Origin of the sequence: Corallincola spongiicola (genome assembly GCF_004284785.1) — a bacterium.
Lineage (GTDB): Bacteria > Pseudomonadota > Gammaproteobacteria > Enterobacterales > Neiellaceae > Corallincola > Corallincola holothuriorum.
In genome coordinates this window covers 980,413-1,038,083 of sequence record NZ_SHLY01000002.1, presented here as the reverse complement: position 1 = coordinate 1,038,083, position 57,671 = coordinate 980,413, and the positions used below count along the sequence as shown (strand labels likewise).

Below are 57,671 nucleotides of genomic sequence, written 5' to 3'. Positions count from 1 at the left end.
CCCCTCCAAATTCATCAGAAAAATCTGAAGGACTAAAAAGGGATATATCTTTCTTCTTAAAATTTATTGAGTTACAACAAAGGAACAGACAAAGCCTTGCTGGACACCTCGCCTGTCTAAATCAATAATGAATGTTCAATATGTAAAAGAGATGACAAGATGAAACAACTGGTAATCACCCTGCTCGGCGTCGACCGTCCTGGAATTGTGGATAAAGTGTCAGACTTGGTTTTGCACCACGGTGGCAACTGGCAAGCCAGTAGTATGCGGCACTTGGCAGGTTTGTTTGCTGGGATCCTCGAAGTCACTATCGCCGATGACCAGGTCGATGCGCTGAAAAGCGAATTATCTAAACTGACGTCATTGCAAGTACAGGTCGCAGATGGCATCACCACAGAGAAACAAGAAAAGCGCATTCAGGTGATGGTGACCGCCAACGATCGCCCAGGCATCGTGCAGGATATCTCTAAAACCGTCAGCGGCTTGGGAGCCAACGTCTTAGTCTTAGAAACACGTTACGAGAGCGCGCCAAACTGGGGGCAACCACTGTTTAAGGCTGACACATTAGTCAGTTTGCCAGCAGGACTTGATGAAGAACAACTTACTGATGCATTAGAGGCGATCGCCGATGATCTGATGGTTGATATAGAAAGCTCTTAAGCAAACAGGATCTATATTTAGAGTAACTGGGTGGCTGTCATAAATATGTCATAGCTCTCAAAGATCATGGCGCGGTAGCAACAGTATCCGTACGGAAATAACTAGGAGTAACAATGAGCATCGATCATTTGTACGTCGAGAAAGAACTTAGCTGGTTAAGCTTCAACGAGCGGGTTCTGCAGGAAGCGGCGGATAAGTCGGTGCCGATTGTCGAGAGAGTGCGCTTTCTCGGCATTTTTTCCAATAATCTGGATGAATTTTTCCGCGTCAGGGTGGCCGATGTAAAACGCCGCCTGCTGATCAGTAAAGTCAGTAAAGGCGACGCCAACCCAACCCAACACCTGCTCACCAAGATCCAAACCAAAGTGCTCAAATTGCAGGAGGATTTTGATCTCATCTATACCGATGTGATTAAAGGGCTGGCGCGACATAATATTTTTCTGATCAATGAAGACCAACTGAGTGAACAACAGGGTCTTTGGCTGAAACAGTACTTTCGCGACAAGTTACTCCGTTATATCGCCCCTATTATTGTTGACCGTCGTACTGACTTGGCAAAAATCCTGAAAGATGATTTGACCTATCTGATCGCCGAGATGCGTAGCCCCGAGCAAGTAAAATACGCTGTGATCGAAATCCCTACGGATGACGCCCCACGGTTTGTGCAGATGCCACGAGAAAAAGGCAAAAAGCGCAAAAACGTCATTTTGTTAGATAACATCATCCGCTATTGCCTAGACCAGATATTTGCACCGTTTTTCCAGTACGAAACCTGCCACGCCTACTCGATGAAGATGACCCGAGATGCCGAGTATGGTCTGTCAGATGATATCGACCAATCTTTAATGGAGCAGATGTCTGAAGGCTTAAAGCAGCGTCTTACCGCTGAGCCAGTGCGCTTTGTCCATGACCGAGAGATGCCGGAATCGATGGTTGAACTCATTAAGTTTAAGCTCGGTATCTCCAACTTTGACTCAGTAATCCCCGGAGGTCGCTACCACAACTTCCGCGACTTCATTGGCTTTCCAAACATTGGCCGTAGTTATCTGGAACACCAGAAACTCCCGGCCGTTAACAGCCATGACTTTGACAGCCACATCACCGCTTTTGACGCCATCAAAGCAAAGGATATCCTACTCTATTATCCATACCACAAGTTCCGTTATGTCACCGAATTTCTGCGCCAGGCAGCAATCGACCCTGCGGTACGAGACATCAAGCTAAGTGTCTATCGTTTAGCCAAGCGCAGCCGTATCGTTAAGTCACTGATCGATGCAGCTGAAAATGGCAAAAAGGTCACGGTGATAGTTGAGCTCAAAGCGCGATTTGATGAAGAAGCCAATATTGAATGGGCCAAGGCGCTAACCGAGGCAGGGGTTAAAGTGGACTTTGGTGTGCCATCACTGAAATGTCACTCCAAACTATGTTTGGTGACGCGCAAAGAGGGTGATGAACTTGTGCGTTATGCCCATATTGGCACCGGCAACTTCCATGAAAAAACCGCAAAAATTTATACTGATTTCAGTCTATTTACTCGCAACAGAGAGATCACCGAAGAAGTAAAGAACGTCTTCGAATTTATCATTCATAGCTATAAGAGATTTAATTTCAAACACTTGGTGGTTTCCCCAACGGACAGCCGGAGCCGTATCTATCGCGCAATAGACCGCGAAATATCCTCGGCATCCAGAGGCTTAAAAGCGAGCATCTTCCTGAAAATTAACAATGTTGATGATAAAGGGATCATTGACCGCCTGTATAAAGCCAGTAGCGCAGGTGTCAAAGTCAGAATGATTGTGCGTGGCATGTGTGCGCTAATCCCAGGGATCCCTAACCTGAGCGAAAATATCGAGATTATCTCAATAGTCGATCGCTTTTTGGAACATCCTCGGGTGGCCGTATTTGAAAATGAAGGCGAACCGGCCGTTTGGATCTCTTCTGCTGACTGGATGACACGAAATATTGATCGCCGAGTAGAAGTGGGATGTCCAATTTATGACCCAGCATTGAAGCAACAGATCATCGATATTTTAAATATCCAATGGTCAGATACCACCAAAGCCAGGATCATTGATAAAGAGCAATCGAACCAATACAAGCCGCGGGGTAACCGCCGCAAGATCCGTTCACAAATAGCCACCTACGAATATTTGAAGGCGGTCGAACAAAATAAAGCAAGTGCTTAAATAAACTTGCCTTATGGCCGGGGGTAGATAATGCTAGCAAGAACAGGCTAGCCCGAGACAGCTAACGGTACGCGGTATGAAATATACAAAGCAGCCCAAAGATTCTCGCTCCCCCCTGGTTGATGCTCAGTTCGGCGTCGTACCTTTCGTTTTCGATCGTAATGAGTTGAAAGTTGTGCTCATTACCAGCCGCAGTAATAAAAAAAAATGGCTCTTTCCCAAAGGCCATGACGAACCCCACCTGAGTCATAAAGAGGTTGCCCGTACCGAAGCCTATGAAGAGGCCGGCCTACTTGGCATCGTCGGGGCTAAACGTCATGCAAAAAGCTTTTCACGGCTCACGGGTGGCAGGCAAAGACAGTTACAGTTCTATCCCATGGAAGTGACCATGTTACTGCGCAGCTGGCCCGAACAAGCGCAACGCCAGCGTTGCATTGTCTCTATTCCAAAAGCATTGCAACTTGTGCAGTGTCGCCACCTGAAACAAATATTGCTGCGGATGGTCAACCAACTCCACACACAGGAGCAAGCCAGTTAGTTATCAATGAACCAATATGATGGTTGCCAAGCCTAGGAAGGTAAAAAATCCACCCACGTCGGTCAACGTGGTCACTAAAACTCCACCAGCCAACGCTGGATCAATTTTGAAGCGCTGCAACAGCATCGGCGTAAGCACCCCAGCTACTGCGGCAATAAACAGGTTCACCACCAACGCCATCGCGATCACCCAGCTCAGCGCGGCATGTTCAAACCAGAACCAGGCAATGACTCCGACCAAGACAGAGAACAGTACGCCATTCAGCAGCCCCGCCCTCACCTCGCGGGAAAACAGCCAGCCGATATTACCGCGATTGATCTGCCCCAGTACTTGGGCGCGGATCATTATGGCCAATGACTGATTACCTGCTATCCCTCCCATGCTGGCAACAATGGGTTGCAGTACCGCTAGGGCGACAAACTGTTCTATCGTCGCTTCAAATAGACCGATCACCGCCGCTGCCATAAATGCCGCCACCAGATTGATCGACAGCCAAACGGCTCGCCGGCGCTGAGTCTTCATCACTGGCGCAAAGGTATCCTGCTCCGCGTCCATGCCAGCGCGTTCCATAATATGGTTCTCTGCCTCGTCACGATACAGATCAACAATATCATCAACCGTGATCCGACCAAGCAAGCAGCCGTCACCATCCACCACGGGAGCAGATACAAGATCCCGCTTTTCGAACAGTAATGCCACTTTCATGCTTGCCATGTCGACATTAATAGAGACCGGCTCCTCATCCATTAGAGCTTTTATTTCGGTACTGGGATCTGCGGTTAATAGGGAGTTTACGGAGACGCTGCCAAGCAGCCTATCATCTGTATTAACCACCAGCAGACTATCGAATATCTGTGGTAGAGCTGGCAGCTGGCGGAAGTAACGCAATGCGGTTTTTACCGTGACATGGGGGCGAACTGACACGGTATCCGTGTTCATTAAACCACCCGCCACATCATCACTGTATCCAAGGACTCGCTCAACGCGTTGGCGATCCTGCGCGCGCATCGAGTGCAACACCTGAGCCGTTAATGTAGCGGGCAGCTGTTGCAAGATATCAGCGATATCGTCGGTATCGAGATCTGCGGTTACTTCTGCCAACTCCTTCGGCGCCATGTTTTCCAAAAAGTCGCCGGCAACATCTTCAGCCAGCTCAGACAACACTTCACCACGATGCTTTTCTTTAAGCAGCTTCCAGATCACCTGGCGCTCTTGCGGTGTGCTGGCTTCGATCAGATCCGCAATATCTGCAGGGGGTAGGCTAAAATTGAGCAGGTAGCGCACGTTACTCAGTGAACCGCTATCAAGCCCCGCCTCGACAATACCCACGTCACGGGCGATTTGGGCTTCTCTGGTCACCTTGTCGCTCATAATACTCCTCCCCTTACCGCGCTAACTAGTCGACTCGCACCCAATGGATAAACACACTGGCCACAACTCAGTTAATAGAAGACCACTATTCGCAGCGGAGGTTGCATTAACCGCAGCAAAATATCTCAGGCACTGTTACCTGCGCTTTAACAATAAGATACAGCCACGCTAACCGTGAAATTAATGACCAACTTGTGACGCTGGTAGGGCAAATAAAAAACCCCGGCCGAAGCCAGGGTTTGTTTGCAAAGCAGTGGTAAGCGATTACAGATCGATGCCCAGTGCTTTCAGGTCGGCCATCACAACCTTGTTAGGCAGTGGGATATAACCATCTTTCTCTACGATTTCCTGACCCGTCTGTGACAGAACCATCTTCAAGAACTCACGCTCCATTGGAGGCAAAGGCTGATTCGGGTGCTTGTTCACGTACACATAAAGGTAGCGAGACAGTGGGTACTTACCATTCGCTGCATTAGCGATGTCGGCAGGAATGAAGTTAACACCATCCTTTGACAGTGGCACTGCACGTACACCAGAAGTCATGTAACCGATACCTGAGTAACCAACCGCGTTCAATGAAGCAGAAATAGACTGAACAACAGACGCTGAACCAGGCTGCTCATTCACAGAGTTACGGAAGTCACCTTTACACAGGGCTTTTTTCTTGAAGTAACCGTATGTACCAGACACTGAGTTACGACCATATAACTGAACATCTTTCTTGCTCCAGTCACCAGTCAGTCCCAAGTCGCCCCAAGAGTTAACGTCAGTGACTTCACCACACTTACGCGTGCTAGAGAAGATGGCATCAACCTGTTGGATAGTCAGCCCTTTGATAGGGTTGTCTTTGTGTACGAAAACAGCCAAAGCATCGATAGCAACACGAACAGCCGTTGGCTTGTAGCCATGACGTTTTTCAAATGCCGCGATCTCTTTGTCTTTCATCTTACGGCTCATTGGGCCGAAGCTTGAAGTGCCTTCAGTCAGTGCCGGTGGCGCAGTAGAAGAACCCGCCGCCTGGATCTGAATGTTTACGTTTGGATAATCGCGCTTAAACTCTTCAGCCCAAAAGGTCATCATATTGGCCAGCGTATCTGAGCCGACTGTTGACAAGTTGCCAGAGATACCAGAAGTCTTCTGATACTTAGGCAGTTCGGCGTCTAGTGCAGCCACGTTTGCAGAAAATGCGGTTGCTACCGTCAAACCGATAGCGCCAACCAGATGTTTCAGTTTCATTGTGTACTCCGTTTATGGGTCGTCCCAAGCTCTAATCGCGCTCAAGTATCTGGCGCTCTGATGACAACTCTATGACTGCAAGGTTACGCTTTTATGACAGGCACTAACTTTCGTTAGCTTGTTCGGAAATACGTCGGCTATCGAGCAGGTGAGAAGGGATCTCAAAGCTAAAACAGCTGCCTTTACCCACGGTTGAACGGATTTTCAATTCGCTTTGATGGTTACCAAGTGCATGTTTAACAATGGAAAGTCCTAAGCCTGAGCCACCAGTATCGCGCGATCTGGCTTTATCGACACGGTAAAAACGCTCAGTGAGTCGCAATAAATGCTCAGGTTCGATGCCATCGCCATCGTCTTTAACTGAAAACAGTGCGCCGGCTGCCACCTTTTTCCATACCACCTCTATATGCCTACCAGCCGGGGTATATTTAACGGCATTGAAGATCAAGTTGGAAAAGGCACTGCGCATCTGCCTCGGCTCACCAAACATATCAATGCCCGGCGTTACATCAAAAGTCACCTGCAACTGTTTGTCGCGATATACAGCGTCGACCTCCTGCTCAACAATAGCGAGCAATTGGCTAACGTCGATACGCTGACTGCCCTTTGACTGCCGAGCAGACTCTAAACTTGAAAGCTCTGTTAATTGTGACACCAAACTGTCCATCCGGTCTGTTTGAGAGACCAACATACGATGCACCTGCTGCCACATCGCAGGATCCATCTGCGATGGGTCTGACAACATCTCCAAATAACCTTTAACCACGGTCAGCGGTGTGCGCAGTTCGTGGGAAACATTAGCCACAAAATCCCGCCGCATATTTTCCAAGCGCACCAACAAAGTAATATCGCGGATCACTAACAGCCGTTGATGATCACCGTAGGGCATCAAGCGCATCTCTAATTGACGCTGGGTATCAATGGGGGATGTGAGAATAAGCGGTTCTTTGTCATTTCTTGCCCGAATAAAATGACCAAACTCTGGTGACCGTACCAGGTTATCGATCCGCTGCCCGCGATCTTCCGGCCAACGCAAGCCAAGTAGCTCATGGGCCTGAGTATTAGACCAAAGGATCACATGATGTTGGCCAATCAGCATAACCGCATCAGGCAACGCCTCGGCACCTTCACGAAAGCGGCGAACTAACTCGCCCAATTGGCTGCGGCGCTGTTGATTGCGCATCTGCAGTTTATAGATACCATCAAACACTGGACGCCAACTACCAGAGCCTTCGGGAGGGGCAAAACGACGGCTTTGCCAGAGGTAATGGCGTAAACGATTAAGATTAAGGTAGTGCCAAACAAGTAGCGCAATAGAAGCAACGAGCAACAGCTCGATAAGTAGGCCGGTAAGCAAGCCCAGTAAAATAACCCCAGCGTAAAAAAGTGACAGCGTGCTTATCAGGCGTGCTGCTTTATAGCGATTATCCATTCAGCCATTACAACTAAATACGGGTGGAGAAACGGTAGCCAGCTCCACGAACAGTTTGGATAAGCTTATCATGTCCGGACAACTCGATCGCTTTTCGTAAACGCCTAATATGAACATCAACGGTGCGGTCTTCAACATAAATATTCGTTCCCCAGACATTATCTAATAGCTGCTCCCGGCTATAGACTCGCTCTGGATGGGTCATAAAGAAGTGCAACAGCTTAAATTCTGTCGGTCCCATATCCAAGCTATCATCATCAACCGTGACACGATGACTGACCGGATCCAAACGCAATCCATGTACTTCAATCACATCATCTAAGCTGGTGGGGTTAACGCGGCGAATAACCGCCTTGATGCGCGCCATTAACTCTTTCGGCGAAAAGGGCTTAGTGACAAAATCATCGGCCCCCACTTCTAAGCCGCGCACTTTATCTTCCTCTTCACCACGAGCGGTAAGCATGATGATCGGGATCTGGCGGGTAATATCGTCACGTTTAAGCTGCTTGGCAAGCTGAATGCCACTGCCACCAGGCAACATCCAGTCAAGGAGGATGAGATCAGGATAGGGTTCGGTTAAACGTGAAAGTGCAGAGTCGAAATCTTCTGCTTCCACCACCTGGTAGCCATGCTGATCCAATACGAAAGACAACATCTCACGAATAGGTGCTTCATCTTCTACCACCAGAATGCGCCTTGCCATTAACCTTCCTCTCTTGTCCACTGAGCGTTTCAAGTTCATCCCTGCACGCCAGCTATTTCATTAACACCCTACGCAAAACGCAGAGGTGTCGCTCTAATGAAAGATTATCAGGCTAATAGATTTCACTTTTATGACAAATGTTAATAAGTCACAAAACTAACGGTGACGCAGTAGATAAATTGCTGTTAGCTACCTAATTCGGCAATCAAAGCTGCCAGCGCGGCAGTAATAAGTCCTGCCGCCGCGCCTGCCGATAAGCTACTCCCCGTTTTTTTGCGGGGAGTTTGATCGCTCTTTTTCGCCACCAAATCAAGATCTGCACCGGATTGCCCAGTAGACGATACCGTTGGCCAACGCACCAGATGAGACTTTACCAACTCATCGAGAATGCCGTGGTGGGCAACAGCCATGGGTTAAAATTTATGGATCATTCCCAAAGCAAGGTAGCTGGCATCGTCATTGTGCACGGCCGTGTCACGGTAGCTGCTCTCTGGTTTTTCATTAATGGTGTACCAAAGATACGCTGACGTTGTCTTATTGAAACTATAGTCAACGCCTATACTACTACCGCTTTGGAAGCCTAGTTTATTACCGTCTTCATCTTTTCGCTTGGTGTAGCCAATTTTATAAAGATCGGAGGCCATATACTGAGCCTTAAACGTCCAAGCTTCCATCAAATAAGCAACATTGACCATATAACCTGATTCATCATCATTGCTCTCACTGTCTTCGGTGTTTTGCCACATTGCACCAAATTGCCAATCACCCAGTGCAGCGCGCCCTACCAGCACAGTATTGCTATAACCGGCAACCCCATCCTCATAGGCAACAGCCCCCCACAGCGGCTGCTTTTTAAGCGATTTATCGCCATAGAACAGCGCGAGGTTATAACCTTCATCACCGTCCTCTTTGTCTTTCTGCTTGCTGTTGTCGCCCATAATAACGGTGGCACCCAGCTGCAGCTGATTCCAAATCGGAGATTTCCAGGTGATGTTGTCACCTAACCGGTTATCACCGGCAAACAGGTACTTGATATCACCTTCAACATCGCCGAACTGATCGGCACCGTTGTTGGCTTCTTTGAAAATGGTGTTGCGACGCCCAATCATCACGTCACCCGCCGGCGTCGACAAGCCGACGTACTGATCCCGTGAATCCAACGCGTCACCCTCGTCATCATCAATATTGACCTGGAATTCAAGCTTATAGAAAACACCCCAGCCATCAGCCAGTTCACTGTCGCCCTTAAGGCCAAAACGAGAAGCATAACTGGCGACTTCAGAGTAACTACCACGGGCGGTGGTGCCATCATCGCTCTGTTGCACCGCTAAATTTAACTTACCGTAAAGCGTTGGTGCCGCTTGGCTGATTGGTGTCGCAGCCAAAAGTAGCAGCGCAGGTAACAGGCGTATGGCCATGGGAACTCCCTCATCAAATCAAATAACAATATTTCGAGGGATAGTAACAAAAACGTCACATAGCCAATTGACCTGTAACAGTTTCCAGAGGGAGTCAGCTTTTGGAATGCAAAAACGGGAGCCAATGGCTCCCGTTTCTTTCTTTAAATCCGTCTAAAGCAGGATTTAGAATTTGTGCTCAAGGCCGATGCCGAAGTAAGACTCGTCATCTTCCATATCGCCGCCAGCATTTTCATACTCGGCGTCATCCCAATCACGCATCGTGTAGTAAGCGTATACTTTGGTTGGTTTGCCCAGCTTATAGTCAGCGCCGACACTGATAGCAGAAGCGTCGTTGCCTTCTGAGTATTTACCCGCGCCGTCAGCATCTTCCATCGTCTGGTATTGCGCTTTCAGTGTCCAAGCATCGATGGTGTAAGCAGCGCTCAGCATGAAGCCGGTCTGGTCTTCGCCGTTGCCACCCCAATCTTTATCTTGCTCTTGGTTTTGCACAATAAAGCCTAACTTCAAGTCTTCCCACTTGTAGCCAACGGTTGCACGGATGATGTCCCAGCCGCCATCGACTTGAGAGTCCATCGCCAAACCAGCATACAGGTCAGACTTTTTCAGCTTCTTATCGCCATACGTGATAGCAGAAGAGAAACCAAAGTTAGTGTCGCCGTTATCATCTTCCTGAGCACTGTTGTCTTCAGAAACAACGGTGAAACCTAACTGGAAATCATTAAACTTAGGTGTCTTATAGGAGATTGTGTCGCCTTCACGGTTTTCACCTTGGAACAAGGTTTTAATATCACCTTCAAGGTCACCGAAAACATCCACTTTGCCCTGCGACTGCTTGAGCATGGTATCGTTACGGCCAATCACAGCTTCACCGAAGAAACCTTTCAAGCCAACGTACTGGTTACGTGACTTAAGGTTGTCATCACTACTATTACCTGCGTTGTCGTCTGTCAGGTTAATCTGGAATTCGTACTTATAGATGGCCTGCAGGTCATCCATCAACTCAACGCCGCCCTTGATACCGAAACGTGATGCGTTGCTCTTAACTTCCATTTCAGAACCGTCAGTGCCTTTATCGTCTGCAGCTTGAATGGAAACGTTAGCTTTACCATAAACGGTGACCGGAGCAACCGCGAATGCCGGAGCGGCAAACGCCATGGTCAAAGAAGCGGCAACAACAGTTTTCGCGAAGTGCTTCATCGTAACTATCCCTTATAAAAAATTTGTTGGTTTCTCAAATTCCGAAAGCTCTTATCAAAGCCTTGGCTTCGGATGCGACAGAGTTTGTCAGGCAATTGTGACAGTTTGATGTCAGTCGTCACCATTTTGTTAAAACTAGTCAAGACAAATTAACGCGGTATAAATAAATTCATTTTTATGACTAATATCAAAACATTACTTTTATTGAATGCTGAATTGGGCAGGATAATTCTGTCGCCATCGGAGCAATAAATGACGGCTTGTTGCAAATTGAGAATAGTCACGCGAACAATAGCGCTGATAGGGGGAACCGTTAGGCTGTATTGTCCTCGTTCGGGATAAAAGGCTGCAAGGGTTTGATCAACTAGCTGTTTTTAACATTCTTCCCTTGGCGAAACAGAGAATATTATCCACAATTGATTAAATAAGATACGAGGACTCGTTTTCATTACTTTGGGCGATGGATGTAGCCATGCAGATCAACAGTCTTTCCCGAAAACTTCTGCACCAAGTGCTTTCGATCTACTTCGTGTTAACTTTCTTGGTGACCTGCGGCCAGGTCGCCGTTGAATACTTCAATACCAAATCCTATATCACGGGCGAGCTGGAAACGATCCAAAAAACCTTTAGCGCCAGTTTGACCCGGGCGATCTGGGAACTGAACGTACAGCAAGCTCGCACTATCGCAGAGGGCCTTGTCGCTATGCCAATGATCGAAGGCGTCGTGATAAGAGACGAAAGCGGAAAAGCGATGATTGAGATCGGCAGGCAACTAACAGCAAACGCGTTACCGCTCGCCGAACAACTGACTGCACCACAATTACAACAAGACAGCCATGGGCTATTTGGCTTTACTTTCCCCCTTGTTTTTGAATTTTCAGGCCGTGCCACCCTGCTCGGAGATGTCACCATATACTCCAGCCGAGATGTGGTGATAGATCGAATTAAGGTCAGCCTTATCTTTCTGGTCGGCAACGCCCTGATAAAAACCCTTTTCTTAATATTCCTTGTCATGATGGTGTTTAATCGTCTTTTGACTCAACCTCTCTCCGAGCTGACTCAACAGATCAGCGATTTAGACTTAGAAGATATTGGTGCCGCTAAAGTAAAACTCAGTGGTGATGAAAAAAATGAACTGACCCTGTTAGAGGGCAGTTTCAATCAGATGATTGACCAACTTGCGGAATACAAAGAAGGGCTGGATTCGACACAGAAAGAGCTGATCGACGCCAACCGGCAATTAGATGAACAAAATCTAAGGTTGGAACAAGATGTTGCCAAAAAAACCTCCACACTAAGCCGCACTTTAGTTGAAGTTGACCGGCAAAAAAGTGAATTGGAACAGCATCAAGCTGCGCTGAAACTGCAACAAGAGGAGCTGGCAGTTTCATTACAAGAGCTAAAAGCAACCCAGGCCCAGCTGGTTGAATCAGAAAAAATGGCATCATTGGGTGGGTTAGTGGCAGGAGTCGCACACGAAATTAACACCCCTATTGGGGTGGGAGTTACCGCAGCATCCTACCTAGACGACAGAGTTAAAGAGCTACAACAGCGTTTTAGCGACAAAACCTTAACACAAAGCAATCTAGCCGAGTTTTTGACCGACGCTCAGCAAAGCACGCAGCTGCTCTCAACCAACCTCAACCGCGCAGCAGAACTGATCGCCAGCTTTAAACAGGTGGCTGTCGACCAAACCAGCGAGCTGATCCGGGATCTCAATCTAAAAAGCTATATCAACGAGGTCATAAAGTCACTGCAGCCCAAACTGAAACGGCAAGCGCCCCGTTTTCATATCAATTGTCCAGAAACCCTTGTACTTCATTGCCGCGCGGGTGCGCTGTCACAGGTATTTACCAACCTCATCATGAATACTCTGATCCATGGATTCAATGACACTGGCAGCGGTGATATTTTTATCGATATCGCCATGGTCAATGGGCAGGTACAAATTATCTATCGTGATTCAGGTACTGGCGTAGATCAGGAAAGCCTTCGCAAGCTATTCGATCCCTTCTTTACTACGCGCCGAGGACACGGCGGCAGTGGTTTGGGCACCCATATCCTCTATAACCTTATTACGCAATCGCTAAAAGGAAGCGTTCAGGCCACCAGCCCTCAGGGTGAGGGGCTAAGCTATACCATCACCCTCCCCATCAGCAGTGAATAGCACGCCTTTTTGATAATCAGCGAGCTACCCGCTGTGGTGAACGATTTTTGATAGGTATACGGGAAAGGAGGCTCGATTGCATTATGCGTCATAGAAGTAGATCTGCTAGCTATATCCAGCGACATCACAATTCAATGAGGTATGCCGATACGCACGCGGAATAAACAAGTGGGCTAACAAACAGCTATTTTTGCCCCACCCCTCAAACTGAGTCGTTTCACCTTGATGTAACGAACGAACAGTTTGAACACCACTTTAATACATGACGAGTTCCAACTGGCGCGGCAGACAGTTCAAGCAACCGAAATGATGTAGGTAAAGACACTGTTCAATTAGCAAAATAGACAACTAATGTAACAGTTTGTAGCTAGCACAGAGGCTTGCAATCGGTCACACTAGATTTAGATAGATTTATTCAGGAGAACGCTGATGCGTAAAATTCTCATTGTTGGTATGGCCACCTTGGTCACTTTCTTAGCGGGGTGTGCACCAAGCTCACAAACCGGTACCAGTTACAACCGAGAAGAAGCACGAAAAGTGCAACAGGTTCGCGTTGGTCAAGTCCTCGATGTTCAGGTAGTGAATATTGAAGGTACTAAATCAGGTGCAGGTGGCTTAGCCGGTGCTGCCGTAGGTGGTATCGCAGGTTCATCTGTTGGCGGTGGCAAAGGCAGTGATATCGCGGCTGTCGTCGGGGCAGTCGTTGGCGCAACCGTTGGCGCAATGGCGGAGGAATCATTAACCGCCAAGCAGGGGCATGAATACACCATACGTTTAGAGAGTGGCGATATTATCTCTGTAGTACAGGCATTTGACCCTGAAAAACCTGACGCAGTGGCATCCGGCGACTGGGTAAAAATATTGCAACAAGGCAGCTCTACCCGCGTCAATAAACTCGAGAACTACAGCAACTTCAAAGCCGACGGTTCGGGTGGCGGAGGCACCGCAGGCGGTTCAACCGGCGGAGGCACACCAACAACAGGTGACGATGCTGGGGGTGGCGATATCGGCGGCTCAAATCAAGATGCTAATAGCAGCACCACAGAGAAAGCATCAAACAACGGTTAAGCAAATTTGTTATCATGCGGCAGCATTGACTGCCGCATGAGAAACCAATAATGGCTCTAAAATACAAAACCATTCCTGTCACCCAATTTGCCCAAAACTGCACGCTACTCTGGTGCACCGATACCATGCAAGCAGCCCTCATTGACCCCGGTGGCGATGTACATCGTCTGTTAGAAGCAGTTAAAAACGAACATCTGACACTAAGCAAGGTATTGCTGACGCATGCCCATATCGATCATATTGGTGGCACTGCAACATTGACTCAAACCAGCGGTCTTCCCATTGAAGGCCCCCACCTGGATGACAAATTCTGGATCGATTCACTACCGCAACAAAGTCAGATGTTTGGCTTTGCCAAGGTTGATACATTCGAGCCCAATAGATGGTTGGACGATGGTGACACCGTCACCGTCGGCAATGAAACCTTAAAAGTCCTGCATTGCCCAGGGCATACACCGGGACATATCGTTTTTTACCATGAGCCTAGCGCCACCGCTTGGGTCGGTGATGTGTTATTTCGTGGCAGCATTGGCAGAACTGATTTTCCGAAAGGGGATCTTCAGACCCTCCTCGCCTCAATTAAGCAAAAGCTGTTGCCCTTGGGTGATGATATCCGTTTTGTTCCCGGTCATGGGCCTGAATCAACCTTTGGCGAAGAACGCCGGACAAATCAATTTGTGCGAGGCTGAGCCTTGCTGAACTGGCATTGCTGTGGCTCAATAAGCCCCGTTTTTTAATACAAGCCTTTCTGAATTGGAATAACTATGTGGTTTAAAAACCTGCGTATATATCGATTCAGCCGCCCTTGCGAGCTGAATGAAGAATCACTGGAAACAGCCCTGGCCGAATTTGCCTTCACTCCATGTGGCAGCCAGGACCGGCAACAGTTAGGCTGGGTTGCGCCTTTAGGCCGTCACGGTCACACCCTACTGCACGCTGCCAGCGGTAACCTGTTGCTATGTATGCGCCGGGAAGAACGCGTACTGCCGTCTGCGGTCGTCAAAGAAGCACTGGATAGCAAAGTCGCCGAAATAGAGGAAGCACAAGGACGCCCAGTCCCACGCAAAGAGCAGCAGACACTCAAAGAAGAGATTGAGATGCAACTGCTGCCCCGCGCCTTTACTCGGAGTCAAAAGACGTTTGCCTATGTCTCACCGCAAGAGAATCTACTGATTGTCGACGCCTCCAGTGCCGGTAAAGCTGATGAACTGGTATCGCTTCTGCGTAAGACGGTCGGCTCATTGCCCGTCGTCCCTCTCGCCAGCAACACCAATCCCGCCGCCTGCATGACAGATTGGGTGAAAAATGGCCCGATGCCAACAGGCTTTAGCCTGCTTGAAGAAGCAGAGCTAAGAGATACCCAGGAAGATGGCGGGGTTATCCGCTGTAAGCAACAAGATCTAACCAGCGACGAGATATTCGCTCATCTCGAAGCGGGCAAGATAGTCACTAAGTTAGCTGTCGATTGGCGCGAACGCCTGACTTGCCTGCTAGAGCAAGAGTTAGTGATAAAACGACTCAAGTTCAATGACCTATTGCGAGAAGAGAGCGGCAACAGCGACGATGTAGATGCTGCAGCTAAATTTGATGCCGACTTCTTATTAATGTGTGGGGAACTGGCGAACTTTATTCCTGAGTTACTGGAAGCACTGGGTGGCGAACAAAGCGACGACACCGAATAGTCATAACGCCCAGCGTTAGACAATAAAAAACGCGCTGAACAGCGCGTTTTTTATTTTCACCAAGAACAGGAGTTAAGCGCTGAACGCTTCCTGTGTTTCAGCAAAACGCTCTTTAAACTCGTCAGTATCAAATAGTTCTAGCGATTCGATCACCCCTTTTTCCAAATAGGGCTGTAACAAATCGGCCTGCGCTTTCCCCTGCCCTAACAAGCCAGCATAAACTGCGCCTATACGGATAAAATCTATATAATCAACGCTCTTCGGCTCATAATCATCCGCATTCCATTTGGCAATAGCGATGGCGAATGACTTATCAAAGTCCCACTTCTTAATGATGGCGACACCGATGTGCTTAGTTAACTTACGGATCGCCTGATCGAGAAAACCACGGTTCGCTAAATCGGAAGCGTTTTTCTCCGCTTCCGCCAAGATAGGCAAAATACCAATATTGTGGACAAGCCCCATCAGACAGAGAGTATCGCTCTCCAATGCCGTGCCTGGGTGCTTGAGCTTATAAGCGGCAAAGATAGCACCGGCGGCACTGGCGACATCAACCGAGTCACACCAAGCGCGATCAAAGTAATCAAACACCACGTCGTTCTGACAAATAAACATCTGCTTCATCGCCATCGATGTTGCAGTATTCTTCACCTGCTCCAAACCAATGCGATTCACCGCAGCATTTAGATTCGTTACTTTCACCGCTCGTGCATAAAACGCACTGTTAGCAATACGGATCATGCTCGCAGTTAACGCAGGATCTTTAGCGATCTCATCTGTAATGCTGTGTAAGCTCGCTTCAGGGTTATCAACCGCATCACGCACGCGCAACGCGATCTCTGGTAGCGTCGGTAGCACCAGTGCGTCAGTTTTAATCTGATCAAGCAGGTTGTCTAACAAAGTATTTTCGGACGACATATATAGTTCTCGAAATTCAGAAACTTAGCTAAGGAATGAAGATATACCTTAGTACTATTCAAAAGCTGTTTTTATTTCACGGAAACGGGTCATGAACATCTCATGTTCAAACGGCGACTCACCCTCTTGGAAAATTCCTTTTTCAGCCGTCAGTTGCAGAATATTCTCCACTAACTTCTCATCCTTCGAAACCTTGGCATAGATTGCACCAACCCGCACGAAATCCAAATAGGAAATAGCGGTTGGCTGAACAGACATATCACGCCAATCACGTACTAACTGAGCAAACTCTTCACCAAAGCCCCATTTTTTCATGATAGCGCCACCAATTCTGGCACCGAATCGAGCAATAGCACGATCTAAGAAGGTAGGATTAGCAAAAACGTCATCATGACGCTGCGCTTCAGCTAAGATCGGCAACACCCCGATATTATGAATGAGCCCCATCAGCGTCAGAGTATCAGCCGACACAGTGCTACTACGATGCTCTTCACGATAGTTCGCAAACACCGCCGTTGAAGCCGCAGCGACATCGACAGCTTGATGCCACGCCCGCTCAATATAAATACGAACAATGTCATTTTTGCAGACAAACAACTGTTCCAGCGCCATGGCAATGGCAATGTTCTTAATCGCCCGCATGCCTATGCGATGCAGAGCCGCATTCAACGTCGACACATTAGCCGCTCGCGCATAATGTGCGGTGTTAGCAATACGGATAAGGCGTAAACTTAGCGCAGGATCTTTACTCACCACATCGACTATCTGAGCCAATGTACTGTCAGGGTCATCAACAGCATCACGCACCTGAATAGCCACTTCAGGCAATGAAGGTAACACCAATTCGTCATTTTCCAGCTGGGCTTCCAATATGTGAAACAGGGCTTCTTCTGCGGACATTCAAAGGTTCTCTATTCTTATCGAAACTGTTAGCCAAAGCTGATTTTGGCGCATGTTAACACAGCGATGACATCTGGGTTCGGGAGCTAATTCACAGGATATGAAGGTGGTGATTATTTAATCAGCCGAGTTGCTGAAAATGCGCCTTAGGTGTAGAATTCGCCGCCCTAAACCGGTCATCACACGAGTTATTGCGCCCATGTTCGTTCCAGAATTACTCTCCCCCGCAGGCAGCCTTAAAAACATGCGCTACGCCTTCGCCTATGGTGCAGATGCGGTTTATGCAGGGCAACCCAGATATAGCTTGCGAGTTCGCAACAACGAGTTCGATCTTCCAACTCTGAAGCAAGGGATCGATGAAGCGCACGCGCTTGGCAAGAAGCTCTATGTTGTGTGCAACATCTCTCCCCATAACAGTAAGCTGAAGACCTTCATTAAAGATGTCGGCGAAGTCGTCGCACTAAAGCCTGATGCACTGATTATGTCAGATCCAGGCTTGATCATGATGGTGCGGGAGAACTTTCCCGACATGCCAATCCACTTATCGGTGCAAGCCAATGCGGTGAACTATGCCACCGTTAAATTCTGGCAAAGCCAAGGGATTGAGCGCGTCATTCTGTCCCGTGAACTGTCCCTCGATGAGATCGAAGAGATCCGCCAGCATGTGCCAGAGATGGAGTTAGAAGTCTTTGTTCATGGCGCACTATGTATGGCTTATTCTGGCCGCTGTCTGTTGTCTGGTTACATCAACAAACGGGATCCCAATCAAGGTACCTGTACCAACGCCTGTCGTTGGAAATACGATGCCCACGAAGCGAAGGAAACAGAAACCGGTGATGTTGTCGCCGTAGATCCAAAAGAAGCACAACGTCAGCAAGAGGCTATTGCAGTGCAGGAAATCACCGCACAGCAAGCTGACGCAACATTAGGTGAAGGCCCAGCCAGCAGCGAAATATTCCTGCTTCAAGAAGAGATGCGTCCAGGCGAATATATGCCAGCGTTTGAAGATGAGCATGGCACCTACATCATGAACTCGAAAGATCTTCGTGCCATTGAGCATGTCGAACGACTAACCAAGATGGGTGTACATTCGCTAAAAATCGAAGGGCGTACCAAAAGCTTCTATTATGTTGCCCGTACTGCTCAGCTCTATCGTAAGGCAATCGACGACGCTGTTGCTGGCAAGCCGTTCGATCCTAATCTGATGACGAGTCTGGAACATCTGGCTCACCGCGGCTATACACCAGGCTTTCTTCAACGTCATCGCCACGGTGCAACGCAGAACTACGAGTACGGTCATTCAGTCAGTACAACTCAACAGTTTGTTGGTGAGATAACCGGCCGCGACGCAGAAACAGGCTTAGTCGAAGTCGAAGTCAAAAATAAGTTTGAGATCGGCCATAGCATAGAGCTGATGACGCCTGAGGGTAACCTGACCTTCACATTGGAAGATATGCAAAATGCGAAAGGTGAGGCGATGAACGTTGCACCTGGCTCAGGGTATACCATCTACCTGCCGATCCCCGAAGAGATAGATGTTAGCTTCGGGATCCTGATGCGCAACTTACAAGAGAGCGAAAACACCCGCCAACCTTTCGCTCAGGCAACATAATACGGCAACAAGAACACTTGCATCACTTAATTCAGTAAGCGCGCTAAATAGTTAGCGCGCTTACGACCGCACTCCTATTCTTGTTCATATCAAACTAGCAGCCAATACTCTCACTCAGCAGCGGTTTCTCAGCACTCTCCGCACCGTACTCGCTTTTCTTTGCCTTATATTGCTCCGCTAAGTCCCTTACCTCGCGACTCTAAATTACTTATTTGTTTTAAAAATCAACAATATTTAGAGAAATACAGAAAAATTGTTCTAACCTTATATTTACGAACATTTGTGTAGGCATTAGCACAAGGAAAGAGGTCGTGGCTAGAAAACTCAAAAACTGGAATTGTCTCAGTCAGCGGTGGTGTTATTTCATTGCTTTATTTGGCTTAGGAAGCTTGCTACAGGGCTGTAGCGATAACGCTCCACGACCAGCCCCACCTCCCCATGAAGTCAAAGTTATCAGTGTCACCACCAAGACCGTACCATTCAAGATCCCCCGCCTAGCACAGATAGAAAGTTCGAGGGAAGTCGCTGTTGTGGCACGGGTATCAGGCTTTCTCGATAAGATAAATTATGACGAGGGAACACTCATAAAAGAGGGTGACGTCATGTTCGAAATGGACAAACGCCCTTTCATTAGCCTGCTGAATGCCGCTAAAGGTGAGCTAGAGGCGGCCAAAGCCAGACTCTGGACAGCTGAAGCCAATTTGAAACGGATCCAGCCACTGGCTGAAGCCGATGCCATGAGCCAGAGTGACTTAGATACAGCGATTGGCGAACAGCAAGCCGCAAAAGCTGCCGTGTTTGCCGCAAAAGCTAACGTCACTAGCGCAGATTTAGATTTGAGCTATGCCACCATCAAAGCACCGGCAACCGGACTCACTGGCGCAGCCGAACAAAGAGAAGGGGCATATCTAAGTTCTGTCAGCGAGTCAGCAAACCTCTCCTACGTGGCACAACTAGATCCTATCTGGGTTAACTTTGCCATCTCTCAAAACGAGATGGAAGATTACCAAAGACAACAAGATGAAGGCCTCATCACCACCCCAACCGGTAAGAAATTCAGCTTCGAAATCGTCATGGCTGATGGTTCAATTTTCCCTCACACTGGTTACCTAGATTTTGCCTCGCCAATTTACGACTCAAAGACCGGTACCGTTGAAGTGAGAGCGGTCGTTCCCAATCCTGACTTTCATTTACGTCCCGGAATGTTCGTTTCGGCAAATCTACTCGGTGCCATACGTCCTAACGCTATCGTCGTACCACAACAAGCTGTACAGCAAAGCGCTAAGGGACAAGCCGTTTTATTGGTCAATGACAAGAATATAGTGGAAGAGAGACCTATCACCACAGGTGAATGGGTGGGTGATGGCTGGATCGTAGAGAACGGCCTCAGCGAAGGTGACAGTCTTATCGTTGATGGTTTTAAAGCTATTCGTCCCGGGATGCAGGTAAAAGCTCTTCACTACATCCCCAAAGCCAAATCGGGTGATGCAAAGAGCAAGACAGGTAGTCCAAAAGCGGATTCAGCGGCCGGTAAATAGGGAGTCACCATGGGACCAAGTTTTTTTATTGACCGCCCTATTTTTTCAGCGGTTATATCAATTGTTATTGTGCTTGCGGGGGCGATGGCGATGACAGCCACGCCGATCGCACAGTTCCCCGATATTGCGCCGCCAACAGTAACCATATCAACAAACTACCCAGGGGCAACCGCGGAAGTGGTGGCCAATACGGTAGCGGCACCGATTGAACAACAGGTCAACGGTGTCGATGACATGATCTATATGGTCTCAAGTAGTTCATCCTCTGGTGATATGTCGCTAATCGTCACATTTGAGCCAGGCACGGATCCAGATATCGCCCAGGTAAACACTCAAAACCGAGTGAGCCAAGCCCTGCCGCAGCTGCCCGCTTCCGTCAGTGCCCAAGGGGTTACCACGCAAAAAGTCTCGCAATCTTTCATGATGGTGATCAGCTTTACCAGTGAGAATGAAGAGATCACCAAAGTAGATTTGGACAACTACGTGAATCTCTACGTTTGGGATGCCGTCAAGCGCTTGCCAGGGGCTAACTTATCGACAGTATTTCCTCTGCCAGATGTGGCTATGCGTATCTGGCTCAAACCCGACCGGATGGCACAGATGGGTATTACGGTACCCGAAGTTGTTGATGCTATCAGCGGCCAAAACCAAACTTTTGGTATAGGCCAATTGGGAGCCAACCCCGCTCCGGAAGGAACAATACAAAACTTCCCGATCACCAGTCAGGGGATGCTGGTAAAACCCAGCGAATTTGACAACATCAATATCCGCTCGGGCGATGAAGAGAATGCCGCAATAGTCCGAATTCGCGATGTAGGTAAAAGCGAACTGGGCTCAAAAAGCTATTCACTGACCACGAAAACCAATGGCATCACGTCGTCGTCTCTTGTTGTCTATCAACAACCTGGCGCCAATGCCCTCGAGACATCTGCGCGGGTAAAAGAGGTTCTCGCGCAGCTGGAGCCAACTTTCCCCAAAGGCGTAAAATACGAGATTGTTTTAGACACGACTGAATTTACTAAATCATCCATTGAAAAAGTCGTTCATACCTTTTTCGAAGCCGTTGTACTCGTTGTACTAGTGGTATTCCTGTTCCTGCAAAGCTTGCGGGCAACGATTGTGCCTGTCATCGCTGTGCCTGTAGCAATTATTGGTGCTTATATAGGTATTTACGGGTTGGATTTCTCCACCAATATGCTGACCCTGTTTGGCATGATCTTGGCTATCGGCTTAGTAGTGGATGACGCTATTATTGTGGTCGAAGCGGTCGAACATAAGATGGAAACCAAAGGCTTAGGACCAAAAGAGGCCGCCAAAGAGGCGATGCAAGAACTTACCGGTGCACTTGTCTCTATTGTACTTGTACTCTCCTCTGTGTTCCTGCCAATTGCATTTTTGGGCGGCATGACGGGTACCCTGTATAAACAGTTTGCCATCACCATAGCCATCGCCATGGTGATATCCGGGATTGTCGCCTTAACCCTATCACCAGCGCTCAGCGCCATCATTCTCCGACCACCGGATAAAGACAAAAAGAAAAATGCATTTTTTGTCGGCTTCGAAAAATACTTCGGAAAATTCACTGATATCTACATCCTTGGCGTCAGGTGGTTAATCAATCATCGGATCATAGGCATCGCTATATTTTTTGGGGTTATTTTCGCCGTTGTGGCATTGTTTAGAATATTACCCACGAGCTTCGTTCCTGAAGAAGATCAGGGCTATCTGTTTGGGGTCAGTATGCAACCCGATGCAGCAAGTCTTGAACGAACCACAAAAGTGAATGACGACATTGTTGAGCGGACAATGAAAGATCCCGCTCTCAAAGCGATCGCGCAGCTCAATGGCTACAGCATTATTGACTCCCAATACCGTACAAATAGTGGCGTACTATTTTTGCAATTAAAGAATTTCGAGGAGCGCAAAGAGCCTGGCATGAGCTCTTTTGATGTCCTCAATCGAAGTCGCAAAAATTTAGCGGGTATTGATGATGGTATAGGCGTATTGGTCAACCCACCTTCCCTTCCGGGCCTAGGCACTACCGGTGGTTTTGAGCTCTATATTCAGGACAAAAGTGGCGGTACGCCAAAAGCGTTAGAAAAGGTTGTTCAAGAGTATTTGACTGCATTACGAAAACGTCCGGAACTGGCGGGTATGAACACTTCATTCTCGGCAACAGAACGCCAGCTTTACCTAGATGTCGATCGTGCCAGAGCAGAGTTGATGAAGCTGCCAATAGAAGATATCTACCAGACGCTTAACACCTACTTTGGCTCCCAATATGTCTCTCAGTTCACCCAATTTGGGCGGATCTGGCAGGTCATTATTCAGGCCGAAGGGAAATATAGAGATGATCCCAGCGACTTCTCCAATATCTATGTGCAATCAACGACCGGTGTCCAGATACCATTATCAGCGGTTGCCACCCATCGCTTTATTTCAGGCCCCAACATGTTGCCCAGGTTTAACGGTTTCCCCTCAGCGAAAATTACCGGTGCGCAAAGCCCAGGGTATAGCTCTGGTCAAGCAATCGCGGCAATGGAAAGCGTTGCCGCTGAAGTATTGCCATCGGGTTATGATTACGCGTGGTCAGGACAAGCGTTCCAGGAAAAACAAGCAGGCAACACCGCCATTATTGCTTTTGCCTTTGGCCTCATCATGGTGTTCCTCATCTTGGCAGCACAATATGAGATGTGGACCCTACCCATTGGGGTAATGCTGGCGGTTCCCTTTGCCATCTGTGGAGCACTGCTGTTGACATGGGGCAGAGGGCTGGAAAATGACGTCTATTTTCAGGTCGGGCTAGTGACATTAGTCGGGCTCTCAGCGAAAAACGCCATCTTGATCACTGAGTTTGCTTTAGACAATTACCGTTCAGGCATGGATCTAGTTGAAGCCGCCGTTGAGGGCGCACGCGCACGACTCAGACCAATCATCATGACTTCATTGGCGTTTATTCTTGGCTGCGTACCTATGGCCATTGCGACTGGCCCAGGGGCTAATAGCCTGCACGCTATCGGTACCGGGGTGATTGGCGGAATGCTCGCTTCTACACTGATTTCATCCTTCTTCGTGCCTCTGTTCTTCGTGCTGATCGAAACCATGAGTCATAAGTTCTCGAAGAGCTCGGAAGAGCATGATGCACCAAAAGAGCTAACCCCCAGTCAACAGGAGGGGAGTTAATATGAGACCTCTCAAACAGCTTTACCTGAGTGCCGGGCTAGCTACGTTTTTATTGTTAGGTTGTACCCTCGGGCCAGATTATCAACGCCCCGACTTAGTACTACCCGACGCGTGGCGAATGGACTACAGCTCGGCATCTGAGCTAGTCAATCAGAAGTGGTGGCTAAAATTTAATGATCCCGAACTAAATCGGTTAATCGATCTCGCTTTAGCGGAAAACTTAGATATAAAGATCGCTGCCAGCCGAGTTGAAGAATACTTGGGCTTACTCAGCACAACCCGTTCGCAGTTTTTCCCCGAAATAGGCTATAACGGTGGTGCCGAACGCAATCGAATATCCAAAGAAGCCTATGGTTTCACACCAGGCTCAGACCCTTACTACTCGCAATACGAAGCTGCACTGGGGGCTACCTGGCAGTTGGATCTGTTTGGCCGCGTGCAACGCCAAAATGAAGCCGCGATCGCGAGAGTGTATGAAACTGAGCAAGGTCGACGTGGCGTGATCATGTCTGTCATAACCGGCGTAGCTGCCAGTTATATCAATCTGCGAGGTTTAGATCGCAAATTGACCATCGCCAATGAAACAGCCGAGAGCTACAAGCAAAGCCTAGATATCTTCGAACTCAGACATAAGTACGGTACGGTTTCGATGATGGAAGTGGCGCAAATTGACTCCCAATATCAACAAGCCATCGCATCTATACCGCAACTTGAAGCTCAAATTGCAGCGCAAGAAAATTTGCTGGCTGCTTTGATAGGTAAAAACCCTGAAGGGATTGTCAGGGGTAAAGAGCTGGATGAGATGCAGCTACCCAAAGTACCCTCATCATTACCGTCGACGCTTCTGACCCGCCGCCCAGACCTAATGCAAGCCGAGCAGAACCTGGTCGCCGCAAATGCAGAAGTTGGCGTAGCAGAAACCCTCTACTACCCCGATATATCGATAACCGGCGCCCTCGGATTGGCGAGTGCCGACTTGGATGACTTGCTTGATGGTTCGGCAAAGACATGGAACCTTGGCGCTAATATCACCGGTCCAATATTTACTTTCGGACGGGTAGAAGGCCAAATCCAATCAGCAGAAGCCAGACGAAATCAAGCAGAAGCCAGTTACCGTTTAGCGGTTATTAACGCATTCCGCGATGTCAATGATGCATTGGTATCGACCAGTAGCAACGAACGAACTTACGAGGCGCAATCGAAAAGAACGTTGGCACTGCGCCTATATGCAAAGTATGCCGCCATGCGGTTTGAAAGCGGTGTTGCGAGTTACCTTGATGTACTCTACGCCAATACAGAGCTATTTGATGCTGAGTTGATCACCGTGGATGCACAAGTCTCTCACTACACATCGCTGATAAACATATACAAAGCAATGGGCGGCGGCTGGGTTGATGATGCCGCAGCCGCCACTGAAACTGTTAACGTAGAAGAAAAGATGGAACAACAGCCTATCTTATAGTTGCTGTTCGGTTTACACAGGCCTGAAGCAACCCACCCCAAGCGGGTTGCTTTGTTACCCTATGTGGCCAAAAACACGATGAATTTTATTCATTGATAAGTTTCTTCGACTTAACAATCGGTAGCTTGAGATCAAAAAAGTGAGATTAGCCCAAGTAGATCTGAGACAATGCCTCACATATATCGCCAAACCGTTTTTTATACGAACATAGTTTATTGATATGGCATTAAAAATCCTAGACACCTGCACCAATTGCGACATGTGTGAGCCGGAGTGCCCAAACGAAGCGATAGCGATGGGTGAGGAGATCTACGAGATAGATCCCGAGAAGTGTACCGAATGTGTGGGGCATTATGATGATCCCACCTGTGTCAGTGTCTGCCCGATTAAAAACTGCATTATTCCTGATCCCGCACACCTGGATACGGAGGAACAGCTATGGGCAAAATTCGATAAGCTATACGGCATAGAACCAAACTAGCTAAACATCGCGCTTAGGCTATCAATCTGACACGCTAAAACAAGCATTAAAAAAGGAGGCCGAAGCCTCCTTTTTAGTGTTTAGCGACAGTGATTACTCACACTTGCTAACCATCAACTCACCGCCATCATTGCTTGCATTGATGCGGAAGCTGTAGACGTAGTCACCAGCTTCTGGCACAAAGATATTAGACTGAGTACCAGCCCCCGCAGCAGGAGTCATCGTCTGTTCTGTACCGATATTTACCGCACCGGAGTTTTCAACAGCAAATTCAGAACTCCAGTCGCTATCAGCAAACTTAAAACCAAATGATGCAGGTCGAGGTTCGTTAACAACTACCTGATAGATGTTATCGCCTTTGTAAGCGAATTTATGACTATCAGGTGTTGCTGCGTAGTTGTTACCACCTTCGTAATCACCACGAATAAACATCTCAACACCCAGCGGACCAATTTCACCCGCATCAGGCGCATCACAGTCGGCCAGCGGACCTTCACCAACCAAGTTATCACCATCACCTAACGATGGACCTTCAGCAGTCGGTGATACGATATCGAAAAACGCTGTACCAAACGCGGGTAAAGTAACTGCGTACTCGCCGGCAGCAATCTCAACTGCGGCATCGCTCATCAAGTTGACCAATTGGCCATCACTTCCGATCGCAGTACCGAGAATAGTAACATTAGCTTCAACACCTTTAGTGTTAACCATCACCAATACGTTATTGTCACCAGCGTCTTTACGATCAATATAGATATACTCATCGGAGTGAATATGCGTACGAGAGCCGTTGTATAACGCAGGGTTCTCGGCCCGTATAGTCATTAAGTCAGCTACATATTGCTTCAGATCAGCTTCTTCAGCAGTCAGCTCTACAGGAGTATCTCCAACCAAAGTTGAGACACCTTCAATTCGCCCACTAGAGCGTGCAACGTGATCATCACACAGCCCTTGGTCTGCACATGTCGTGTTACTTACCTGTTGCGCGAAGCCTGGTACTTCGTAGCCTATTTCGTCATTGTAATACAAAGTGATCGGGCCACTATAAGCAGCCATAAAAGCAAATGCAGCTTTATGACGCGCCCAATATTCCGCTTCATCAGGGTTAGCCAAGCCACCACGCTGTAATAGGTCACCAAAGCGCAAGATATCGTGGTTACCAATCATCAAATTGGGTTGTGCATGTTCAGGATAGGCCAACAAGCTCATCATACCTGTATCAAGGTGAGTCGCAGCGCGATCACCTGACCCACCTTCATTCACCGCAAATGTTTCAACCGTGGCGTAGCGAGTTGGGAAATCGAAGTTAGAAAGTAGAGCAGGATTAGCATCAGTACCATAGCCTTGGCTGGCAATTTCACCAGCACTACGCCAGATTTCACCCACCATATAACCAAGCGGGTTGACTTCATCACCCTCATTATTCGTGTAAGTAACCGTGGCGGACGCTGCTTCTACCGCCGTGCGGATATCTTCCCAGTGTTCAGCAGGTACTTGATAGGCTTGATCTAAACGCCAGCCATCAATCTTGAGCTCTTTAACCCAATAGGTGGCGACTTCGATATAGAAGTCCAAATCATCAGGATATACAGCTTGTTTACCACTGCCTTGGTCTTCACCATTGGTAGGCATACGGTTTTCAGGTGACGCCGACACATCACCGCTATGGTGGCCAAACACACCATCCAAGAACACATACAAGCCGCGAGCATGCGCTTCGTCAACCAATGTTTTCAGCTGCTCTTTGGTACCAAAATTGTTGTCAACAGTGAAGTAGTCACCAGCGAAATAACCAGTACCATTTAAGCGCGCATCGGAGGTGTTTGATTGAAACACAGGGGTCAGCCAGATGGCATTCATCCCCAAGGACTCGATATAATCTAACGAGTTAATAATGCCTTGAATATCACCTTTATGGTGGCTGTTACCATAAGCAGTGTTGTAATCAAAGTTAGTATCGCCATCAATAAAGGCTTCAACCATTACTTGATATATACGTAGATTACAGGTTTCCTCACCCATTCCTTGATAGCATGTTAGGCGCTCATCAACAGGTCGTTTTGCCAACTCAACCGAAATATCAACAACACCAGGTACTGGAGGCTCGGGGTCAGGATCAGAGCCACCACCACTGCTACCACCACATGCTGTCAACACACCGGCCAGCGCCAGTGCTAATAAAGACTTTTCGAACTTCATACTGCGTCCTCTGATTTAGCCGCTAAAAATTACAATTGCCACAAAATTGGCAGCTATTTAACCATGAACTGTTAATGTGAGGTAGCTCATATTTAATAATTGCTAGCTGGCGCAAAAACTATCGATGCAGGAACGAATAAAACGCAAAAATCAATAGGTGCAGGTCATGAAATCGCTCTTTTTTTAGCCACATATTAAGCAGGGTCACTCTCTATCAACTGGCGGCGATTAGCTGATTCAACCCAGTCTGCCGCGGTTTCCGACGATTTTTGCAACCAGCCAGGCAACAATTCCATATCTAACTGGGCCAATAAATTTTTCACTTCTAACCCAAGTTCTGTGTCCCCCTCAATTTTCAGCTTTCGCTGAAAGAACAGGGTATCAGGATCTTCTCTTCGGGCAGAAATCAGCACTAAATCATTTAGTTGCGCCGAAAAAATGACATCGCTATCAGGAATATTTGACGACAATTTAAGCTGTTCATTCGACACACTAAGACAGAATTCCATGCCAAGGTCAGAAATGTCGATCTTTAACCAACGTCCCTCAAGGAAATCTAACTCCCCTTCAGCCAGCGGTTCAGCCAGCAGCTGATCTAATACCTTTGCCAGCAACGGCCTATAAACGGCAAAGGGAGTAACACTGAGTGGCCGACGAACCAATCCCGGTCCATGACTGACAATCCAGTCGCGTAACTTAAGGGGTAACATAGTTAACCTGCTTATTTGATTTTTCTGTTGCGCAGTATAAGCAGCTTTAGCCAAGCAAAAGCTGCCTCAGGTCAAACCGAACACGGCTGCCGCTCCCTACAATGCAGTCAATTGTGTTCGATAGAGACAAAAACATGGAGTTATTGTGCCCAGCTGGCACCTTGCCAGCGTTGAAGACCGCCATTGACCATGGTGCTGACGCCATCTATTTAGGGTTAAAAGATGACACCAACGCGCGTCATTTTGCGGGTCTGAACTTTAATGAAAAGCGACTCGAACAAGGTATCGCCTATGCTCATCAACGGGGCAAGAGAGTCCAGATAGCTATCAACACCTTCGCCCACCCTGGCGCTGAAAAACGCTGGCAATATGCTGTAGATGCGGCCGTAGCCAGCGGTATTGACGCCCTTATTCTTGCCGATATCGGTGTGCTTGACTACGCCGCTAATCGATACCCGGATGCAGAGCTTCACCTGTCAGTGCAAGCATCAGCCACGAGCGCCGATGCGATACGCATGTATCAACAGCAATTTGGTGTGCAACGGGTCGTATTACCCCGGGTGCTGTCTATTAAACAGGTAAAACAGTTGGCTCAGGCCACGGATGTAGAACTGGAAGTTTTCGCTTTTGGTAGTCTCTGCATCATGTCTGAAGGACGCTGCTATTTAAGCTCTTATATGACAGGAGAGAGCCCAAATACCGCAGGCGCCTGCTCTCCCGCTAAGTTCGTTCGCTGGGAATCAAGAGACGATCAACTAGATGTACGGCTGAATAAAGTACTGATCGACCGTTTTGGTCAAGATGAAAATGCCGGCTACCCAACACTGTGCAAAGGCCGGTTTGATGTCGATGGTCAGCGTTACCATGTGTTGGAAGAGCCCACAAGTCTCAATACCTTAGAGCTATTACCAGACTTACTGCAATCAGGTATTGCCGCGGTAAAAATAGAGGGGCGACAACGCAGCCCTGCCTATGTGGCAAAGGTAACGCAAGTATGGCGCGAGGCAATAGACCAAGCGAAGCGTGTTGGCAAAGCCTATCAACCCGATCCTAAGGGCATGGCCGAACTTAGCCAGTTGTCCGAAGGCTATCAAACCACCCTGGGTCCTTATCACAAAGCCTGGCAGTAACAGGAACAGAACAATGCAGATTTCACTTGGCCCAGTCCGTTATTATTGGCCGAAAACAGAAATAGAAGCCTTCTATCAGCAAGCGATAGCAAGCGAGGCAGATATTATCTACCTCGGTGAGGTGGTATGCAGTAAACGCCGTGAGTTAAACAGCGAACAATGGTTCTCACTCGCAAAAGAGTTGGCCAATAACAGCAACAAGCAGATAGTACTATCGACACTGGCACTGATATCCGCAGAGTCGGAACTGAAAGAGCTGCAACGCTACTGCGATAACGGTGAGCTATTGGTAGAGGCCAATGATATTGCCGCAGTACAACAGATGAGCGAGCGCAAACTTCCATTCGTGGTGGGCAGCCAAATCAATTGTTATAACCTCAGTGCCCTGAAGCGATTGTTAGCCATGGGCATGAGCCGCTGGGTGATGCCAGTAGAGCTATCATCAGACTGGCTATACACCTTGCTAGAACAAGCGGAAGACGCCGGTATCCGGCAGCAGTTTGAAGTAGAAGTCCAGAGTCATGGCCACCTTCCCCTGGCTTATTCTGCACGCTGCTTTACTGCACGCTCTGAAGATCGTCCCAAAGATAAATGTCAAAAGTGCTGCCTGAACTATCCCCAAGGACGTGCTGTCCATAGCCAGGAAGGTGAACGTCTGTTTACCCTTAATGGCTTGGAAACCCAATCAGGACTCAGTTACAACCTATTCAACGAAATACCAAACATGGTGGGGAAAGTTGACATCGCCCGCATCAGTCCGCAACAGATGGATATTGCGCCTTTGGTCTCGGCATTCAAACAGCAGCTAACCGCCCCCATTCATTCCCCCTTATCTACAGATGAATGTAATGGCTATTGGCACCGCCTCGCTGGGATGGTGCAAAGCCAATAGAGCGCACAATAAAAAAGGCAGCTCACGCTGCCTTTTTCACGATAACAGATACCTGTTACGAGCGAACAGTATAGTCGCCCTCGATCACCCACTTATAGGTGGTAAGCTCAACCAAACCCATTGGACCTCTGGCATGCAGTTTCTGAGTACTAACCGCTACTTCAGCACCTAAGCCAAACTGACTACCATCAGTAAAACGTGTTGAAGCATTCACGTAAACGGCTGCCGACGTCACGCCATTAACAAAGGCCGTCGCGTTCGCCATATCGTTGGTTAGAATGCCATCAGAATGTTCACTACTGTGCTCACGAATATGCATCAGCGCCGCTTCTAGATCTGCAACAACCTTAATCCCTAAGATTAACGCCAACCATTCCTGATCAAAGTCTTCAGCTCCTGCAGCATGCACATTTGCGCTGCTGCCAGCCAACAAAGGCAAACTCTGTTCGCAAGCACGAAGCTCAACGCCTGACTGAGCCAAACGCTCGGCAAGTGCAGGCAGCAACTCCGCAGCCGCCGCTTCATGTACCAGTAACGTATCGAGGGCATTACACACACTTGGTCGCTGAACTTTGGCGTTCTCAACGACATCAACCACTTTTTCCAAATCGGCCGATGCATCTGCAAATAGGTGGCAGATACCAATACCACCGGTGATCACAGGAATAGTGCTCTGCTCTTTACAGAGCTTATGCAGACCTGCACCACCGCGGGGAATGATCATATCTACATAATTGTCCAAGCGCAGCAGCTCAGCAACCAAAGCACGATCGGGGTTTTCAATATACTGCACCGCCTGCATAGGTAACTCAGCGGCAGCCAATGCCTGTTGCACAACACGAGTTAATACCATGTTTGAGTGAACAGTCTCTTTTCCCCCTCGCAAGATCGCCGCATTGCCGGTTTTCAACGCCAAGGCTGCGACATCAATAGTCACATTAGGGCGCGCTTCGTAGATCACTCCCATGACACCGACAGGGATGCGGCGGCGGCTTAACCGCAGGCCATTCTCCAGCAAGCGACCTTCGATCACTTCACCCACGGGGTCAGCGAGTTCGGCGACACTGCGAACATCGGCAGCGATTGCGGATAGACGTGACTCATCTAACAACAAACGGTCGAGCAACGCCTCGGTCAAACCATTAGCACGCCCCGCTTCAATATCTTTGTTATTAGCGGTCAAGATCTCGGTCTGATGCGTCACCAGACCATCGGCGATCGCTATCAACGCTTTGTTTTTCGCCCGAGTTGAGGCGGTTGCCAGTTCATAACTGGCTTGCTTGGCCTGTTGACCAAGGGTTTGCAATACGCTCATCTGCATCCTCTGCGCTTAAATCAAAACCAGGTCGTCACGATGAACAACAACCGGGCCAAAATGTATTTGTAAACGTTCACTAATCTGTTCTGAATGGCATCCCATGATCTGCTTCAACTCTTCCATGCCGTAACGGCTGATCCCACGTGCCACTTCGCACCCCTTTTCATCGCACAAAGCGACCAGGGCACCGCGGGAAAAGCTCCCTTCAAGAGCAACGATCCCCGCGGGCAGCAGACTAGAGCCTTGATTACATATCGCTTTCACCGCACCGGCATCGATATGAATAGAGCCGCTCTGCTTTGGCCCGGCAAATAGCCACTGCTTCCGAGCATCCAACGGGGCTGGGTGTGCCACAAAACGGGTTCCCACCGACTCACCACCACAGGCTCCGGTAATGACATCAGGGTGGTGTCCAGCAGCAATGATGACATCAATACCCGCGCGCCTTGCTACATCAGCCGCCTGTAGCTTGGTTGCCATGCCCCCCGTACCCAGGCCACTCACACTGTCGCCTGCAATACTCCGTAGCGTTTCATCGATAGTCTCGACTTCCCGAATTAACTTAGCGTCAGGGTTACTCCTAGGATCGGCAGTAAACAACCCGGGTTGATCAGTTAACAGCAGCAGCAGATCGGCATCCGCCAAGATCGCAGCCAACGCCGATAAATTATCATTGTCGCCTACTTTTATCTCTGCTGTCGCCACCGCGTCATTTTCGTTAATTACCGGAACAATGCGATGCTTCAATAACGTTTTCAGCGTGTCCTGTGCATTCAGGTAGCGCTCACGATCTTCTAAATCAGCACGGGTTAGCAACATTTGCCCCACGTGCAGGCCATATAAGTTGAACAAAGACTCCCAAGTAAGTATCAACTGGCTTTGTCCAACCGCGGCCAGCATCTGCTTCGACGCCACATTATCGGCTATGGTGGGAAAGTTGAGGTGTTCACGGCCTGCAGCAATTGCGCCAGACGATACCAACACCACTTCACAACCCGCTTTATGCAAAGCAGCTATTTGGCGCGTTAACTCAACCATGTGCGCTTTATCGAGCAACTGACTGCCGCCGGTAAGCACACTGGTGCCCAGTTTGACAACAATGGTTGGGTATTTTGATGCTAATTCGCCCATCTAATCCTGCTACTCGCTGTAAAGGTTACTTTACCAATAAGGAAGTTGTGCAGGATACTGCGACTAAAGGGGGGCATGCAATAGGCGAACGCTGGCGAGAAAAAATATTGCTCTTCAGAGCATCAGCAACCACTTCAGGCTAACAACTGCCAATCCGCACTACGACATAAAATTGCTGAGTTATCGGGCGAGTTGCAGCCCAATTTAAAAAGAGCCAGAAACAGACGGCTTTTCCCGATAACCATGGATAAATGGCCAAAATAGTCAGTGATATTGCTAACGCTCGGATCTAACAACAGGTTTTAGTTTAAGAAAACCAATATCAGGCTATATTTAGCATGATGGTTTTATAGGATCCAATGAATGAGCAGGCTCACCACAAGGCTGTTGGGAATTTTCGTCTTAGCATTTGCCGTTGGCTTAATAACCTTATTGGCGAGCCGCTACTTCTGGTTGCAGCCCACTGAAATAGCGACACAAGATACCTTAGATCGCGCAACCATAGAGCGCTACCAGTTAGCGCTTAAAGCCACTTCCTTTCAGCTTAAGCAAAACGCCGCTCAGCTTGATAACAATTTCTTTCAACGCCAAATAAATCAAGGCTGGCATGATAAAACATTCGATGCAGCATGGCTGCTGGACAGCACACAACAGCTTTTACTTACTGCTGGTAAAGAGCCTATTTCCAATCAACAGATAGCCCCAGAAAGGCTTACTCTACTGCTCAGTCAGATCCTCAACCAACCCTTCGATAGCAGCTCTGAACATCCTGTTTGGTTGAATACACCATCGGGAGCCGCCCTAGTTGTAAAAGCAAGAAATGAGTTATCACAACAAGTGGTCGCGATACAGCTTTGGACAGCCGCCAGAATAAACACTTGGCAAACACACTGGTCTCTACCGCTGAATGCTATTTGGTTGCATGACAACAGCACCCCTGGCTCTCTGCGGCGTGCTGCCGCATCATTGATACCTTACAGCGAACGCTCTCCAGTACGAATGTCCGACAAATTACGTTGGGTCATCGCCGACAGCAGTGATACCCCCTTGATGCTGTGGGAGGTCAGCGCACCAACAACGCTGCCCTTCAGCGGGTTAACCAAAGCACAAATCTGTCTGTTGATAGGCTGGCTCGTGGCTTTGGTGATCTCTGGCACGCTCATCCTAAAACAGTTCATCCAGCCTCAACTACAACTAAAAAAAGCACTACAACAAAGAAATATCGAAAGTGACTACCACCACCCAATCACTATCACCGTAGGCGATGGTCTGACCCGCGAATGTAACTTGTTAATGCGCCATATCCAACAGCAAGATAATCGCCTGTTGAAGCTTTCACACCAAGTCGAGTTATTGAGCAAAACTGACACACTAACCGGGCTGGCCAATAGGCAAAGGTTGGAAGAGTTTCTCGAACAAGAGTGGTCACGCGCTAAGCAGCTTTCCAATTACCTCTGCTTCGGCCTATGCGATCTGGATATGTTTAAGAGTTTCAACGAACGATATGGGGTTGCTCTCGGGGACTCAGCTCTTAAAGAGGTGGCTAAAACATTGGAAGGCAATCTTCATCGAGCCACAGATCTGGTTGCTCGACTCAGCGGCGCCACATTTGCCATCATCCTCACGGACACTGATGGTGCTGGCGCTAAAGTAGTTGGTGATAAATTACTGCAAGCAATTAGTGAGTTAAACATTCCTCACGCCGATTCCGAGCATAAAATGTTATCGATTAGTATAGGTTGCCTGCCAATGCTGCCAGAAGGGAATTGCACCATTGAACTACTGCTCGCCCAAGCCAATCACGCTTTGGTACAAGCGAAAAGCAAGGGCGGTAACCAGGTCAGCGTTACGTCAAATAAGGTTTAAGCCAAGCGACACTCTGGGTAAACGCTTGCTCCATGCTGTGAATAATATCCGCTCTATCGACCATTAGGCGTTTGTTTTCGCGGCTTGCGTTAAGCATGAGTTTGATATCACCCTCAGGAAACTGCTCGTCCGCTTCCATACCCACAGCTAACATCGGCACACTGCACTTTCGTGATAGAAGCCCCTGACGCACCAAAGAGAATGTTTGCGCCTTTACAGCAAAGTTGCTCATCTCTTTTACATCAGTGTAGAGACGGGAGGCTATCTGATCCTTGAGCATCGGCGACAACATTGACGTCATCCGCCCATTGACAAATAACTCGTGTAGCGGGCCGCCAATATTCACCACGGCCTTGAGTAATTCAGGCTTAAGATAAGCAAGGCGTGTAGCAATATTCCCGCCCATTCGCAAACCGATCATCGCGACTTTCTTATCATCAACCCAAGGGCATGCTGGCAAAAACTCAAGGACGGCTTGATGTAAACGCGAGATATCCTCGTTAATTGGCCAGCGTTCACTGTAACCAACTCCAGGCATATCCACCGTCAACATAGCAAAACCGGCGGGGCGTAAGACATCGTCGAAAAGATGAAAAAAACCGTTCTGCAACACATCGCCACCACCACACACAATCACCACTGGCGGTGGAAAGTCGTCATGCGGAAGGTGAAGACTGGCGATAATCTTCTGGCCCTTGTAAGGCACCTCTAGCACCCGCAAGGGACAAGGAAACCAGCGCCCCGCTTCACGGTACGCATGGTTAGATCTGACACGGGCTTCTTGGGCTAGCTGATCACCTCGCAGATGAGGGTAACTAGCAATGGTGTAATAGAGCGAAGCGCGCAACAGGTGGTCACGGGCAGCAAAATGATCGCTGGCTACGACCTCTTTGGCCAGCGCCTGACAACGTGCGGCTTCCTGGCTCCATTCAAACACCCAGTTTCCGGGACGAAACCCTTCAACGGTGTCGAGCAAAGCATCAAAACTACGGGGGTTATCCGACGCCGCAATTTTCGCCAGCACTTCCTGAACCACAATCGGGTCTGCCCCAGCCATGATCCAACGTAGGAACCTATGCTCACGGTACCAATGTAAGCCCTCTGGTGGGATCCAACTTTTATCACGCGCACCGCTGACCGTCGATGTTTCAGCTACCCTACTCCGTTGCACACCCGCTCTTGCGGCAACATTGTCTTCCTTCATATCCATCATCGACGTCATAACGTTTGCTCCTGAATAGGCTACGCTTCCGATTCCGCAATTGGTGCGATGTAATTTAGCTGCATATCCCAAGGGAACTGGATCCAAGTATCCTGCTCCACATCGGCAACATACTCATCCACTAAAGGGCTGCCCTGAGGCTTAGCATATACAGTCACAAACTTGGCTTTAGGGAACATTTCGCGGATCGCTTTCGCGGTTTCGCCAGTATCAACCAAATCATCAACCACTAAGAAACCTTCACCATCAGAGGTCTCTGCACCCTTCAGCACTTTTAGTTCACGCTGCGAGTCATGGTCATAACTGGAAATACAAACGGTGTCGATATAGCGAATATTCAACTCTCGCGCCAAAATCCCCGCAGGAACCAGGCCACCACGCGTCACTGCGATAATGCCTTTCCATTGGTCAGCAGGCAGCTGACGCAACGCCAATTCTCTAGTGGCACGATGAAACTCTTCCCATGAGACAAAAAATTCTTTGTTGGTTTTAAAACTCATAGCGTCCTCTTGATCGCAGTGTTCTTTTAGTGAGGGACGAAAGCCAGCTTAATCACTGACAAAATAGCCAATACCCAGATAGCAACATTGACCTCTTTATGACGGCCACTAAGTACCTTAATAACTGCGTAGCTGATAAAGCCCAAGGCAATACCATTCGCAATAGAAAAAGTAAGAGGCATCAACACGGCTACCACTGCAGCAGGCGCTGACTCAGTCAGGTCATCCCACTTCACATTAGCTAAGCCAGAAAGCATCAGTACTGAAACGTAAAATAGTGCAGCGGCAGTCGCGTACGCGGGCACCATGCCAGCCAACGGTGCGAAAAACAGCGCCAGCAAAAACAAGATGCCAACCACAACGGCTGTCAGTCCTGTCCGACCCCCCTCTTCTACACCCGCACCACTTTCAATATAGCTTGTCGTACTTGAAGTACCCAGAACAGCACCGGCAACTGTCGCTGAGGAGTCGGCCAGCAGCGCTTTACTTAAACGCGGAAGGTTGCCTTTCTCATCGGTTAAGTTACCGCGCTGAGCAACGGCTGTGAGGGTGCCCGCGGTGTCAAATAGATCAACAAACAAAAAGGCGAAAATCACACTGATCATAGCAACATCAAACGCCCCTGCTATATCGAGCTGAGCAAACGTTGGCGCAATAGAAGGCGGCATAGAAACAAGACCATGATAAACCTGCTTGTCATCAAACAGGAATGAGATCGCAGTGATAGCAAGGATCGCGATCATGACACCGCCTTTTACCTTACGATACTCCAGGGCAACAATGAGGAAGAAGCCAAGCGTAGCGAGGATCACTCCAGGTGTTTTGACGTCACCAAGGGTTACTAACGTGGCACCGTGATCAACAATAATCCCTGCGTTTTTGAGTGCGATAAGGCCCAGAAACAAACCAATACCGGCACCAATGCCGACCCTTAACACCTGCGGAATGGAGTTAATTATCCATTCACGTACTTTAAAAAGACTAAGCAGAACAAAAAGAACACCAGACAGGAATACCGCACCCAATGCGACTTCCCAGCTTTTACCCATGCCCATCACAACGGTAAACGTGAAAAAGGCATTCAGCCCCATGCCAGGCGCCTGTGCGATAGGGTAATTTGCCAACAAGCCCATGATGAAACAACCAATGGCAGCGGCGAGACAGGTAGCAACAAACACCGCTCCCTTGTCCATGCCAGCCAGTTCCAAAATATTAGGGTTCACAAAAACAATGTATGCCATTGTCAGGAACGTCGTAATTCCGGCAACCACCTCAGTTTTCACACTGGTCTTGTGGGCCTTAAGTTGGAACAACTTCTCCAGCATCGTCTGCTTCCTGTTCTGTCTTTAAGTTATAAAAAAATCCCGGCAACCGGAGGCTGTCAGGTTTGTTATTCGTTTTAATATGTGCGATCCAAACGTGTAGATTTAGATATAGATGAGGATCGAATGTTTCGCGAGCGTAATAAAACACATCGCTGATGGTGCGCCATTATCGCGATCTAGCCGTGAGCTTCAATAGGCACGCTTGACATGTGTCAACAAAGGCCAAAAGATGCTCCCTTTTGCTTAACGACAAAACAAAGCATAGCCAACCAAAAGCCACCCACGCCGACCCAAATAAACACTAGCAAAGTAAGCCAACAAGCGATGGGTGTTCATCAAAGTAAACACCCTCTTAACCACAGAGATGGCTCATCCCTCTGGTTCAATGATCAAGGGTTACGTAGAATCGATCTAAATGGCACACAGAGAGCCAGTTAGGAGCCTCCAGTGAAACAATTAGAAACCAGTAATGCCGGGCCTGTTTGGCATTTTTTCTCACAGATTTGCGCTATTCCCCACCCATCAAAACATGAACAACAATTGTCACTCTGGATCCAGCATTGGGCAAGAGAGAAAGGCTTGGCAGTAGATGAAGATGCCACAGGCAACTTAAAGATATCTAAACCCGCCACAGCAGGCATGGAAAATCGAGCAGGCGTGGTGATGCAGGCTCACCTGGATATGGTGCCACAAAAAAATAGTGACAGTACCCATGACTTTGTCACGGATCCGATCCGCCCTTACATTGATGGCGAATGGGTCACTGCCGATGGCACCACGTTAGGTGCGGACAATGGCATAGGTATGGCTTCTGCCCTGGCTATATTGGACAGTGATGATGTTCCCCATGGCCCACTCGAAGTGCTGCTAACGATTGATGAAGAAGCCGGCATGACGGGCGCCTTTAACCTGCAACCAGACTGGTTTAACGGCAAAATCCTGATCAACACTGATTCTGAGCAAAACGGTGAAGTCTATATGGGCTGCGCTGGCGGTGTTGATGCCAACTTCAATTTACCGATAGAGCGGGAAGTTGCATCAGGCCAGATGGCAGCAATGAAGTTTGAGCTGCGAGGGCTCAAAGGCGGCCACTCAGGTTGTGATATCCACCTTGGTCGCGGTACAGCAAACCAACTAATGGCACAACTGCTTCGACATATAGGCCAACAGCACACGCTGCAGGTGAGCAACTTTAGCGGTGGTAGCCTGCGCAACGCCATCGCCCGTGAAGCAGATTGTGAACTTTGGGTGTTCGCTACAGAGCAGGATGAGATACAAGCTAAGGCAGAGGCTTTTTTCCGTCAGCATCAACAGCTGTTATCAGTAAAAGAACCGACCATGAGCCTCGCCGTCAGCCGAGTGAGCAGCGACACTGTGCCACTGTCTCAGACCAGTAGCCAACAACTGATAAATTTACTTTGCGCGCTGCCCCATGGCGTGGTTCGTATGAGTGATAGCATTGAAGGCGTGGTAGAAACCTCAACCAACCTAGGCGTTGTTCGGACAGAGGCAGATACGGTCTCTGTGCAATGCCTAATACGTTCGCTTAACGATACTGGCCGCCAGCAAATTGCTGAGCAACACGCAGCAATCGCCGAACTCAGCGGTGCCAGCGTTAGTTTTGATGGTGCTTACCCTGGATGGGAGCCGGATACCAACTCTATTGCCATGACCACGGTACGTGAAACCTACCAAGCGCTATTTGGCAAACTGCCAAACATCATGGTGATCCACGCAGGTCTCGAATGCGGCCTGTTTAAAGCGGCTTACCCTGATTGGGATATGGTATCCATTGGACCAACTATTCGCTTCCCTCACTCGCCAGATGAGAAAGTAGAAATAGCCAGTGTTGATGACTATTGGACACTGCTCAAAGGTGTACTTGCAGCGATCCCTGCGGCCTAACCTCTGCCCCCTAAGGCACACAAATAGGGCTTGGATTATTCCCAGCCCTATTAATAGTTAAGGCATACAGAGTCACCAGCATCACCACTCAAACTGTAACTGTTTGGCACCTTCTTTCACTTCCGGTAAACCAATATTGAGCCCTACTAAACGGATCCCTCTGCCTTCCGCCCGTGCATAAGCCTTCTTCAGTAGATCAAGATACAAGCTCTGTCTCACTTGCGACGTGGTTTGTTCAACCGTGGTTTGTTGAAAGTCATCAAACTTTAGCTTCACACCCTGTTTATGGATCTGGCGTTTGGGATCATGTTTATCTAAGCGTTGTAGCAGTTCAGGTAGCAGATTGGCCGCAACCTCCTGACACTGTTGAAAAGTAGATATATCTTTACTCAATGTTGTTTCGACACCAACTGAGCGACGCACATGAGTTCCATCCACCGGGCGGTTATCTATACCAAAGCTTCTTTGCCATAAAGCTTCGCCAAATCGACCGACTAGCTGCACTATTTCATCCACGCTTTTTTCTCGACAATCCGCCGTAGTTCTCAATCCCATATCTGCCAACCGTTGCTCGGTTACCGGCCCGACTCCCGGGATCTTGCGCAACGGCAACGCGGCAACAAACGCCTCCACCCCATCAGGTGGAACAATACAGATGCCATTGGGCTTGTTCTCGTCGCTGGCTATTTTGGCAATAAATTTATTAGGAGCAACTCCGGCCGAGGCTGTTAACCCCGTTTCATTGACGATCTCAGTGCGGATAGCTTCAGCAATCAGCGTCGCACTGCCATGGTGTGCTTGGCAATGAGTCACATCTAAATAAGCCTCATCCAGAGATAAAGGCTCGATAAGGTTGGTATAACGTTGAAAGATACTCTGGATCTGCCGGGAAACCGACTTATAGGCATCAAAACGAGGCTTTACCAGAATCAGATTAGGGCACTGACGTAATGCCGTCGCCGTAGCCATCGCAGAGCGCACACCAAAGCGACGGGCGCTATAGTTACAAGTGGCGATCACCCCTCGGCGATCAGATTGACCACCAACCGCTATCGGCTTATCTCGCCATTGCGGATTATCTCGCATCTCAACGGCGGCATAAAAACAATCCATATCGATATGAATGATCTTTCTTTGCGGTGTTGACTTCGCCATTTCATTTAAACATTAAGCACTGTATATAAAAACAGTATAATAGTTAGTCTAGGTTTACTCCAGTGCGCAATATAAAAACTATTAAAAATAAAAAAGCACCCGCAGGTGCTTTAATCGAACAGCTATTAATCGCTATTAGATAATCCGGTGCTTCTCGAGCATTTCGCGACGTCGTTCCTCTTTCGCTTCCCGCTTCCTGCGCTTCTCACAGGGCTCAGGGCAATCACAGACTTTATCCATCCCCAAAGCTGCGATACCACCACAACTGCCAGCGATCTTCTTACGTTGCAATAGGTAACCAATGGCCATTGCTGCAACAACGGTTAATAACAAGCCAAAGGTAAGTAAAAACACAGTCATAATACTAAGATCCTTGGGACGCCAAGTACTGCTCAAAACTTGGGCTAGTGTACTCCACAAAGCCATCATCCGTCTTTACGATCATCAATACGGGTAACTGATGCTGCTCGGCAAACAAACGACCTTTTTCTGGCCCCATCACCATCAAAGCCGTAGCCAACCCATCTGCGGTCATACAACTTGGAGCGATCACTGTCGCCGAGACCAAACGATGATTAATCGGGTGGCCAGTTTCGGGATCGATGGTATGAGAATAACGGATACCACCGTCTTCAAAATAGTTTCGATAGTCACCAGACGTAGCAACCGCATTATCACCCGGCTCGATGATGCGTTGTACCATACGTGACTGGGTATCAGGCTTTTCAACGGCAATACGCCACTTGTTACCTTGCAGATTATCGCCACGGGTACGTAACTCGCCACCCACCTCAACCAAGTAGTTTCTATAACCCAAACTATCAAGCAGGTCAGCAACGCTATCCACACCATAGCCTTTAGCGATAGCGGATAGATCAACATAGAGATCCACTGCCGATTTTTGCAGTGAGTGTGCTGCGGTCACGGTTAACTGCTGATAACCCATTCGCGCTTTCGCCTCTGCTATTTCAGCAGCAGTTGGCGTCTCTTCCGGTCTGGCCTGGGGGCCAAACCCCCACAGATTGACCAACGGACCAATGGTGACGTCTAGCGCCCCCTTGGTCTGTTCACCAAGGCGCAATGCTTCCTTCACCACCTCGCTTGTGGCTGCAGATACGGTGAATGGCTGAAGTCCCTGGTACTGATTGAATCGACTCAGCTCAGAGTCTTGCCGATAGGTCGACATCTGATCGTTAACTAACTCAAGGCGCTGATCGATCTGCTTCTGTAACGCAGCGGTATCCTGGAGCGGGTTATCCACGACCAAAGTGATGTGGTAAAAGGTGCCCATGGTACTGCCAGCCAAACGCACCGCTTCAGGTGGCGTATGACTTGGACCGCAAGCTGAGATAAAAAAGGCCAGCCCAAACAGGGCCAGCCATTTTGTTAGTGATTGAATAGGCATTCCTATTTAACCACCAAAATCATCAAGCAGGATATTTTCATCCTCAACACCCAGATCTTTGAGCATGTTAATCACAGCAGCGTTCATAACTGGAGGACCACACATGTAATACTCACAATCTTCAGGAGCTTCATGGTCTCGCAGGTAATTTTCAAACAATACGTTATGAATAAAACCTGTATACCCATCCCAATTATCTTCAGGCTGCGGATCTGACAGAGCGACATGCCACTGGAAGTTCGGATGCTCTTTCTGCAGCATATCGAAATCTTCCACATAGAACATTTCGCGCTTAGAGCGAGCACCATACCAGAAGCTCATCTTACGCTTCGAATCAAGGCGACGTAGCTGATCGAAGATATGGCTGCGCATAGGTGCCATACCCGCACCACCACCAACAAATACCATTTCGTTCTCAGTCTCTTTAGCGAAGAACTCACCAAATGGACCTGAAATAGTGACCTTATCGCCCGCTTTCAAGTTAAAGATGAATGATGACATCTTACCGCACGGCGCACTTGGGTTATTTGGCGGTGGCGTAGCAATACGCACGTTTAGCATAATGATGCCAAACTCTTCCGGATAGTTCGCCATTGAATAGGCGCGGATGGTCTCTTCATCAACCTTAGATTCGAGGTTGAAGAAGCCAAAACGCTCCCAGTCACCACGATACTCTTCATCCACTTCGAAGTCTTTGTACTTCACGTGGTGTGCAGGGGCTTCGATCTGAATATAACCACCGGCACGGAAAGGTACGCTTTCACCGTCAGGAATTTTTAGCTTCAGCTCTTTAATGAAAGTCGCTTTGTTATCATTAGAGATAACCTCGCACTCCCACTTCTTAATACCGAAAACTTCCTCTTCCAGCTCAATCTTCATGTCCTGCTTCACATTGACCTGACAAGCCAAACGACAGCCATGTTTGGCTTCCCGCTTAGTGATATGGTCAAGCTCTGTTGGCAAGATATCTCCACCACCATCATGAATATCCACTCGGCACTGACCACATGAGCCACCACCACCACAAGCAGATGAGATGAAGATGCCGGAATCAGCCAGCACATTGAGCAACTTGCCGCCAGCGGCAGCGGTAATACTTTTATCTGGGTCGTCATTAATGGAGATGACCACATCCCCAGAACTAACCAGTTTCGACTTGGCAAACAGGATCACAAACACCAGCGCCAAGACGATTAGCGTGAACATACTTACGCCAAGAACAATTTCCATCGTCTTTTCCTTAGTAACTTATCACCGTCACGCTATGTGACTTAGAGTTGAACACCAGAGAAGGACATAAAGCCCAACGCCATCAAGCCAACAGTGATAAAGGTGATCCCCAACCCACGTAACCCATCGGGTACGTCCGAATACTTCATTTTTTCACGAATGCCAGCAAGCGCAGTAATAGCCAGCGCCCAACCCACACCACTACCGAAGCCGTAAACCACAGATTCAGTGAAATTGTAATCGCGCTCTACCATGAACATCACGCCACCAAAAATGGCACAGTTCACAGTAATCAACGGCAGGAAGATCCCTAGTGCGTTATAGAGTGGCGGGAAGTATTTATCCAGCAACATCTCCAAGATCTGAACCAGGGCTGCAATCACACCGATATAGGTGATAAAACCCAAAAAGCTCAAATCGGCTTCAGGTAGACCAGCCCATGCGAGCGCCCCTTCAGCCAACACAAAGTTATAAATCAGATTATTTACAGGAACTGCGATGGTCAGCACCACAATCACTGCCACGCCAAGGCCCAATGAAGTTTTCACCTTTTTCGAGACGGCGAGGAAAGTACACATTCCCAAGAAGAATGCGAGTGCCATATTTTCAACGAAAACGGCACGAACCATTAAACTAATATAATGTTCCATTTTGCTTACCTCAGTCCTTCGCTTCGACCTGTTCAGGCTTGAATACCCGGATAGCCCAGATGATCAAACCGATAATGAAGAACGCGGAAGGTGGCAACAGTAATAAACCGTTCGCCTGATACCAGCCACCATTGTTGATTAACGGCATGATCTCAAAGCCCAACAAGCTACCGGAGCCCAGCAATTCACGGACCCCACCAACGGCAATCAAAATGAAGGAGTACCCCAAACCATTACCGATACCATCAAGGAAGCTCATCAATGGCGGACTCTTCATGGCGTAGGCTTCAGCACGTCCCATCACAATACAGTTGGTGATGATCAAACCAACAAACACCGATAACTGTTTCGCCACATCATAAGCATATGCCTTGAGAATTTGGTCAACAACAATCACCAGTGAAGCAATGATGGTCATCTGTACGATGATCCGCACACTTGATGGAATGTGATTCCGAATAACGGATACAAACAAGTTGGAGAATGCAGTTACCGCAGTCAATGCCAGAGACATAATAAGCGCAGTTTCCAGCTTACTGGTCACCGCCAAGGCGGAGCAAACACCCAATACTTGCAATGCAATGGGGTTATTAGCAAAGACAGGACCAAACAGAACCTGCTTCATCTCTTTAACGTTAGCCATTGTTCAGGCCTCCTTGACGAAGCTTGGCCAGATAAGGACCAAAGCCTTTTTGACCCAACCAAAAATCAAATGTGTGCTGGACGCCGTTGCTGGTTAAGGTTGCACCAGACAGACCGTCTACCTGATATTCGCTACCAGGGGCAGCGCCGCCTTTAACGATCTTGATCGCCGGTTGCCATTGGTCGTCAAACAACTTTTTACCTTGCCATTGACCAGCCCAAGCAGGGTTCTCAATTTCGCCACCCAAGCCTGGAGTTTCACCATGATCGTAATAAACCAGAGATTCAATGGTATTAGCGTCAGGGGCAATAGCGACAAACGCATACATAGTCGACCATAAGCCATAACCATGAACAGGTAATATCACCGACGTTACTTCACCTTGTTCATTCTTGGCTAAGTAAACACTGGCATCATTGGCACGACGACGGATCGACGCAAGGTCATCCTCAGCTGTCAGCTTGACGCTAGCAGCAGGATCTTTAGCTGCTTTACGTTGATCAAAGGTGTTGCCATCGATATCAGACAGATACTCACCGGTATCGAGGTTGATAACACGAGCTTCGATGGAGCGAGCAAATACCTCGCCGACATTTGCACCTGGAGTCAACAAGCCCGCAGCACGTAAAATATTGCGCTGTTTGTCCAGTGCTCGATTCTCTTCCTGCTTAGGCTTTAAACCTACCGCGGCAGTCGACACCACCAAACTACAGACCAAACACAAAGCAATAACGACAAACAACGTTTTGCCAATGGAATCGTTACCTTTAGACATTACGCGCAAGCCTCCGTTTGATATTTGCCTGCACCACAAAGTGGTCGAACAAAGGAGCGAACAGGTTAGCGAACAAAATCGCCAGCATCATACCTTCAGGGAAAGCAGGGTTGACCACGCGGATCATCACCACCATCACACCAATCAAGATGCCGTATGCCCAGCGTCCCTGATTAGTGAATGAAGCCGATACGGGATCGGTCGCCATAAACAGCATGCCGATAGCAAATCCGCCAACAACCAAGTGCCAGTACCAAGGCATGTTAAATAAAGGGTTGCTTTCACTGCCGATGAAATTGAACAGGTAAGCCGTTGCGACCATGCCTATCATGACACCGCCGACAATGCGCCAAGAAGCAATGCGAGCATAGATGATAATGGCGCCACCAATCAGTAGCATGGCTGTTGATACTTCACCAATAGAGCCCTGAAGGTTACCAAAGAAAGCATCCAACCAGGTCAACGCTTCTCCCGTGGTTACATGTTGCAACGCTTCCTGACCACCAGCAGCCCACTGGCTAAGGGCGGTTGCACCAGAAAAACCATCAACAGCGGTCCAAACCGCATCGCCAGATATCTGCGCCGGATAAGCAAAGAATAAAAACGCTCGACCAGCTAACGCTGGGTTGAGGAAGTTGCGACCGGTACCACCAAACACCTCTTTCGCAATCACCACACCAAAGGTGATACCTAAGGCTGCCTGCCAGAGTGGCAAGCTAGGCGGAACGATCAACGCAAATAAGATAGAAGTAACGAAGAACCCTTCGTTAATTTCGTGTTTACGGATACTGGCAAACAAAACTTCCCAGAAGCCACCAACACCAAAAGCGACAGCATAAATAGGTAGGAAATAACAAGCGCCATACAGCATCTTGCTGCCCCAACCTGCAGCAGCGCCTAAATCGCCACCCAACATGTGGAAAATGCCCACTTGCCAAGAGTCAGGCAACGCGTAACCGGCAGCCAGTGCCGCAGAGGCTTGGTCGCCAATATTAAACATGCCGTAAAACAGCGCTGGCCAAAGTGCCAAGTAAACCGTGATCATCATTCGCTTCAAATCAATATTGTCACGAACATGGGTGTTCTTTTTGGTCACCAGACCTGGTGTATAAAAGATGGTATACGCCGCTTCAAACAGGGCGTAATACTTCTCATACTTGCCGCCTTTCTCAAACGACGGTTCGATACTTTCGAAGAAACTCTTAAGGCCCATCAGATCAGCCCTCCCGCTCAATGGTGGTCAGACACTCACGTAAGATTGAGCCGTACTCATACTTACCAGGACAAACCACAGTACAAAGCGCCAGATCTTCTTCATCCAACTCTAAGCAGCCTAACTGCTGGGCACTGTCTGTATCGCCGGAGATCAGATCTCGTAACAACAGTGTTGGAAGGATATCTAGCGGCATCACTCTCTCATAGTTACCGATTGGCACCATGGCGCGATCACTTCCTCCAGTAGAGGTGGTGAAATTAAACAGCTTCTTCGGCGCTAAATGGCCAAGAAACGCGCGAGTGAGCGAGAACTTATCAGAGCCCGGCAGTAACCAGCCGATAAACTCTTTTTCGTAGCCTTCAAGCAAGATTGTGACTTGGTTGTGGAAACGTCCCAAGTAACCTTGTGGGCCGTGGGCATGAGTGCCACTTAGCACAGAGCCAGATATAACGCGGTTGTAACCCTCTTTGGTTTCGCCAGCAACGAGCTCATCCATCGCGGCACCCATACGTGTGCGCACCAAACGAGGCTGTTTTGCCTGCGGACCAGCCAAGGCGACCACTCGGTCAACAGGGAGCTCTCCGCTGGTAAATAACTGACCAATCGCAATCACATCTTGATAGCCAATATGCCAAACCATCTTAGTTGGGCCAACAGGATCTAGCATGTGGATATGCGTACCCACGAGTCCCGCAGGATGTGGTCCAGCAAAATCATGCTGTTCTAAACGCTCAACATCCACTGCGGGGATAGATGCATCAGATTTCTTACAAAGGAACAGCTTACCTTCAGTAAGGCGGCTGAGCACTTTTAACCCGTTAGCGAAATCATCAGCGGCTTCAGCGATCACCAAACTGGAATCAGCTGCCAGCGGATTAGTGTCTATGGCGGTGACAAAAATAGAGCGAGGTGCACTATCTATGGCAGGAGCCTTACTAAACGGACGCGTACGTAGTGCCGTCCAAAGACCTGATTGAACCAGGTTTTCGACCACTTTGTCACGCGCCAGGGTGGCCAAATCATTGACAGGATAACTGGCAAACTGCACCGCTTCATCACCTTCGACTCGGATCACGACGGATTGCAGCACACGTTGCGCTCCCCGGTTCACCTCTACCACTTCACCCGTTGCCGGGGCGGTAAAGATTACACCTGGGTTCTTTTTATCTTCAAACAGAGCATCGCCTTTCTTTACCTGATCGCCAACGCGAACACGCATAGTAGGACGCATACCGACGTACTCCTCCCCGAGCACGGCGACCCTGGTAATACCAGGACCGTCATGGATTTCCTGCGAAGGAACGCCGGCTATAGGAACATTTAGTCCTTTTTTAATTTTTATCATAGCCTTAACACACTAAAGTTTAACGGGATTTATAACTGAGCGTATAGAACTACCTGCCTGCACCCACCACAGACAAGGTAGGAAAACCTACCCAGATCCTGTCGGCTTGCACATGGCAAACAGTAAATCCGGCGGATTTTAACATCATTCATACACCGCAAGCTATGGCGAATTGGTGATTAACTGCAGAGTTTAGACGAGAAAACAATTGGTTAAAAAGTATCCAGCAAGAAATTGGGATATTTAGCGATAAAAAAACCATCGCCTGCTCACTTTCAAATCATTAACGCATATAAACCTATGGATAGTGGACTTCTAAATAGGCCTTCTCGGTAATTGCGTGGTAAGCACGAACGCCTTGGGTGTAGTGCTGAAAGTGAGTATAGATACGTGCTATATCAGCGTCGGCAGCTGCCTGTTCAGCCATCACCTGATCAGTGACTTGTTGTAGTGCATTCAGCACTTCGTCAGGAAATCGACGGATCTTTACGCCTTTTTCCTGCAACGTTTGCAACGCAATGATATTTCTGACGGTATATTCATCCAGCATATCGTGATTCACAACACGAGCCGCTGCGCGAACGATCACCTGTAGATCATTAGGTAAGGCATCGAAAGCTGCTTTATTAATCAAAAACTCCAGGCTCGATCCCGGCTCATGCCAACCCGGATAGTAATAATATTCAGCAGCTTCATTAAAGCCAAATGCGAGATCATTCGACGGGCCGACCCACTCGGTGGCATCAATAGCGCCCGTCTGCAGAGCAGTAAACAGCTCTCCACCAGGCAAGCTAACCGGCACGCCGCCTAGTCGCTGCAATACCTCACCGCCAATGCCTGGCAGGCGCATCTTTAACCCTTTCAGATCATCAACACTGTTGATCTCTTTGTTAAACCAGCCCCCCATCTGCACACCCGTATTCCCGCCGGCCATAGGCAGTAAATCAAACGGCGCATATAGCTCCTCCCATAACGCCAATCCACCACCATGATGGAGATAGCCATTCATCTCTTGGGCTGTAAGACCAAATGGTATGCTGGTAAAAAACTGCGCTGCGGGTACCTTACCCTTCCAATAATAAGCGGCGCTGTGCCCCATCTCGACACTGCCAGAAGAGACCGCATCAAACACTTGAAAGCCCGGCACTAGCTGATTAGCTCCGTACACAGTCACTTGCAAACGCCCTTGGCTCATCTCATTCACCAGCACAGCAAATTTTTCCGGTGCCATACCTAAACCAGGAAAGTTCTTTGGCCAGGATGTCACCAACTTCCATTCATATTGGGTTGCCGCAACCACAGTCCCGTCATCACTCTCGCGATCAACAAGATGCTGCTGTGAACTGGGCGGAAAACAGCCACTTAACAACAGAGAAAAAGCTGTCACAGGAATCAACCAGCGAGATGTCATGAATTGCCTCAAATTAAGAGTAAAGAACACTAGGGAGCCAAGTCGCTAAAGCTGGCCAACAAGCCAACAGCAGTAACATCAACAACTGCAAGCCGATGAATGGCACCACCCCGCGATAGATATCAGATGTCTTGATGCTGTCAGGGGCCGCGCCACGGAGGTAAAAAAGAGCAAAACCGAAGGGCGGGGTTAGAAACGATGTTTGCAAATTCACCGCTATCATCACTCCGAGCCAAACGGGATCAATCCCCATTGCCAACAACACAGGACCCACGATCGGCACAACAACAAATGTGATCTCAATGAAATCGAGAATGAAACCGAGTAAGAAGATCAGCAACATCACCACTGCCATGGCGGCTATCGGGCCACCGGGCAAAGAGTGGAACCATTGATGAACTAGGGTTTCACCACCCAAGGCGTAAAACACCAATGAAAAAAGGGCTGCACCGATCAATATCATAAACACCATGGAGGTGACATGCAGACTACTGCGCCCCACCTCTCTTAGGGTATGTAGATTTAATCGCCCCTGCACCGCGGCTAACACGGTAGCGCCAAAGGCGCCGACGGCGGCAGCTTCTGTCGGTGTTGCAAAGCCAAACAATATTGACCCTAACACCACAAAAATCAGTGACAGTGTGGGCACCAAAGCTCGGAACAGAAGCCAACCAAGCGCCGCTCCTGTCGCTAAATCCAGTACCTTGTCAGTTTCCTGTTGCTCGAGATCCTCTTGAGCCTCCTGCTTACATGGCACAAAAAGCACATACGCCAAATACAACAGTACCAGAATCAAACCCGGTACCAGCGCGCCAGCAAACAACTCACCAACGGATACTGTTTTAGGACTAAACACTCCTAGCTTTAATTGTGCCTGCTGGTAAGCAGATGACAGCATGTCGCCAAGTAACACTAAGGCTATCGACGGTGGCAAGATCTGACCCAAGGTTCCGGTTGCAGCCACAATACCGGCAGCACGCGCGGGGCCATAACCGCGATTTAGCATCCCAGGTAACGCCAGGACGGCGAGGGTTACCACAGTAGCACCAACAATACCGGTACTGGCCGCCAGCAACATACCAACCAATACGACGGCCATACCCAACCCGCCGTTGACATGTTTAAGCAAGTGATTCATCGCCGCTAAGAGCTGCTCGGCCAATTGCGACTTCTCTAACATCACCCCCATATATACAAATAAGGGCACAGCCAATAACGTCTGATTATTCAAAATGCCAAACAGTCGATTCGGCAGAAGCCACAAAAAGCTGGCATCAATGACGCCAAACCAGGCGCCGATATAAGCAAATATCAACGCCGATCCCGCGAGAGAAAAAGCAACGGGATAGCCAAGCATTAAGACACAACAAAGAAAAGCAAACAGTAAGGCGGGAAGGTAAGCGATCATTGCTCTCTCCCCTGCGACGGCCCAAACAAACATTCCAGCGCGGAAATGATCCAGGAAACGCCTTGCAGGTATAACAAGGTTGGCAACACTAATAGCAAAGATTTAAACAGATAAAGCCCCGATAACCCGCCAGTTTCTTGCGAGCTTTCATGGTGAAGCCAGCTATCCATCACATAGGGCCAGCTAACGGAAAAGATCATGCTGCACATCGGCATGAGCAAGCAAAGGGTGCCGCCAATACTCAACCAGGCTCGCTGCCGCGCGTTGAAGCGGCGATAAAAGATATCCACGCGCACATGCTTATCCTGTTGCAAGGTATAAGCCGCGCCGAAACAGATAGCGGTAGCATGTAGATACATGACGCTCTCTTGCAGGGCGATCCACCCCAGATTAAACAGGTAGCGCAACACCACGATCAGCATAATCAGTAACATCATGATGCCGCCGCACCAAGCCACTAAATCGCCAGCGTAACGGATACCACGATCGATAATACGGCGAATATTATTCAGCGCACTAAACAGTGCTGATGGCGAAGGAGCATAGGATGGCTGCAAGAAGTTGCCCACACATGTTACATAAGTGCAGGCATTGATAACAAATATTTAAAGATTTTGAAACAGATAGAGGTCTAACCAGGTCGCAGAGAAAAGTAAACACTCACCTTTTATACCTAAGCCGTACTACTGCCACCCATGCATTTAGGAGAGTTAGGAATATCACCGAAATTAGATTCCCACTCACTTTGCGTATAGGTGTGCATGGCTAATGCATGTATCTGCCCGTCGAGCTCCTGAGCCAGAGTTTCATTGACTGAGCGGTGGCGAGCTAACAGCCGATTGCCCTCAAACTGCGCAGAGACAATAACGACTTTAAAGTGAGATTCTGCCCCTGCAGGGACATTATGATTGCCACTTTCATTAATCACCTCCAAGTGCACAGGGGCAAATCTCTGCAGTAATTTTTTTTCTATCGTATTTTGCACCGACATAATCTATTCCTTGTGCAGTAAGTGCGATTATCTTAATGCGGCTATGGCGCATCAGAGAGATGACCCCTGCTATTTTCCATGGTTTTCATCACCACGTATAGAACGAAAAGTTAGATTAATACGAGGATCAGTTACTTTTTTCTGTTTCGGAATGGCATGCTGCCAATGGTGCTGCGTCGAACCGGTCATCAACAACAAACTGCCGTGACTTAGCTCTAATTCAAACTTATAAGCACCGTTGCGATGGCGCATCTGAAAACGACGGCTCGCGCCCAGATTAATCGATGCAATAGCCGGATCCACGCCAAGTTCAGGTTCATCATCGCTATGCCAACCCATACTGTCGTTTCCGTTCCTGTACCAATTCGCTAACACCGCATTAAAACAGCAGCCGGTATCGACTCTCAGCCGCTGCTGAAGCGCTAACAACTCAGGCTCCCAAGGTATCGGTTCCAGCCATAAGCCTGAATAGCGATATCGTGCTTCGGCCTCCCCATACCAAGCCTGCATCCGCGGAATCTTAATAAGTTTGCCAAACATACGGATCTGCGGTTGCTGCCAGCGCAACCGCTGCTGAAAGTGATGCAATAAACGATTTGCCTCTGGGTTTTCCAACCAACAGCGATAAAAATGCATTTCTGCATCAGGTAACTGAATAATTTGCGGATAATTCGTGCGTTCGACCGAGGAATTCACAGATAAACCTTTATCTCAGTTGCAAATGAAAGGCGGCAGAGGTATCACTTTAACGGATTTTACTCAGATAAAAATTACCAAACATATGACGGCTCCCGATAAAGGCAGAATTCTGGTGGTTGATGATGATCTTGAAATTCGAGATCTACTAGCAGCCCATCTCAGTAAAAACGGTTATGACGTAGATACGGTAGGCGATGGCATAGAGATGTTTAATACCTATCAAGAGGGACATCATCATCTGGTGATCCTCGACGTTATGCTACCTGGAGATGACGGTTTTACCCTTTGTCAGCGCCTGCGCAAGCAATCTGATGTGCCAGTGATTATGCTCACCGCTTCGTCCGATGAAACAGACAGAGTCATCGGTTTAGAGATTGGCGCCGACGACTATATCGCCAAGCCGTTCAGCCCAAGGGAACTGCTAGCCCGGATCAAAGCCTTGTTACGCCGCGTTCGATACACACAGCGGCAGCAACCTCGTTTGCTCAATTTTGCCAATTGGCAACTGGATATCACCACCCGCCAAGTAACCCACTTGGATGGCGAAGTGTTGGAGTTATCAGGCGCCGACTTCAACCTGCTGCAGCTGTTTCTCAAACACCCAAACGAAGTGCTCGATCGGGACACCATCTCAGATACGATCCGAGGCCGCGAGGCATCCCCCTTTGATCGTAGTATCGATGTACAGATCAGCCGTTTGCGCCAACGCCTCAGAGACAGTGGTAAACAACCGAAACTGATTAAAACGATCCGCGGTTCAGGCTATGTCCTTGCTGCAGAAGTAGCCTATGAATCTTAAGTGGCCAGAGCGGCTGACACCAAGAACCATGATGTCACGCATGGTACTGATGCTGTTGACCGCGATCCTGATGTCACAACTGATTGTGTCAGTGATCTGGAGTACTCAGTTTGAACACAGAGACGAAGAATCGCTCACCGATGTATCCAACTCTCTGGCCCTGTCGATGGCGTCAACAATACGTTTCTTTCGCTCTCTGCCCTTTGAATATCGCCACATCGTCCTAAACCAGTTACGTAATATGGGCGGCACACGGTTTTTCGTCTCCCTCAATCACGAGCTTATCGATATTCACCCAATCCCCGATTCTCGCCGCAAACATATGGTGATAAACGAGGTATCCAGAGTAATGCAGCATCAATTTGGCGCAGACGCTGGCGTAAAGGTCGAATTCAGCGCACCGAATAACCTTCACGTACTCAATAACGACACTTTGTTAGCCGACCTTCCCCCGAGTTGGGCACAACACACCCTGGTACTCGAGCCCTATAACCCTCCCATTTTGGTCATGCAGTTCCCATTAGAGGATGGCGAATGGATCTATATGGCGGCGCTTTTACCCGAACCGCTGATGACGCTGGAAACCAAATACCTGCCTCGCAGCCAATTGGTCTTTCTCCTCGTTGTCTCCACCGTCTTATTGCTGACCATCGCGGTCATCGTGCGCTGGTTGAGTGCGCCACTGAAACGGTTTTCTACCGCAGCAAAACAGCTTGGGCAGGACATTCACCGCCCACCATTGGAAGAAACAGGCCCCGCCGAAATTGCTGAAGCGGCAAAAGCAATGAACGCCATGCAGGAGCAGCTAAAGCGTTACTTAGACGACAGGGAGGAGCTTTTTTCTGCCATTAGTCATGATCTAAAAACCCCCATCACCCGTCTGCGCCTGCGGGCAGAGCTGCTCGATGATGATGAGCACACAGACAAGTTTATTAAGAACCTTGATGAACTGGAGATGATGGTAAAAGGCGCACTGCAGTGCGTTAAAGATACTGATATCCATGAAAATATTGAATCGGTGGATATCATGGAGCTGCTGCAATCGATCCAGGAAGAACTCGCCGAGCCAGAGACGATGAGTATCAGTGGCTCAATCAAAGCACCGTTCCGCGGTAAACCACTGGCGCTAAAACGCTGTCTAACCAATTTGATCGACAACGCGATTAAATACGGCGACAAAGTGAAAGTCACCCTACTCGATTACGAACAGCGCCTGTATATCCTGTTTCGTGATTACGGTCCTGGGGTATCACTTTACGATCAGAAGAAGATCTTTGAACCTTATGTTCGCTTGGATAGCACCCGCAACCGTAACGCCAGTGGCAGTGGTTTAGGCATGGGCATTGCGCGCAATATTGTGCGGGCGCACGGTGGCAATCTGGATCTGATGAATCACCCGCAAGGCGGGCTACTGGTGAAGCTGACCCTACCGCGGCAATAAACTCGTCATTATTGGCCTGATGCTTTAAGAGCCCGGAAATTCGTCAATGATCGCAAACGACAGAAAGGTGGCAAATAAGCTAACCGCGAGCAACATGTAAAGCGCCGGGTGCAACAGAACGACGCCCATACTCGCCAACCAGACTCGCCGAATCACCCGGCGCTTATGCGACCAAATACGCTGCTGCTTAGGCGACAAATAACGATGGCAAGGTAACGGGATCCATTCTCGCAACCCACTTAATACCAAGTAGAGATAGAACGTCCATGGTTGTTGCATCTATCACCCCCTCGCTTTGCCTATATTCAAAGGCTAGACGAAAGCCGCCACTGCGCGAGCAAAAATCAGTCAGTTTTTCAGCCCGACAACCATGATCTCAATCAAATCAGCGTGATACCAACCCATGCACAGATCACGTTTTTATAAATCACAGGCACCAAGCAGTGTCTATTTTTCACCCGGAAAAGCATCGCAACATTAGCAAAGACAGGTATTGTAACAGCCTTGTTACAATACCTGTCCATTTGTTACCGCACAGTAACGCTTCTCTTCATACACTTTCAGGGGTTAATCAAGGCGCTTGCAGTACGCTTTGATTAGCACAGCAACAACTCATACTAATAAAAACTAAGGAAAGGCTAATGAAACGCAAGACTCTGACCTCTGTTATCTCTGCAGTCGCGCTAGCAACCAGCGCCGGCTTAGCCCATGCTGCCGATAAAGGCGAAGTGGAAGTGCTGCATTGGTGGACATCGGGTGGTGAAGCTAAATCAGCTGCAGTACTCAAAGAGATGCTGGAAAAACAGGGCTATGGCTGGAAAGACTTCGCCGTCGCCGGTGGCGGTGGTGAAAGTGCGATGACCGTACTAAAAACCCGCGCTGTATCTGGAAACCCACCTGCCGCTGCTCAGATCAAAGGACACGATATTCAAGAGTGGGCTGATCTGGGGTTTCTAACCACCCTTGACGGCACCGCCAGCGCTGAAAAGTGGGAGCAGGTGCTGCCCAAAGTGGTCAGTAGCGTCATGAAATATGATGATAAATATGTCGCTGTTCCGGTCAATGTTCACCGCGTGAACTGGCTATGGGCCAACCCTGCCGTATTTGAAAAAGCTGGCGCCAAGATCCCAACCACATGGGACGAATTCATAGTGGCTGCAGACAAAATTAAAGCGGCCGGTCTGATCCCACTGGCTCACGGTGGCCAAGCTTGGCAAGACGCGACAGTGTTCGAAGCGATCGCTTTGGAAACCATGGGCGCAGAGCTTTATATGAAAGCGTTCAAGATGCATGATCCTGACGCGCTAGGCTCTGTCAAAATGGTCGAAACGTTCGAAAAATTCCGCACACTTAAGCAGTACATAGATAAAGATAGCCCTGGCCGAGACTGGAATATCGCTACCAACATGGTGATCGAAGGAAAAGCCGGTATGCAAATCATGGGTGACTGGGCCAAAGGTGAATTCGCCGCTGCAGGTAAGAAACCTGGCGTCGATTATATCTGCGCACCCGCCCCAGGTACCGCAGGCATGTTTACTTTCAATATCGATAGCTTCGCTTTCTTTAATCTGAAAGATGCCAATGATGCAGCGGCGCAACAAGCTCTGGCGAAAACCATTCTTAGTCCCAAATTCCAAGAGGTGTTTAACCTCAATAAAGGGTCTATCCCGGTGCGTCTGGATCAAGACATGAGTGCCTTCGATCAATGCGCACTCGATTCCATGGCGACATTCAAAGCCGCAAATACCTCAGGCAAATTAGTGCCCAGTTGGTCTCATGGATTGGCAACCACCAGCCAGATCCAGGGCGCGATCTACGACGTGGTCACCAATTACTTTAACGACGACAAAGTCAGTGCAACCGAGACGGTTGATAAGCTGGTTCGCGCCGTTAAATCTGCGATGTAATTCGATATAGCGGGCGCTTCGTCGCCCGCTTTTCGAACCAAATTATGCCTAAAGAGAGCCCAACCCCGATGTCGACTTCACACGTGCTATCAGAGCCAGTGATCCGGCCACAGTCCAAGCGCTTTTCCTTGGATGGCCTGCAAAAATGGCTACCGAAACTGGTGCTGGCACCGACCATGTTGATCACCATTGTTTGTATCTATGGTTACATGGCTTGGACAACGCTGATCTCCTTCTCCAATTCGAGTTTTCTGCCCAGTTATAAGCTGGTTGGGTTTAAACAATACATCAAGTTACTGGATAACGATCGCTGGTTGGTTTCCAGCACGAACTTACTCATTTTTGGGCTGCTATTTATCGCTATCTGTTTAGTCTTGGGGATATTTCTTGCCATCCTCCTAGACCAACAGATACAGCAAGAAGGTGCCATTAGAACCATCTTTCTGTACCCCATGGCAATCAGTTTTATCGTCACCGGCACCGCCTGGAAATGGATCCTTAACCCAGGCCTGGGTCTCGAAAAAATGCTCAACGATTGGGGCTGGAGTAGCTTTCAATTTGACTGGCTAGTCGACCCTCAGATGTCAATCTACACGCTGGTGATCGCCGCGGTGTGGCAAAGTTCCGGTTTCGTTATGGCACT

At 48.6% G+C, this 57,671-nt stretch carries 51 protein-coding genes (1 of these 51 running past the window's edge); 20 read left to right on the top strand and 31 right to left on the bottom strand.

Features of this window, described 5'->3' with window-relative positions:
• Positions 1–159: 159 nt before the first annotated feature.
• From EXY25_RS10290 to EXY25_RS10280, 3 genes are all read left to right on the top strand, one after another.
• Entirely contained in the window at positions 160–660 is a 501-nt protein-coding gene (locus EXY25_RS10290) for a glycine cleavage system transcriptional repressor (RefSeq protein ID WP_114338654.1), read from the top strand.
• A 113-nt stretch (positions 661–773) separates the two neighbouring features.
• Positions 774–2,846 carry a polyphosphate kinase 1 gene (gene ppk1, locus EXY25_RS10285; RefSeq protein WP_130566661.1) on the top strand — a complete coding sequence of 691 codons (2,073 nt, stop codon included), beginning with the start codon at positions 774–776 and terminating at the stop codon, positions 2,844–2,846.
• A 76-nt stretch (positions 2,847–2,922) separates the two neighbouring features.
• The gene (locus EXY25_RS10280) at positions 2,923–3,384 is read left to right on the top strand and encodes an NUDIX hydrolase (protein ID WP_130566660.1); all 462 of its coding nucleotides are present in this window, start codon (positions 2,923–2,925) and stop codon (positions 3,382–3,384) included.
• Positions 3,385–3,387: 3 nt separating this feature from the next.
• Here the strand turns inward: EXY25_RS10280 and mgtE are convergent, their stop codons facing one another.
• From mgtE to EXY25_RS10245, 7 genes are all read right to left on the bottom strand, one after another.
• Entirely contained in the window at positions 3,388–4,755 is a 1,368-nt protein-coding gene (mgtE, locus tag EXY25_RS10275; protein WP_114338657.1) for a magnesium transporter, read from the bottom strand.
• Between the two features lie 264 nt (positions 4,756–5,019).
• On the bottom strand, positions 5,020–5,991 hold the full coding sequence (locus EXY25_RS10270; protein WP_114338658.1) for a PstS family phosphate ABC transporter substrate-binding protein: 972 nt from the start codon (positions 5,989–5,991) through the stop codon (positions 5,020–5,022).
• A gap of 103 nt (positions 5,992–6,094) precedes the next feature.
• Positions 6,095–7,423, bottom strand: coding sequence for a phosphate regulon sensor histidine kinase PhoR (phoR, locus tag EXY25_RS10265; protein WP_130566659.1), 1,329 nt, complete (start codon positions 7,421–7,423; stop codon positions 6,095–6,097).
• A gap of 13 nt (positions 7,424–7,436) precedes the next feature.
• Positions 7,437–8,126: a phosphate regulon transcriptional regulator PhoB gene (phoB, locus tag EXY25_RS10260; RefSeq protein WP_114338660.1), complete on the bottom strand. Its 690-nt coding sequence runs from the start codon at positions 8,124–8,126 to the stop codon at positions 7,437–7,439.
• Positions 8,127–8,311: 185 nt separating this feature from the next.
• Positions 8,312–8,536, bottom strand: coding sequence for a hypothetical protein (locus tag EXY25_RS10255; RefSeq protein ID WP_130566658.1), 225 nt, complete (start codon positions 8,534–8,536; stop codon positions 8,312–8,314).
• Between the two features lie 3 nt (positions 8,537–8,539).
• Entirely contained in the window at positions 8,540–9,544 is a 1,005-nt protein-coding gene (locus EXY25_RS10250; RefSeq protein ID WP_130566657.1) for a porin, read from the bottom strand.
• Positions 9,545–9,709: 165 nt separating this feature from the next.
• Positions 9,710–10,744 (bottom strand): porin, encoded by a 1,035-nt coding sequence (locus EXY25_RS10245; protein WP_114338663.1) that lies wholly within the window; start codon positions 10,742–10,744, stop codon positions 9,710–9,712.
• 472 nt (positions 10,745–11,216) lie between these two features.
• Between EXY25_RS10245 and EXY25_RS10240 the strand changes: the two genes are divergently transcribed.
• The 4 genes from EXY25_RS10240 to rdgC all read left to right on the top strand — a co-directional run bounded on the left by EXY25_RS10240 (position 11,217) and on the right by rdgC (position 15,661).
• A complete protein-coding gene (locus EXY25_RS10240) occupies positions 11,217–12,911 on the top strand; it encodes a sensor histidine kinase (protein ID WP_130566656.1) in 1,695 nt (564 codons plus the stop codon).
• Between the two features lie 429 nt (positions 12,912–13,340).
• Positions 13,341–13,979 (top strand): outer membrane lipoprotein, encoded by a 639-nt coding sequence (locus EXY25_RS10235; RefSeq protein ID WP_199405233.1) that lies wholly within the window; start codon positions 13,341–13,343, stop codon positions 13,977–13,979.
• A 50-nt stretch (positions 13,980–14,029) separates the two neighbouring features.
• Entirely contained in the window at positions 14,030–14,668 is a 639-nt protein-coding gene (locus EXY25_RS10230; protein ID WP_130566655.1) for an MBL fold metallo-hydrolase, read from the top strand.
• A 75-nt stretch (positions 14,669–14,743) separates the two neighbouring features.
• On the top strand, positions 14,744–15,661 hold the full coding sequence (gene rdgC, locus EXY25_RS10225) for a recombination-associated protein RdgC (RefSeq protein WP_130566654.1): 918 nt from the start codon (positions 14,744–14,746) through the stop codon (positions 15,659–15,661).
• Positions 15,662–15,733: 72 nt separating this feature from the next.
• On the opposite strand, the gene EXY25_RS10220 is transcribed toward rdgC, so the two are convergent.
• On the bottom strand, positions 15,734–16,579 hold the full coding sequence (locus EXY25_RS10220; RefSeq protein ID WP_130566653.1) for an HDOD domain-containing protein: 846 nt from the start codon (positions 16,577–16,579) through the stop codon (positions 15,734–15,736).
• A 54-nt stretch (positions 16,580–16,633) separates the two neighbouring features.
• Complete coding sequence (locus tag EXY25_RS10215) at positions 16,634–17,479, bottom strand: HDOD domain-containing protein (protein ID WP_130566652.1); 846 nt, start codon at positions 17,477–17,479, stop codon at positions 16,634–16,636.
• Between the two features lie 199 nt (positions 17,480–17,678).
• On the opposite strand from EXY25_RS10215, the gene trhP reads away from it, so the two are divergent.
• From trhP to EXY25_RS10190, 5 genes are all read left to right on the top strand, one after another.
• Positions 17,679–19,091 (top strand): prephenate-dependent tRNA uridine(34) hydroxylase TrhP, encoded by a 1,413-nt coding sequence (gene trhP, locus EXY25_RS10210; RefSeq protein ID WP_130566651.1) that lies wholly within the window; start codon positions 17,679–17,681, stop codon positions 19,089–19,091.
• Between the two features lie 311 nt (positions 19,092–19,402).
• Entirely contained in the window at positions 19,403–20,629 is a 1,227-nt protein-coding gene (locus EXY25_RS10205) for an efflux RND transporter periplasmic adaptor subunit (RefSeq protein ID WP_165419322.1), read from the top strand.
• A 9-nt stretch (positions 20,630–20,638) separates the two neighbouring features.
• Positions 20,639–23,812: an efflux RND transporter permease subunit gene (locus EXY25_RS10200; RefSeq protein WP_130566649.1), complete on the top strand. Its 3,174-nt coding sequence runs from the start codon at positions 20,639–20,641 to the stop codon at positions 23,810–23,812.
• 1 nt (position 23,813) lies between these two features.
• The gene (locus EXY25_RS10195) at positions 23,814–25,274 is read left to right on the top strand and encodes an efflux transporter outer membrane subunit (protein ID WP_130566648.1); all 1,461 of its coding nucleotides are present in this window, start codon (positions 23,814–23,816) and stop codon (positions 25,272–25,274) included.
• Between the two features lie 220 nt (positions 25,275–25,494).
• Positions 25,495–25,755, top strand: coding sequence for a YfhL family 4Fe-4S dicluster ferredoxin (locus tag EXY25_RS10190; protein ID WP_130566647.1), 261 nt, complete (start codon positions 25,495–25,497; stop codon positions 25,753–25,755).
• A gap of 93 nt (positions 25,756–25,848) precedes the next feature.
• On the opposite strand, the gene EXY25_RS10185 is transcribed toward EXY25_RS10190, so the two are convergent.
• Positions 25,849–27,954 (bottom strand): alpha-amylase family glycosyl hydrolase, encoded by a 2,106-nt coding sequence (locus tag EXY25_RS10185; RefSeq protein ID WP_130566646.1) that lies wholly within the window; start codon positions 27,952–27,954, stop codon positions 25,849–25,851.
• A 194-nt stretch (positions 27,955–28,148) separates the two neighbouring features.
• Positions 28,149–28,664, bottom strand: coding sequence for a ubiquinone anaerobic biosynthesis accessory factor UbiT (gene ubiT / locus EXY25_RS10180; RefSeq protein ID WP_114338675.1), 516 nt, complete (start codon positions 28,662–28,664; stop codon positions 28,149–28,151).
• Positions 28,665–28,798: 134 nt separating this feature from the next.
• Between ubiT and ubiU the strand changes: the two genes are divergently transcribed.
• Together ubiU and EXY25_RS10170 are read left to right on the top strand one after the other, a co-directional pair.
• Positions 28,799–29,794, top strand: a complete 996-nt coding sequence (ubiU, locus tag EXY25_RS10175; protein WP_130566645.1) for a ubiquinone anaerobic biosynthesis protein UbiU — start codon at positions 28,799–28,801, stop codon at positions 29,792–29,794.
• A gap of 13 nt (positions 29,795–29,807) precedes the next feature.
• Positions 29,808–30,686 carry a U32 family peptidase gene (locus EXY25_RS10170; protein WP_130566644.1) on the top strand — a complete coding sequence of 293 codons (879 nt, stop codon included), beginning with the start codon at positions 29,808–29,810 and terminating at the stop codon, positions 30,684–30,686.
• A gap of 55 nt (positions 30,687–30,741) precedes the next feature.
• On the opposite strand, the gene EXY25_RS10165 is transcribed toward EXY25_RS10170, so the two are convergent.
• Positions 30,742–32,007: a glutamate-5-semialdehyde dehydrogenase gene (locus tag EXY25_RS10165; protein ID WP_425455764.1), complete on the bottom strand. Its 1,266-nt coding sequence runs from the start codon at positions 32,005–32,007 to the stop codon at positions 30,742–30,744.
• Between the two features lie 9 nt (positions 32,008–32,016).
• Entirely contained in the window at positions 32,017–33,135 is a 1,119-nt protein-coding gene (proB, locus tag EXY25_RS10160) for a glutamate 5-kinase (protein WP_114338678.1), read from the bottom strand.
• Between the two features lie 363 nt (positions 33,136–33,498).
• Here proB and EXY25_RS10155 point away from each other — a divergent pair, with 363 nt between their 5' ends.
• Positions 33,499–35,001: a GGDEF domain-containing protein gene (locus tag EXY25_RS10155; RefSeq protein WP_130566642.1), complete on the top strand. Its 1,503-nt coding sequence runs from the start codon at positions 33,499–33,501 to the stop codon at positions 34,999–35,001.
• Here the strand turns inward: EXY25_RS10155 and EXY25_RS10150 are convergent.
• From EXY25_RS10150 to EXY25_RS10140, 3 genes are read right to left on the bottom strand one after another with little or no spacing between them, the layout of a single operon-like run.
• Positions 34,982–36,223: an alpha/beta fold hydrolase gene (locus EXY25_RS10150; protein WP_130566641.1), complete on the bottom strand. Its 1,242-nt coding sequence runs from the start codon at positions 36,221–36,223 to the stop codon at positions 34,982–34,984. The two genes, EXY25_RS10155 and EXY25_RS10150, sit on opposite strands and share 20 nt — an antisense overlap.
• Before the next feature lie 20 nt (positions 36,224–36,243).
• On the bottom strand, positions 36,244–36,723 hold the full coding sequence (gene gpt / locus EXY25_RS10145) for a xanthine phosphoribosyltransferase (RefSeq protein ID WP_114338681.1): 480 nt from the start codon (positions 36,721–36,723) through the stop codon (positions 36,244–36,246).
• A gap of 26 nt (positions 36,724–36,749) precedes the next feature.
• Positions 36,750–38,048, bottom strand: coding sequence for an NCS2 family permease (locus EXY25_RS10140; RefSeq protein ID WP_130566640.1), 1,299 nt, complete (start codon positions 38,046–38,048; stop codon positions 36,750–36,752).
• A gap of 447 nt (positions 38,049–38,495) precedes the next feature.
• Between EXY25_RS10140 and EXY25_RS10135 the strand changes: the two genes are divergently transcribed.
• Entirely contained in the window at positions 38,496–39,953 is a 1,458-nt protein-coding gene (locus EXY25_RS10135; protein ID WP_130566639.1) for an aminoacyl-histidine dipeptidase, read from the top strand.
• 81 nt (positions 39,954–40,034) lie between these two features.
• Here EXY25_RS10135 and dinB read toward each other — a convergent pair whose 3' ends face one another.
• The 14 genes from dinB to EXY25_RS10065 all read right to left on the bottom strand — a co-directional run bounded on the left by dinB (position 40,035) and on the right by EXY25_RS10065 (position 52,878).
• Positions 40,035–41,108, bottom strand: a complete 1,074-nt coding sequence (dinB, locus tag EXY25_RS10130; RefSeq protein ID WP_130566638.1) for a DNA polymerase IV — start codon at positions 41,106–41,108, stop codon at positions 40,035–40,037.
• 135 nt (positions 41,109–41,243) lie between these two features.
• Positions 41,244–41,468: a (Na+)-NQR maturation NqrM gene (gene nqrM, locus EXY25_RS10125; RefSeq protein WP_114338685.1), complete on the bottom strand. Its 225-nt coding sequence runs from the start codon at positions 41,466–41,468 to the stop codon at positions 41,244–41,246.
• A 4-nt stretch (positions 41,469–41,472) separates the two neighbouring features.
• Positions 41,473–42,513: an FAD:protein FMN transferase gene (locus tag EXY25_RS10120; protein ID WP_130566637.1), complete on the bottom strand. Its 1,041-nt coding sequence runs from the start codon at positions 42,511–42,513 to the stop codon at positions 41,473–41,475.
• A 6-nt stretch (positions 42,514–42,519) separates the two neighbouring features.
• On the bottom strand, positions 42,520–43,743 hold the full coding sequence (nqrF, locus tag EXY25_RS10115) for an NADH:ubiquinone reductase (Na(+)-transporting) subunit F (protein WP_114338687.1): 1,224 nt from the start codon (positions 43,741–43,743) through the stop codon (positions 42,520–42,522).
• Between the two features lie 41 nt (positions 43,744–43,784).
• The gene (gene nqrE, locus EXY25_RS10110; protein ID WP_114338688.1) at positions 43,785–44,393 is read right to left on the bottom strand and encodes an NADH:ubiquinone reductase (Na(+)-transporting) subunit E; all 609 of its coding nucleotides are present in this window, start codon (positions 44,391–44,393) and stop codon (positions 43,785–43,787) included.
• A gap of 10 nt (positions 44,394–44,403) precedes the next feature.
• Positions 44,404–45,036 (bottom strand): NADH:ubiquinone reductase (Na(+)-transporting) subunit D, encoded by a 633-nt coding sequence (locus tag EXY25_RS10105; protein ID WP_114338689.1) that lies wholly within the window; start codon positions 45,034–45,036, stop codon positions 44,404–44,406.
• Positions 45,029–45,811: a Na(+)-translocating NADH-quinone reductase subunit C gene (locus tag EXY25_RS10100; RefSeq protein WP_130566636.1), complete on the bottom strand. Its 783-nt coding sequence runs from the start codon at positions 45,809–45,811 to the stop codon at positions 45,029–45,031. Before EXY25_RS10100 ends, EXY25_RS10105 begins: the two co-directional genes overlap by 8 nt.
• A complete protein-coding gene (locus EXY25_RS10095; protein ID WP_114338691.1) occupies positions 45,804–47,024 on the bottom strand; it encodes an NADH:ubiquinone reductase (Na(+)-transporting) subunit B in 1,221 nt (406 codons plus the stop codon). The genes EXY25_RS10100 and EXY25_RS10095 overlap by 8 nt, the downstream gene beginning before the upstream one ends.
• Before the next feature lie 4 nt (positions 47,025–47,028).
• On the bottom strand, positions 47,029–48,372 hold the full coding sequence (locus EXY25_RS10090) for a Na(+)-translocating NADH-quinone reductase subunit A (RefSeq protein ID WP_130566635.1): 1,344 nt from the start codon (positions 48,370–48,372) through the stop codon (positions 47,029–47,031).
• 298 nt (positions 48,373–48,670) lie between these two features.
• A complete protein-coding gene (locus tag EXY25_RS10085; protein WP_130566634.1) occupies positions 48,671–49,783 on the bottom strand; it encodes a TRAP transporter substrate-binding protein in 1,113 nt (370 codons plus the stop codon).
• Positions 49,784–49,796: 13 nt separating this feature from the next.
• Complete coding sequence (locus EXY25_RS10080; RefSeq protein WP_199405242.1) at positions 49,797–51,188, bottom strand: TRAP transporter large permease; 1,392 nt, start codon at positions 51,186–51,188, stop codon at positions 49,797–49,799.
• Positions 51,188–51,748: a TRAP transporter small permease subunit gene (locus EXY25_RS10075; protein ID WP_130566633.1), complete on the bottom strand. Its 561-nt coding sequence runs from the start codon at positions 51,746–51,748 to the stop codon at positions 51,188–51,190. The genes EXY25_RS10080 and EXY25_RS10075 overlap by 1 nt, the downstream gene beginning before the upstream one ends.
• Positions 51,749–51,864: 116 nt before the next feature.
• Positions 51,865–52,182, bottom strand: a complete 318-nt coding sequence (bolA, locus tag EXY25_RS10070; RefSeq protein WP_130566632.1) for a transcriptional regulator BolA — start codon at positions 52,180–52,182, stop codon at positions 51,865–51,867.
• A gap of 69 nt (positions 52,183–52,251) precedes the next feature.
• Positions 52,252–52,878 carry an alpha-ketoglutarate-dependent dioxygenase AlkB family protein gene (locus EXY25_RS10065; protein WP_246019535.1) on the bottom strand — a complete coding sequence of 209 codons (627 nt, stop codon included), beginning with the start codon at positions 52,876–52,878 and terminating at the stop codon, positions 52,252–52,254.
• On the opposite strand from EXY25_RS10065, the gene EXY25_RS10060 reads away from it, so the two are divergent.
• Together EXY25_RS10060 and EXY25_RS10055 are read left to right on the top strand one after the other, a co-directional pair.
• A complete protein-coding gene (locus EXY25_RS10060; protein WP_425455763.1) occupies positions 52,856–53,680 on the top strand; it encodes a response regulator in 825 nt (274 codons plus the stop codon). The two genes, EXY25_RS10065 and EXY25_RS10060, sit on opposite strands and share 23 nt — an antisense overlap.
• Positions 53,670–55,121 carry an ATP-binding protein gene (locus EXY25_RS10055; RefSeq protein ID WP_130566631.1) on the top strand — a complete coding sequence of 484 codons (1,452 nt, stop codon included), beginning with the start codon at positions 53,670–53,672 and terminating at the stop codon, positions 55,119–55,121. The genes EXY25_RS10060 and EXY25_RS10055 overlap by 11 nt, the downstream gene beginning before the upstream one ends.
• Before the next feature lie 24 nt (positions 55,122–55,145).
• Here EXY25_RS10055 and EXY25_RS10050 read toward each other — a convergent pair whose 3' ends face one another.
• On the bottom strand, positions 55,146–55,400 hold the full coding sequence (locus EXY25_RS10050) for a hypothetical protein (RefSeq protein ID WP_130566630.1): 255 nt from the start codon (positions 55,398–55,400) through the stop codon (positions 55,146–55,148).
• A gap of 362 nt (positions 55,401–55,762) precedes the next feature.
• Between EXY25_RS10050 and EXY25_RS10045 the strand changes: the two genes are divergently transcribed.
• Positions 55,763–57,028, top strand: a complete 1,266-nt coding sequence (locus tag EXY25_RS10045) for an ABC transporter substrate-binding protein (RefSeq protein WP_114338699.1) — start codon at positions 55,763–55,765, stop codon at positions 57,026–57,028.
• A 68-nt stretch (positions 57,029–57,096) separates the two neighbouring features.
• Positions 57,097–57,671, top strand: the 5' portion of a protein-coding gene (locus tag EXY25_RS10040; RefSeq protein WP_114338700.1) for a carbohydrate ABC transporter permease. The gene runs 358 nt beyond the window's last position; 575 of the gene's 933 nt are visible here — the first part of the coding sequence; the start codon lies at positions 57,097–57,099; its stop codon lies off the right edge, out of view.

Bases quoted from the DNA above. Each gene is read 5' to 3' on its own strand.
- EXY25_RS10230 (WP_130566655.1), top strand. From the start codon at position 14,030: ATGGCTCTAAAATACAAAACCATTCCTGTCACCCAATTTGCCCAAAAC.
- phoB (WP_114338660.1), bottom strand. From the start codon at position 8,126: ATGGCAAGGCGCATTCTGGTGGTAGAAGATGAAGCACCTATTCGTGAG.
- EXY25_RS10255 (WP_130566658.1), bottom strand. From the start codon at position 8,536: ATGGCTGTTGCCCACCACGGCATTCTCGATGAGTTGGTAAAGTCTCAT.
- EXY25_RS10220 (WP_130566653.1), bottom strand. From the start codon at position 16,579: ATGTCGTCCGAAAATACTTTGTTAGACAACCTGCTTGATCAGATTAAA.
- EXY25_RS10090 (WP_130566635.1), bottom strand. From the start codon at position 48,372: ATGATAAAAATTAAAAAAGGACTAAATGTTCCTATAGCCGGCGTTCCT.
- trhP (WP_130566651.1), top strand. From the start codon at position 17,679: ATGTTCGTTCCAGAATTACTCTCCCCCGCAGGCAGCCTTAAAAACATG.
- EXY25_RS10170 (WP_130566644.1), top strand. From the start codon at position 29,808: ATGCAGATTTCACTTGGCCCAGTCCGTTATTATTGGCCGAAAACAGAA.
- EXY25_RS10215 (WP_130566652.1), bottom strand. From the start codon at position 17,479: ATGTCCGCAGAAGAAGCCCTGTTTCACATATTGGAAGCCCAGCTGGAA.
- EXY25_RS10140 (WP_130566640.1), bottom strand. From the start codon at position 38,048: ATGCTGGAGAAGTTGTTCCAACTTAAGGCCCACAAGACCAGTGTGAAA.
- EXY25_RS10165 (WP_425455764.1), bottom strand. From the start codon at position 32,007: ATGCAGATGAGCGTATTGCAAACCCTTGGTCAACAGGCCAAGCAAGCC.
- EXY25_RS10250 (WP_130566657.1), bottom strand. From the start codon at position 9,544: ATGGCCATACGCCTGTTACCTGCGCTGCTACTTTTGGCTGCGACACCA.
- EXY25_RS10195 (WP_130566648.1), top strand. From the start codon at position 23,814: ATGAGACCTCTCAAACAGCTTTACCTGAGTGCCGGGCTAGCTACGTTT.
- phoR (WP_130566659.1), bottom strand. From the start codon at position 7,423: ATGGATAATCGCTATAAAGCAGCACGCCTGATAAGCACGCTGTCACTT.
- EXY25_RS10280 (WP_130566660.1), top strand. From the start codon at position 2,923: ATGAAATATACAAAGCAGCCCAAAGATTCTCGCTCCCCCCTGGTTGAT.
- ubiT (WP_114338675.1), bottom strand. From the start codon at position 28,664: ATGTTACCCCTTAAGTTACGCGACTGGATTGTCAGTCATGGACCGGGA.
- EXY25_RS10120 (WP_130566637.1), bottom strand. From the start codon at position 42,513: ATGCCTATTCAATCACTAACAAAATGGCTGGCCCTGTTTGGGCTGGCC.
- EXY25_RS10045 (WP_114338699.1), top strand. From the start codon at position 55,763: ATGAAACGCAAGACTCTGACCTCTGTTATCTCTGCAGTCGCGCTAGCA.
- EXY25_RS10240 (WP_130566656.1), top strand. From the start codon at position 11,217: ATGCAGATCAACAGTCTTTCCCGAAAACTTCTGCACCAAGTGCTTTCG.
- EXY25_RS10150 (WP_130566641.1), bottom strand. From the start codon at position 36,223: ATGACGTCGATGATGGATATGAAGGAAGACAATGTTGCCGCAAGAGCG.
- nqrM (WP_114338685.1), bottom strand. From the start codon at position 41,468: ATGACTGTGTTTTTACTTACCTTTGGCTTGTTATTAACCGTTGTTGCA.
- EXY25_RS10235 (WP_199405233.1), top strand. From the start codon at position 13,341: ATGCGTAAAATTCTCATTGTTGGTATGGCCACCTTGGTCACTTTCTTA.
- EXY25_RS10290 (WP_114338654.1), top strand. From the start codon at position 160: ATGAAACAACTGGTAATCACCCTGCTCGGCGTCGACCGTCCTGGAATT.
- EXY25_RS10105 (WP_114338689.1), bottom strand. From the start codon at position 45,036: ATGGCTAACGTTAAAGAGATGAAGCAGGTTCTGTTTGGTCCTGTCTTT.
- EXY25_RS10050 (WP_130566630.1), bottom strand. From the start codon at position 55,400: ATGCAACAACCATGGACGTTCTATCTCTACTTGGTATTAAGTGGGTTG.
- EXY25_RS10100 (WP_130566636.1), bottom strand. From the start codon at position 45,811: ATGTCTAAAGGTAACGATTCCATTGGCAAAACGTTGTTTGTCGTTATT.
- gpt (WP_114338681.1), bottom strand. From the start codon at position 36,723: ATGAGTTTTAAAACCAACAAAGAATTTTTTGTCTCATGGGAAGAGTTT.
- ppk1 (WP_130566661.1), top strand. From the start codon at position 774: ATGAGCATCGATCATTTGTACGTCGAGAAAGAACTTAGCTGGTTAAGC.
- EXY25_RS10200 (WP_130566649.1), top strand. From the start codon at position 20,639: ATGGGACCAAGTTTTTTTATTGACCGCCCTATTTTTTCAGCGGTTATA.
- ubiU (WP_130566645.1), top strand. From the start codon at position 28,799: ATGGAGTTATTGTGCCCAGCTGGCACCTTGCCAGCGTTGAAGACCGCC.
- EXY25_RS10190 (WP_130566647.1), top strand. From the start codon at position 25,495: ATGGCATTAAAAATCCTAGACACCTGCACCAATTGCGACATGTGTGAG.
- rdgC (WP_130566654.1), top strand. From the start codon at position 14,744: ATGTGGTTTAAAAACCTGCGTATATATCGATTCAGCCGCCCTTGCGAG.
- mgtE (WP_114338657.1), bottom strand. From the start codon at position 4,755: ATGAGCGACAAGGTGACCAGAGAAGCCCAAATCGCCCGTGACGTGGGT.
- EXY25_RS10155 (WP_130566642.1), top strand. From the start codon at position 33,499: ATGAGCAGGCTCACCACAAGGCTGTTGGGAATTTTCGTCTTAGCATTT.
- nqrE (WP_114338688.1), bottom strand. From the start codon at position 44,393: ATGGAACATTATATTAGTTTAATGGTTCGTGCCGTTTTCGTTGAAAAT.
- dinB (WP_130566638.1), bottom strand. From the start codon at position 41,108: ATGGCGAAGTCAACACCGCAAAGAAAGATCATTCATATCGATATGGAT.
- EXY25_RS10095 (WP_114338691.1), bottom strand. From the start codon at position 47,024: ATGGGCCTTAAGAGTTTCTTCGAAAGTATCGAACCGTCGTTTGAGAAA.
- bolA (WP_130566632.1), bottom strand. From the start codon at position 52,182: ATGTCGGTGCAAAATACGATAGAAAAAAAATTACTGCAGAGATTTGCC.
- EXY25_RS10245 (WP_114338663.1), bottom strand. From the start codon at position 10,744: ATGAAGCACTTCGCGAAAACTGTTGTTGCCGCTTCTTTGACCATGGCG.
- EXY25_RS10185 (WP_130566646.1), bottom strand. From the start codon at position 27,954: ATGAAGTTCGAAAAGTCTTTATTAGCACTGGCGCTGGCCGGTGTGTTG.
- EXY25_RS10055 (WP_130566631.1), top strand. From the start codon at position 53,670: ATGAATCTTAAGTGGCCAGAGCGGCTGACACCAAGAACCATGATGTCA.
- EXY25_RS10270 (WP_114338658.1), bottom strand. From the start codon at position 5,991: ATGAAACTGAAACATCTGGTTGGCGCTATCGGTTTGACGGTAGCAACC.
- EXY25_RS10085 (WP_130566634.1), bottom strand. From the start codon at position 49,783: ATGACATCTCGCTGGTTGATTCCTGTGACAGCTTTTTCTCTGTTGTTA.
- proB (WP_114338678.1), bottom strand. From the start codon at position 33,135: ATGGGCGAATTAGCATCAAAATACCCAACCATTGTTGTCAAACTGGGC.
- nqrF (WP_114338687.1), bottom strand. From the start codon at position 43,743: ATGGAAATTGTTCTTGGCGTAAGTATGTTCACGCTAATCGTCTTGGCG.